This window comes from Thiohalocapsa marina (assembly GCF_008632335.1).
GTDB classification, from domain to species: domain Bacteria; phylum Pseudomonadota; class Gammaproteobacteria; order Chromatiales; family Chromatiaceae; genus Thiohalocapsa; species Thiohalocapsa marina.
Window position 1 is genome coordinate 1 of the sequence record NZ_VWXX01000015.1, and the last position, 57,671, is coordinate 57,671.

At 64.4% G+C, this 57,671-nt stretch carries 53 protein-coding genes (1 of these 53 running past the window's edge); 40 read left to right on the forward strand and 13 right to left on the reverse strand.

Annotated features, from left to right (window positions below):
• Positions 1–225 precede the first annotated feature (225 nt).
• The 4 genes from F2Q65_RS10775 to map form a co-directional block, all read right to left on the reverse strand.
• The gene (locus F2Q65_RS10775) at positions 226–1,215 is read right to left on the reverse strand and encodes an adenosine kinase (RefSeq protein WP_150093220.1); all 990 of its coding nucleotides are present in this window, start codon (positions 1,213–1,215) and stop codon (positions 226–228) included.
• Positions 1,216–1,297: 82 nt separating this feature from the next.
• Positions 1,298–1,939, reverse strand: a complete 642-nt coding sequence (locus F2Q65_RS10780; protein ID WP_150093222.1) for a hypothetical protein — start codon at positions 1,937–1,939, stop codon at positions 1,298–1,300.
• 162 nt (positions 1,940–2,101) lie between these two features.
• On the reverse strand, positions 2,102–4,816 hold the full coding sequence (gene glnD / locus F2Q65_RS10785) for a [protein-PII] uridylyltransferase (protein ID WP_150093354.1): 2,715 nt from the start codon (positions 4,814–4,816) through the stop codon (positions 2,102–2,104).
• Positions 4,817–4,875: 59 nt separating this feature from the next.
• Positions 4,876–5,658, reverse strand: coding sequence for a type I methionyl aminopeptidase (gene map / locus F2Q65_RS10790; protein ID WP_150093224.1), 783 nt, complete (start codon positions 5,656–5,658; stop codon positions 4,876–4,878).
• A gap of 410 nt (positions 5,659–6,068) precedes the next feature.
• Here map and rpsB point away from each other — a divergent pair, with 410 nt between their 5' ends.
• The 15 genes from rpsB to rnhB all read left to right on the forward strand — a co-directional run bounded on the left by rpsB (position 6,069) and on the right by rnhB (position 20,811).
• Positions 6,069–6,836: a 30S ribosomal protein S2 gene (gene rpsB / locus F2Q65_RS10795; RefSeq protein WP_150093226.1), complete on the forward strand. Its 768-nt coding sequence runs from the start codon at positions 6,069–6,071 to the stop codon at positions 6,834–6,836.
• A gap of 164 nt (positions 6,837–7,000) precedes the next feature.
• Positions 7,001–7,891: a translation elongation factor Ts gene (tsf, locus tag F2Q65_RS10800; RefSeq protein WP_150093228.1), complete on the forward strand. Its 891-nt coding sequence runs from the start codon at positions 7,001–7,003 to the stop codon at positions 7,889–7,891.
• Between the two features lie 66 nt (positions 7,892–7,957).
• Complete coding sequence (gene pyrH, locus F2Q65_RS10805) at positions 7,958–8,683, forward strand: UMP kinase (protein ID WP_150093230.1); 726 nt, start codon at positions 7,958–7,960, stop codon at positions 8,681–8,683.
• A gap of 84 nt (positions 8,684–8,767) precedes the next feature.
• Positions 8,768–9,325 carry a ribosome recycling factor gene (gene frr, locus F2Q65_RS10810; protein ID WP_150093232.1) on the forward strand — a complete coding sequence of 186 codons (558 nt, stop codon included), beginning with the start codon at positions 8,768–8,770 and terminating at the stop codon, positions 9,323–9,325.
• A 31-nt stretch (positions 9,326–9,356) separates the two neighbouring features.
• Positions 9,357–10,136 (forward strand): undecaprenyl pyrophosphate synthase, encoded by a 780-nt coding sequence (locus F2Q65_RS10815; protein WP_281291021.1) that lies wholly within the window; start codon positions 9,357–9,359, stop codon positions 10,134–10,136.
• 39 nt (positions 10,137–10,175) lie between these two features.
• A complete protein-coding gene (locus F2Q65_RS10820) occupies positions 10,176–11,054 on the forward strand; it encodes a phosphatidate cytidylyltransferase (protein ID WP_150093234.1) in 879 nt (292 codons plus the stop codon).
• Positions 11,055–12,254 (forward strand): 1-deoxy-D-xylulose-5-phosphate reductoisomerase, encoded by a 1,200-nt coding sequence (gene ispC, locus F2Q65_RS10825; protein ID WP_150093236.1) that lies wholly within the window; start codon positions 11,055–11,057, stop codon positions 12,252–12,254.
• Positions 12,255–12,260: 6 nt separating this feature from the next.
• A complete protein-coding gene (rseP, locus tag F2Q65_RS10830) occupies positions 12,261–13,625 on the forward strand; it encodes an RIP metalloprotease RseP (RefSeq protein WP_150093238.1) in 1,365 nt (454 codons plus the stop codon).
• 148 nt (positions 13,626–13,773) lie between these two features.
• Complete coding sequence (gene bamA, locus F2Q65_RS10835) at positions 13,774–16,041, forward strand: outer membrane protein assembly factor BamA (RefSeq protein WP_150093358.1); 2,268 nt, start codon at positions 13,774–13,776, stop codon at positions 16,039–16,041.
• A gap of 7 nt (positions 16,042–16,048) precedes the next feature.
• Positions 16,049–16,591, forward strand: a complete 543-nt coding sequence (locus F2Q65_RS10840; RefSeq protein ID WP_150093240.1) for an OmpH/Skp family outer membrane protein — start codon at positions 16,049–16,051, stop codon at positions 16,589–16,591.
• 36 nt (positions 16,592–16,627) lie between these two features.
• Positions 16,628–17,680, forward strand: a complete 1,053-nt coding sequence (gene lpxD / locus F2Q65_RS10845) for a UDP-3-O-(3-hydroxymyristoyl)glucosamine N-acyltransferase (RefSeq protein WP_150093243.1) — start codon at positions 16,628–16,630, stop codon at positions 17,678–17,680.
• Between the two features lie 145 nt (positions 17,681–17,825).
• Entirely contained in the window at positions 17,826–18,260 is a 435-nt protein-coding gene (gene fabZ / locus F2Q65_RS10850) for a 3-hydroxyacyl-ACP dehydratase FabZ (RefSeq protein WP_150093245.1), read from the forward strand.
• A 21-nt stretch (positions 18,261–18,281) separates the two neighbouring features.
• Positions 18,282–19,052, forward strand: a complete 771-nt coding sequence (gene lpxA, locus F2Q65_RS10855; protein WP_150093360.1) for an acyl-ACP--UDP-N-acetylglucosamine O-acyltransferase — start codon at positions 18,282–18,284, stop codon at positions 19,050–19,052.
• A complete protein-coding gene (gene lpxB / locus F2Q65_RS10860) occupies positions 19,049–20,212 on the forward strand; it encodes a lipid-A-disaccharide synthase (protein ID WP_150093247.1) in 1,164 nt (387 codons plus the stop codon). Before lpxA ends, lpxB begins: the two co-directional genes overlap by 4 nt.
• Complete coding sequence (gene rnhB, locus F2Q65_RS10865; RefSeq protein WP_150093249.1) at positions 20,209–20,811, forward strand: ribonuclease HII; 603 nt, start codon at positions 20,209–20,211, stop codon at positions 20,809–20,811. Before lpxB ends, rnhB begins: the two co-directional genes overlap by 4 nt.
• Here the strand turns inward: rnhB and F2Q65_RS10870 are convergent.
• Positions 20,779–22,248 (reverse strand): YihY/virulence factor BrkB family protein, encoded by a 1,470-nt coding sequence (locus F2Q65_RS10870; RefSeq protein ID WP_150093251.1) that lies wholly within the window; start codon positions 22,246–22,248, stop codon positions 20,779–20,781. The genes rnhB and F2Q65_RS10870 overlap by 33 nt on opposite strands.
• Positions 22,249–22,363: 115 nt before the next feature.
• Between F2Q65_RS10870 and F2Q65_RS10875 the strand changes: the two genes are divergently transcribed.
• The 6 genes from F2Q65_RS10875 (at position 22,364) to F2Q65_RS10900 (ending at position 28,020) form a co-directional block, all read left to right on the forward strand.
• A complete protein-coding gene (locus F2Q65_RS10875) occupies positions 22,364–22,957 on the forward strand; it encodes a TlpA family protein disulfide reductase (protein WP_150093253.1) in 594 nt (197 codons plus the stop codon).
• A 59-nt stretch (positions 22,958–23,016) separates the two neighbouring features.
• Positions 23,017–23,946, forward strand: coding sequence for a DUF808 domain-containing protein (locus F2Q65_RS10880; protein ID WP_150093255.1), 930 nt, complete (start codon positions 23,017–23,019; stop codon positions 23,944–23,946).
• Between the two features lie 127 nt (positions 23,947–24,073).
• Positions 24,074–24,724, forward strand: coding sequence for a guanylate kinase (gene gmk, locus F2Q65_RS10885; RefSeq protein ID WP_150093257.1), 651 nt, complete (start codon positions 24,074–24,076; stop codon positions 24,722–24,724).
• Positions 24,725–25,042: 318 nt separating this feature from the next.
• Positions 25,043–25,372, forward strand: coding sequence for a DNA-directed RNA polymerase subunit omega (gene rpoZ, locus F2Q65_RS10890; RefSeq protein ID WP_150093259.1), 330 nt, complete (start codon positions 25,043–25,045; stop codon positions 25,370–25,372).
• A 21-nt stretch (positions 25,373–25,393) separates the two neighbouring features.
• Complete coding sequence (locus F2Q65_RS10895) at positions 25,394–27,628, forward strand: RelA/SpoT family protein (protein WP_150093261.1); 2,235 nt, start codon at positions 25,394–25,396, stop codon at positions 27,626–27,628.
• A gap of 5 nt (positions 27,629–27,633) precedes the next feature.
• Positions 27,634–28,020 (forward strand): DUF2256 and DUF3253 domain-containing protein, encoded by a 387-nt coding sequence (locus F2Q65_RS10900; RefSeq protein ID WP_150093263.1) that lies wholly within the window; start codon positions 27,634–27,636, stop codon positions 28,018–28,020.
• On the opposite strand, the gene F2Q65_RS10905 is transcribed toward F2Q65_RS10900, so the two are convergent.
• On the reverse strand, positions 28,017–28,889 hold the full coding sequence (locus tag F2Q65_RS10905) for a SphA family protein (RefSeq protein WP_150093265.1): 873 nt from the start codon (positions 28,887–28,889) through the stop codon (positions 28,017–28,019). The two genes, F2Q65_RS10900 and F2Q65_RS10905, sit on opposite strands and share 4 nt — an antisense overlap.
• A 378-nt stretch (positions 28,890–29,267) precedes the next feature.
• On the opposite strand from F2Q65_RS10905, the gene F2Q65_RS10910 reads away from it, so the two are divergent.
• From F2Q65_RS10910 to F2Q65_RS10920, 3 genes are all read left to right on the forward strand, one after another.
• Positions 29,268–29,921 carry a GOLPH3/VPS74 family protein gene (locus tag F2Q65_RS10910; RefSeq protein WP_150093267.1) on the forward strand — a complete coding sequence of 218 codons (654 nt, stop codon included), beginning with the start codon at positions 29,268–29,270 and terminating at the stop codon, positions 29,919–29,921.
• 129 nt (positions 29,922–30,050) lie between these two features.
• Positions 30,051–30,560 carry a ferritin gene (locus F2Q65_RS10915; RefSeq protein WP_150093269.1) on the forward strand — a complete coding sequence of 170 codons (510 nt, stop codon included), beginning with the start codon at positions 30,051–30,053 and terminating at the stop codon, positions 30,558–30,560.
• Between the two features lie 197 nt (positions 30,561–30,757).
• Entirely contained in the window at positions 30,758–32,047 is a 1,290-nt protein-coding gene (locus tag F2Q65_RS10920) for a glycosyltransferase (RefSeq protein WP_342782235.1), read from the forward strand.
• Between the two features lie 22 nt (positions 32,048–32,069).
• On the opposite strand, the gene F2Q65_RS10925 is transcribed toward F2Q65_RS10920, so the two are convergent.
• On the reverse strand, positions 32,070–33,218 hold the full coding sequence (locus F2Q65_RS10925) for a glycosyltransferase family protein (protein ID WP_170265644.1): 1,149 nt from the start codon (positions 33,216–33,218) through the stop codon (positions 32,070–32,072).
• Positions 33,219–33,391: 173 nt separating this feature from the next.
• On the opposite strand from F2Q65_RS10925, the gene F2Q65_RS10930 reads away from it, so the two are divergent.
• The 7 genes from F2Q65_RS10930 (at position 33,392) to F2Q65_RS10960 (ending at position 39,887) form a co-directional block, all read left to right on the forward strand.
• Entirely contained in the window at positions 33,392–34,441 is a 1,050-nt protein-coding gene (locus F2Q65_RS10930) for a Gfo/Idh/MocA family protein (protein ID WP_150093273.1), read from the forward strand.
• A 119-nt stretch (positions 34,442–34,560) separates the two neighbouring features.
• Positions 34,561–35,142, forward strand: a complete 582-nt coding sequence (locus tag F2Q65_RS10935; protein WP_150093275.1) for an acyltransferase — start codon at positions 34,561–34,563, stop codon at positions 35,140–35,142.
• On the forward strand, positions 35,139–36,242 hold the full coding sequence (wecB, locus tag F2Q65_RS10940) for a non-hydrolyzing UDP-N-acetylglucosamine 2-epimerase (RefSeq protein ID WP_150093277.1): 1,104 nt from the start codon (positions 35,139–35,141) through the stop codon (positions 36,240–36,242). Before F2Q65_RS10935 ends, wecB begins: the two co-directional genes overlap by 4 nt.
• Positions 36,243–36,530: 288 nt before the next feature.
• A complete protein-coding gene (locus F2Q65_RS10945) occupies positions 36,531–36,989 on the forward strand; it encodes a helix-turn-helix domain-containing protein (RefSeq protein ID WP_150093279.1) in 459 nt (152 codons plus the stop codon).
• Entirely contained in the window at positions 36,986–37,738 is a 753-nt protein-coding gene (locus F2Q65_RS10950) for a nucleotidyl transferase AbiEii/AbiGii toxin family protein (protein ID WP_150093281.1), read from the forward strand. The genes F2Q65_RS10945 and F2Q65_RS10950 overlap by 4 nt, the downstream gene beginning before the upstream one ends.
• A gap of 19 nt (positions 37,739–37,757) precedes the next feature.
• Positions 37,758–39,197: a lipopolysaccharide biosynthesis protein gene (locus tag F2Q65_RS10955; protein ID WP_150093283.1), complete on the forward strand. Its 1,440-nt coding sequence runs from the start codon at positions 37,758–37,760 to the stop codon at positions 39,195–39,197.
• A 12-nt stretch (positions 39,198–39,209) separates the two neighbouring features.
• Positions 39,210–39,887 (forward strand): class I SAM-dependent methyltransferase, encoded by a 678-nt coding sequence (locus F2Q65_RS10960; protein WP_150093285.1) that lies wholly within the window; start codon positions 39,210–39,212, stop codon positions 39,885–39,887.
• Between the two features lie 15 nt (positions 39,888–39,902).
• Here F2Q65_RS10960 and F2Q65_RS10965 read toward each other — a convergent pair whose 3' ends face one another.
• Entirely contained in the window at positions 39,903–40,166 is a 264-nt protein-coding gene (locus F2Q65_RS10965; RefSeq protein WP_150093287.1) for a hypothetical protein, read from the reverse strand.
• A 46-nt stretch (positions 40,167–40,212) separates the two neighbouring features.
• On the opposite strand from F2Q65_RS10965, the gene F2Q65_RS10970 reads away from it, so the two are divergent.
• From F2Q65_RS10970 to F2Q65_RS10990, 5 genes are read left to right on the forward strand one after another with little or no spacing between them, the layout of a single operon-like run.
• Positions 40,213–41,178 (forward strand): sulfotransferase, encoded by a 966-nt coding sequence (locus F2Q65_RS10970; RefSeq protein ID WP_150093289.1) that lies wholly within the window; start codon positions 40,213–40,215, stop codon positions 41,176–41,178.
• A gap of 1 nt (position 41,179) precedes the next feature.
• Positions 41,180–42,223: an AMP-binding protein gene (locus F2Q65_RS10975; protein WP_150093291.1), complete on the forward strand. Its 1,044-nt coding sequence runs from the start codon at positions 41,180–41,182 to the stop codon at positions 42,221–42,223.
• Positions 42,220–43,179, forward strand: coding sequence for a GNAT family N-acetyltransferase (locus F2Q65_RS10980; RefSeq protein WP_150093293.1), 960 nt, complete (start codon positions 42,220–42,222; stop codon positions 43,177–43,179). Before F2Q65_RS10975 ends, F2Q65_RS10980 begins: the two co-directional genes overlap by 4 nt.
• A gap of 2 nt (positions 43,180–43,181) precedes the next feature.
• Positions 43,182–43,517, forward strand: a complete 336-nt coding sequence (locus F2Q65_RS10985) for a hypothetical protein (RefSeq protein ID WP_150093295.1) — start codon at positions 43,182–43,184, stop codon at positions 43,515–43,517.
• A gap of 17 nt (positions 43,518–43,534) precedes the next feature.
• Entirely contained in the window at positions 43,535–44,899 is a 1,365-nt protein-coding gene (locus F2Q65_RS10990; protein ID WP_246156142.1) for a polysaccharide deacetylase family protein, read from the forward strand.
• Here the strand turns inward: F2Q65_RS10990 and F2Q65_RS10995 are convergent.
• From F2Q65_RS10995 to F2Q65_RS11005, 3 genes are all read right to left on the reverse strand, one after another.
• Complete coding sequence (locus tag F2Q65_RS10995) at positions 44,878–45,792, reverse strand: glycosyltransferase family 2 protein (RefSeq protein WP_150093297.1); 915 nt, start codon at positions 45,790–45,792, stop codon at positions 44,878–44,880. The genes F2Q65_RS10990 and F2Q65_RS10995 overlap by 22 nt on opposite strands.
• Before the next feature lie 169 nt (positions 45,793–45,961).
• The gene (locus F2Q65_RS11000) at positions 45,962–47,881 is read right to left on the reverse strand and encodes a tetratricopeptide repeat protein (protein WP_150093299.1); all 1,920 of its coding nucleotides are present in this window, start codon (positions 47,879–47,881) and stop codon (positions 45,962–45,964) included.
• A 188-nt stretch (positions 47,882–48,069) separates the two neighbouring features.
• A complete protein-coding gene (locus tag F2Q65_RS11005) occupies positions 48,070–48,489 on the reverse strand; it encodes a pilin (RefSeq protein ID WP_150093366.1) in 420 nt (139 codons plus the stop codon).
• Between the two features lie 440 nt (positions 48,490–48,929).
• Here F2Q65_RS11005 and F2Q65_RS11010 point away from each other — a divergent pair, with 440 nt between their 5' ends.
• Genes F2Q65_RS11010 through F2Q65_RS11020 form a run of 3 tightly spaced genes read left to right on the forward strand, consistent with a single transcriptional unit; the run spans position 48,930 to position 55,535 of the window.
• The gene (locus tag F2Q65_RS11010; protein ID WP_150093301.1) at positions 48,930–51,863 is read left to right on the forward strand and encodes a TgpA N-terminal domain-containing protein; all 2,934 of its coding nucleotides are present in this window, start codon (positions 48,930–48,932) and stop codon (positions 51,861–51,863) included.
• A gap of 59 nt (positions 51,864–51,922) precedes the next feature.
• Positions 51,923–53,788: a CRTAC1 family protein gene (locus tag F2Q65_RS11015; RefSeq protein WP_246156143.1), complete on the forward strand. Its 1,866-nt coding sequence runs from the start codon at positions 51,923–51,925 to the stop codon at positions 53,786–53,788.
• Positions 53,789–53,816: 28 nt separating this feature from the next.
• Positions 53,817–55,535: a tetratricopeptide repeat protein gene (locus F2Q65_RS11020; RefSeq protein ID WP_150093305.1), complete on the forward strand. Its 1,719-nt coding sequence runs from the start codon at positions 53,817–53,819 to the stop codon at positions 55,533–55,535.
• A gap of 147 nt (positions 55,536–55,682) precedes the next feature.
• Here the strand turns inward: F2Q65_RS11020 and F2Q65_RS11025 are convergent, their stop codons facing one another.
• Positions 55,683–56,000, reverse strand: a complete 318-nt coding sequence (locus F2Q65_RS11025; protein ID WP_150093307.1) for a hypothetical protein — start codon at positions 55,998–56,000, stop codon at positions 55,683–55,685.
• A gap of 82 nt (positions 56,001–56,082) precedes the next feature.
• Positions 56,083–57,123, reverse strand: coding sequence for a tRNA dihydrouridine(20/20a) synthase DusA (dusA, locus tag F2Q65_RS11030; protein WP_150093309.1), 1,041 nt, complete (start codon positions 57,121–57,123; stop codon positions 56,083–56,085).
• Positions 57,124–57,351: 228 nt separating this feature from the next.
• Between dusA and soeA the strand changes: the two genes are divergently transcribed.
• Positions 57,352–57,671 carry the beginning of a sulfite dehydrogenase subunit SoeA gene (soeA, locus tag F2Q65_RS11035; RefSeq protein ID WP_150093311.1) on the forward strand. It continues 2,581 nt past the right edge of the window, so the window shows 320 of its 2,901 coding nt (coding positions 1–320); it begins with the start codon at positions 57,352–57,354; the stop codon falls past the right edge of the window.

The window sequence follows — 57,671 nt, forward strand, 5'->3', positions numbered from 1 at the left end:
GCGGATAAGCGAAGCGCATCCGCCGTTGTGGCCTGTGGCGGATGCGCTTCGCTTATCCGCCCTACCGTGCATCCGTGTAGGTTATTTCTGAATCGTGCCTTATTGGACTGTTACGTTAGCCGTCCCCGTAATCTTCGCCATTGGGGGCGCGGCACGGGATGGTCGTGCCGGGCCCCGTGTCGCGGGGCTTGGGGTGAGCTCTGATTACAAACTCAGGCTACGAACTCAGACGACTGTGGCGAGGATTTCACGGGTTCGCTGGGCCGGCAGGCGGGGTCCCAGGTTGGTGACCAGTTCTGCCGAGGCGGCGGATGCCAGGGTACCGGCCTTCTTGTGGCTCCATCCCTGAGTGAGTCCGTACAGGAAGGCGCCGGCGAACATGTCGCCGGCGCCGACAGTGTCCACTGCCTCGACCTTGACGGGCTCGATCTCGAGGAGTTGCTGTCCGTCCCAGACCAGGGCGCCATCCGGCCCGCGGGTGACGGCGAATTCCCTGGCGATGGTCTTCAGGTAGGCGATGGCATCGTCCAGGCTGTCGGTGTCGGCCATGCCCATGGCCTCGTGCTCGTTGGCGAAGACCAGATCCACACCGTCGCCCAGCATCTCCTGCAGTCCGGGCTTGAAGAAGCGGACCATGTTCGGGTCCGACAGTGACAGCGCCGTTTTCACGCCATGGCGCTCGGCGGCCCGGCGTGCTTCGATGGCGGCGACACGGGCGGTGTCGGAGGTGACCAGGTAGCCCTCGGTGTAGAACCACTTGGCGGCGCGGATGGCGTCGACGTCCAGCTCGTGCACCGACAGGTTGCCGCTGATGCCCAGATAGGTGCACATGGTGCGATCGGAGTCTGGCGTCACCAGGACCACGCAGCGGCCGGTGTCGCCCTGTTCCAGAAACTCGTCGCTGACGCTGGCGACGCCCCCGGCCTTCAGGTCATGCATGTAGAAGCGCCCCAGGTCGTCATCGGCCACCTTGCAGGCGTAATAGCCGCTGCCGCCGAACTGGGCGAGGGCGATCACGGAATTGGCCGCCGAGCCGCCGGAGCCCCGCTGGTGGTGGCGCTCCTGCAGGTGTTTCATGATGCGCAGCTGGTGGGCCTCGTCGACCAGGGTCATGACCCCCTTGTCGATGTTGAGATGGGCCAGATCCGATTCGCTGACCTCGTATTCCATGTCGACCAGGGCGTTGCCGAGTGCGTAGACGTCGTACTTGCTCATAGTGCTCCCGTGGTGTTGTTCAGGTACGCCCATTGTCGCAAATGTCGTGCCCCTCTGCGCCGCGGTCTGGTGCGGGGCCGCTTCACCAGCCGCGAAAATACCAGCCATTGTTCCAGTCCGGGGGGATCCGGCTGCCGGTGCCGGAAGCAGGGCCGGCAGCTGGGTCGGGAGCAGAGCCGCCAGCCTGACCGCTCGCCGGACTGGGTAAGGTATTGAGTGCAGGATCGGGCACGGGCAAGCCTGTCACCGGGTCTGTCGCACCCTGGAGACCTGCAGGCGGGGCCGTTGGGCCGATCGGCGCGTTCAGCGGGGGGCTGACCGGCGGACTACCGGGCCGATTCATGGGTGAGTTCATCCAGGGGCCTTCGTTCAGGAACAGCCAGCGGTCGGCCTCGAACTGTTCGCGTCGCTCCTGACGACGACGCTGGAATGCCTCTTCGCGCGCCTCCTGCTGGGCGCGTCGCTGGGCCTGCAGTGCCAGGCGCTGGGCCCGGACCTCCTCCAGCCAGCGCGGACGGCTCGCGGCTATGTCGGTCGTGGACGGTTCAGCCGCTTCGGATCCGCCTGCTGCCGGCCTGCTCGGGACAGCGGCGGGCGTGGCATTCTCGGCGGCGTCGGCCAGGGACAGGCCCAGCAGTGGCAGGGCCAGCAGGCAACCCCGAACGCAGGCCGAGCGGCGGGTGGCAGAGGGGGGCAAGACGGAGAACAGGGATCGTGGGCACATGGGGCGCCTCGACTGCAGAAATCAGCGAAACCCTTTTGGTAAAACAGTCAAGCGCTAGAGTCAAACATTTGTACGCAAGGGGCTGACATGGATCTATCGCCGTTCCGCACATGATCTCGGGTCTCGCGGGCTGGGTGTCGGCCGTCGCGGCACGCCCAGGGTTCAGGTCCGTTCCTTCTGCTCCAGCTGCTTGTGCTCCAGGCGCTGGTGGATCTGTTGTCGCAGGCAGGTCAGGGCCTCGGCGCAGGTGATCGGTTGCGCGTCCTGGGTGGAGATGAAGAAGATGTCGTCCACCTCGGCACCGACGGTGGCGATCTTGGCGCTCTGCAGGCGGATGTCGCACTGCTCGAACACGGAGCCGATCTCCGCCAGCAGGCCCGGTCGGTCGAGGGTGGTCAGGCGCATCATGGTGCGGCGGTTGTGGGATTCCTCGGTGAAACTGACGCGGGTTTCGGTGGGGAAATGGTGGTGCTGGCGCGGTAGCCGCCGGGTCACCCGCGGGGCGTCCTCGTCGGGCTCGCGCAGCGCTTCCAGCAACAGGTCGCGGATCTCGTCGCTCTCGACGCCATACTCGATGGGCTTCTGGTCCGGCCCCAAGACCTGGAAGGCATTCACGGCGATGCCGTCGTCTGTGGTGGTGATGCGGGCATCCATGATATTCAGCGCGTGCTGGTCAAGCAGTGCCGTGATGCGCACGAACAGGTTCTTCTCGTCGCGGGAGTAGATGAAGACCTCGCTGCAGCCGCGGGTCGCCACCGGGCGGATCACCACCAGTGGCAGGTCTTCCGGTCCGGCCGTCAGCATCTGCCGCGTCTGCCAGGCGATCTCCTCCGGCGAACTGGGGGCGAAGAATTCGATGCCGAAACGGCTCCAGAGCGCGCGGCAGTCTTCGGCGTCGATGCCGTCGAAGGCCAGCAGTCGCATGGCCTCGCGCTGTTTCTGCTCCACCAGTTCGTCCTGCGCCTGGGGGTTTTCCAGCCCCCGCGCCAGGGCGCGGCGCGTGGCCTGGTAGAGATCGCGGAGCAGGGCGTTCTTCCAGGAGTTCCAGCGCTTCGGGTTGGTGGCGCGGGTGTCGGATACCGTCAGCAGATACAGGTAGTCCAGACGGTTGGTGTCGCCAACCTGTTCGGCAAAGGCCTGGATCACTGCGGGATCGGAGATGTCCTTGCGCTGGGCGGTCATCGACATCAGCAGGTGGTGCTGCACCAGCCAGGCCACCAGGCGGCTGTCGAACTCGCTCAGATAGTGCATCTGGCAGAAGTCCCAGGCGTCGCGGGCACCCAGGACGGAATGGTCGCCGCCGCGTCCCTTGGCGATGTCGTGGAACAGCCCTGCCAGGTACAGCAGTTCGAGCTTGGGGATGCGGTTGGCGATGGAACTGCACAGCGGGAACTCGCCGATGTGATCCGGCACGGTGAAGCGACGCAGGTTGCGTAACACCCGAAGCGTGTGCTCATCGACGGTGTAGACATGGAACAGGTCGTACTGCATGCGCCCGACGATGTTGGCGAAGGCGGGGATGTAGGCCGCCAGCACGCCATAGCGATTCATCCGCCGCAGGGCGTGGGTGACCCCCCGGGGACAGCGCAGGATCTCCATGAACAGGCTGCGTGCCCGCACGTCTTCGCGGAAATCGTCGTCGATCAGGTGGCGATGCTCGCGGATCAGGCGGATGGTGCTGGCGCGGATGCCCCTGAGCGACGGGTTTTGCTGCAGCACATGGAAGACCTCGAGCAGGGCGATGGGCCAGCGAGCGAAGACCTGCGGATGCGTCACCTCCAGGTAGCCGCTGCGGCTCTGGAAGCGCTTGCTGATGGGCTGCGGCGGGCCGAGCTGATCGTGTAGCAGGATGGCCTCCTGGAACAGCTGCAGCAGCATTTCGTTGAGCCGGTTCAGCTCCACCACCGTGCGGTAGTACTGCTGCATGAACTGCTCCACCGCCAGGTTGTCGTCCTCGTCGCTGAAGCCGAGTGCATCCGCCAGGGTGCGCTGGTAGTCGAACAGCAGGCGGTCCTCGCGCCGACCGGCAATGCGGTGCAGTGCGAAGCGGATGCGCCACAGCAGCGCCTGGCCGTCCACCAGGGTCATGTACTCGGTCTCGGTCAGGAAGCCGTGCGCGACCAGCTCGTGCAGGGAATCGGCACCGAAGTGGCGCTTGGTCACCCAGGCAATGCTCTGGATGTCCCGCAGGCCGCCCGGATTTTCCTTGATGTTGGGCTCCAGGTTGTACGCGGTCTCGCCGAACTTCTGCCAGCGGGCGCGCTGCTCGGCGCATTTGGCCTCGAAGAAGGCGTCGCTGGGCCAGATCCGGTCCGGCCCGGTCGCCTTGCGCATGGCCTCGAACAGTGCATGCCGACCGGCCAGGAACCGGGCCTCGATCAGGTTGGTGATGATGGTGACGTCGTTGCGGGCCTCCTGCTGACACTCGTCGACGGTGCGCACCGCATGGCCGATCTCCAGACCGATGTCCCACAGGAAGGTGACCAGGGCGGACAAGGTGTTGCCGAGGCCCTCGCCGTCGGCCGGATCATCCGCCACCAGGATGAGCAGGTCGATGTCCGAGGCCGGGTGCAGTTCGGCGCGGCCGTAGCCGCCCACCGCCACCAGGGCCGCCGGTGCGCTCGGCGGCAGGAACCGCTGCCAGGCGCTGGTGATGATCAGGTCTGTCAGGGCGCTCAGTTCCGCAACCAGTCCGGCGATGGAGGCCCCCTGGGCAGAGCGCGTCAGCAGCTGCTGCTTGCCTGCCTTGAGCGCGCGCTTGAACAGCGGGACCGCGTCGGCGTCAGCGGCCTCGAGCAGTTGCTGCGGGGCGATGCCGAGGGCGTCTGCGTCTGCCGTCGGTTCGGCCACCGGCAGCGGGGCCGGCAAGGGCCGCATTCCCGGTGCGATGCCGGCCTTGGGCGCGCGCGCTTCTGCCTCGGCTGCGGGCGACGTACTCATGCCGCAGCGCTGTCGATGCGCTCCTCATTGCGCAGGGTGAGGATCTCGCTGCCCCGTTCGGTCACCAGGATGGTGTGTTCCCACTGCGCGGACAGGCTGCGATCCTTGGTCACCACGGTCCAGCCGTCCGGCAGCACCTTCACATGCCGCTTGCCGGCGTTGACCATGGGCTCGATGGTGAAACACATCCCCGGCTCCAGCACCACGCCTTCGCCGGGCTTGCCGTAGTGCAGTACCTGCGGCTCCTCATGGAACTCGCGCCCGATGCCGTGGCCGCAGTATTCGCGCACCACCGAGAATTTGTGCCCCTCGACGAAGCGCTGGATGGCATGGCCGATGTCGCCCAGGGTGGCCCCCGGCCGCACCTGGTCGATGCCGATCTGCAGCGCCTGCCGGGTGACCTCCACCAGCCGGCGCGCCAGCACCGACGGCTCGCCGACCAGGAACATCTTGCTGGTGTCGCCGTGGAAGCCGTCCTTGATCACGGTGACGTCCACATTGACGATGTCGCCCCGCTTCAGACGCTTGTTGCCGGGGATGCCGTGGCAGACCTGGTTGTTGACGGAGGTGCAGATGGAGCGCGGGAACCCCCGGTAGTCCAGCGGGGCCGGGATGGCGCCCTGTTCCTCGACGATGTAGCGATGGCAGAGGGCGTCGAGCTCGTCGGTGGTGACGCCCGGGCGGACATGGGGCCCGATCATCTCCAGGACTTCCGCTGCCAGGCGCCCGGCGCGACGCATTTTCTCGATCTCTTCTGCTGTCTTGATGTGGATGGCCATGATGTCTCGTGTCTGTCGCCTGGGCTGGGTTGTGCGTCGGCTCGGTGGATGGCGGCTCCGACCGCCGGCCGCCGAATGGCTCGCCATTGATCGAATCTGGCCTGTCATGGTATGCTGTTCGGCTGTGGACGGCCATGTGCGGCCCGGGTTCGGTAGATGATCTGCCAAAATACCCGTCTGCGCGATGCCGGCTCCGACCCTGGCCATTCCCAATCTGCCGACGCCAATGCGGCGTTACAATAGCAGATGCCGGACTGGTGGTGGGCCTGGCGCCGCTCGGCCGACTGCATTCCAAGCCACACACGTGCCGGCACATGCAGCCGGGTGCCCGGACGCCGTCCCAGGGATGGCTTCGGGGTTGCTGCATGGGGTGCGTGGAGGTCCAACCCATCAATCTAAGGTACGAATCGATGTCTGATGTCTCCATGCGGCAGATGCTGCAGGCCGGTGTTCACTTCGGCCACCAAACCCGTTACTGGAATCCGAAGATGGCCGCCTACATCTTCGGCCAGCGCAACAAGATCCATATCGTCAATCTGGAAAAGTCGCTGCCGCTCTACCAGGAGGCCATGAGCTACCTGGGCAAGCTGGCGTCCAACGGCGGGCGGGTGCTGTTCGTCGGTACCAAGCGAGCCGCCCATGACGTCATCCGCGAGCAGGCCGAGCGCTGCGGCATGCCCTATGTCAACCATCGCTGGCTCGGCGGCATGCTGACCAACTTCAAGACGGTGCGCCAGTCCATCCAGCGCCTGAAAGACCTCGAGGCCATGTTCGAGGACGGCAGCATCGAGCGCTTTGGCAAGAAGGAGGCCCTGACGCTGTCGCGCGAGCGCGAGAAGCTCGACCGCAGCCTCGGCGGCATCAAGAACATGGACGGGCTGCCGGACGCGATGTTCGTCATCGATGTCGGCCACGAGAAGATCGCCATCTCCGAGGCCAACAAGCTCGGCATCCCTGTGGTCGGCGTGGTGGACACCAACAACGACCCGAGCAAGATCGACTATGTGATCCCCGGCAACGACGACGCCATCCGTGCCGTGCGCCTGTACATCGAAGGCGCCGCGTCGGCCATCCTGGACGGCCGCCAGACCGCCGCCGCGATGGCGGGCGGTCGCATGCCGATGGATGAGGTCGAGCCGGCCTCCGAGCCAGTCTCCGAGCCGGCCGCCGCCCAGTAGGCAGGCCGCTGCGGGCCCAGGCACCCGCCGGCACCTGTGCGGACCCCGTGCGAAGCGGGCTCCCCACGGGTGCCGGCGGGTGCGTTTCCCGGCGCGGATTCGTGTCTCTGCACCCGTTTTCCATTCATTCGTTTTTTTTAATCAACAGTTTTCTGGAGTTTCCCATGGCGATATCAGCCTCCCTGGTCAAGGAGCTGCGCGAGCGCACCGGCGCCGGCATGATGGAGTGCAAGAAGGCCCTGGTCGAGACCGGCGGCGACATCGAGGCGGCCATCGAGGCCATGCGCAAGTCCGGCCAGGCCAAGGCCGCCAAGAAGGCCGGCCGTATCGCCGCCGACGGCATCGTCGAGCTGCGCATCAGCGATGACGGCAAGCGCGGCGTCATCGTCGAGATCAACAGCGAGACCGACTTCGTTGCCAAGGACGACAACTTCGCGTCCTTTGCCGCGGCGGTGGCGGACTGCGCGCTGGCCTGCGACGCGACGGATGCCGACGCCCTGGCCGAGCAGCCCATGGCCGGTGACGCAGGTACTGTGAATGCCGCCCGCGAGGCGCTGATCGCCAAGGTGGGCGAGAACGTGCAGGTGCGCCGGCTGGTGCGCTTCGACCAGGCCCAGGGCGCGCTGCACAGCTACCGCCACGGCGTGCGCATCGGCGTGATGCTGGACATGGTCGGTGGCGACGCAGACCTGGGGCGCGACATCGCCATGCATATCGCCGCCACCAACCCGCTGTGCGTCAGTGCCGACGAGGTGCCGGCGGAGGCCCTGGCCAAGGAGCGCGAGATCTTCCGTGCCCAGGCCCTGGAGAGCGGCAAGCCCGAGAACATCGTCGACAAGATCATCGAAGGGCGCATGCGTAAGTACATGGAAGAGGTGACCCTGCTGGGCCAGGCCTTCGTCAAGGATCCCGACCAGCAGGTGGGCGATCTCTTGAAAAAGGCCGGCGCAAGCGTGGTACGCTTTGCCCGGATCGAGGTTGGCGAAGGCATCGAGAAGAAGAGCGAGAACTTCGCCGAAGAGGTCCAGGCCCAGGCGGGCATGCGCAACGACTGAGACCGCCGGCCCCAGTCTATAAAGATAGCTTCGTTCTCTTGCACCGACGGTAACCCTGATCCACCCGTGACCCAAGGCACCTACAAGCGAATCCTGCTCAAGCTCAGCGGCGAGGCACTGCTCGGCCAGGCCGAGTCTGGTATCGACGCCGGTCTGCTGGCCCGCCTGGCGGCCGAGGTCGCCGATTGCGTGACCGGCGGCGCGCAGGTGGGCCTGGTCATCGGCGGTGGCAACCTGTTTCGCGGTGCCGGCCTGGCGGCGGGGGGCATGGATCGCGTCACCGGCGACCAGATGGGCATGCTGGCGACGGTGATGAACGCCCTGGCCATGCAGGATGCGCTGGAGCGCGCCGGTGTGCCGGCCCGGGTCATGTCGGCGCTGCGCATCGACCAGGTCTGCGAGGGCTTCTCCCGGCGCCGGGCGGTGGAGCATCTGCGGCGCGGCCGGGTGGTGCTGTTCGCCGCCGGTACCGGCAACCCGTTCTTCACCACCGACTCCGCGGCCAGCCTGCGGGCGGCGGAGATCGGGGCCGATCTTCTGGTCAAGGCGACCAAGGTCGACGGCATCTACTCCGACGACCCGATGCGCAACCCCCAGGCCCGCTTCTACAAACGCGTGACCTACGAGCGGGTGCTGCAGGAGCGGCTCGGGGTCATGGACACCACCGCCATCGTGCTGTGCCGTGATCACGGCATCCCGCTGCGGGTCATGAACATCTACACGCCGGGTGCGCTGGTGCGCGCCGTTGCCGGCGATGACATCGGCTCCCTGGTGGAGCCCGGGCCGAGCTGATGGGAGCGGCCTGATGGGACCGGCGTTATGGGCACCAGCCTGATGCGAGCAGCTTGATGGGAACAGCTTGAAGGGAACAGAGAGATGATTGACGACATCAAACAGAGCGCTGCCGAGCGCATGGGCAAGAGTGCGGACGCCTTGCGGCATGAGCTTGCTAAAATCCGCACCGGACGCGCCCATCCGTCGCTGCTGGATCACTTGAAGGTCTCCTACTACGGCAGTGACGTGCCCATCAACCAGGTGGCCAACGTCGCGGTGGAGGATGCCCGCACCCTGACCGTGACCCCCTGGGAGCGCACCATGGTGCAGGCGGTGGAGAAGGCCATCATCCAGTCCGACCTCGGCGTGAATCCCAATACCGCCGGTACCGTCATCCGGGTGCCGATGCCGCCGTTGACCGAGGAGCGGCGGCGCGACCTGCAGCGCATCGCCCGGCACGAGGCGGAGCAGGCCCGGGTAGCAGTGCGCAACATTCGACGCGATGCCAACAACGATCTCAAGGACCTGGTGAAGGAGAAGATGATCTCCGAGGACGACGAGCGTCGCGGCCAGGAGATCGTGCAGAAACTGACCGATCAGTTCATCAAGGAAGTCGAGCAGATCCTGGAAGAAAAAGAAGCCGACCTGATGGCGATCTGATCCGTTTTCAGTCAAGACGGATCCTGCTCCTGTGACCAGCGACACCCCGGGCAACGACCCCAGCGACGCGCGCAAGCGGGTGCCCGAGCACGTCGCCATCATCATGGACGGCAACGGCCGCTGGGCACGCCGGCGCGGCCTGCCGCGCACGGCGGGTCACCGCGCCGGCGCCAAGGCGGTGCGCGCGGTGGTTGAGGAGAGTCTGGCCACCGGTGTGCGCGTGCTGACGCTGTTTGCCTTCAGCAGCGAGAACTGGCGCCGCCCCCGACAGGAAGTGGACGTGCTGCTGCAACTGTTCATGAGCACGCTGCAGACCGAGGTCCGGCGGCTGGTGGAGAACGACGTGCGCCTGCGCATTCTCGGCGACCGTTCCGCCTTCTCCGAGCGCCTGCAGCGGCAATTTGCCGAGGCCGAGCGCGCCACGGCAGACAACCGCCGGCTGACGCTGCAGGTGGCAGCCAACTACGGCGGCCGCTGGGACATCACCCAGGCCACGCGCGCCATCGCCGAGGACGTGGCCGCCGGCCGGCTGCGTCTCGATGACATCGACGAGGCCGCCATCTCCTCCCGGCTGTGCGTCCCAGACGTACCCGACCCCGACCTCTTCATCCGCACCGGCGGTGAGAAACGCATCAGCAACTTCCTGCTCTGGCAGTCGGCCTATGCCGAGCTCTACTTTTCCGATCTGATGTGGCCGGAGTTCGACGCCACCGCCTTTGCCACGGCGCTGCAGGACTTCGCCCGCCGACAGCGGCGCTTCGGGCTGACCGGCGAACAGATCGCGGACCAGGCCGGGCTGGCCGCGGGCTGAGGCGCCGACCCCGATGCACGCACCCGGAAGCCCTGCCTCATGACCCTTGCCGTCTCCCTGAAGCAGCGTCTGATCACCGCCGGCCTGCTGGCACCGGTGATCATGCTCTGCGTTGTATTTCTGCCCACACCCGTGTTTGCGCTGGCCCTGGCCGGGGTCATTGGCGTCGGCGCCTGGGAATGGGGCCGGCTGGTGGGCGTGCCGGAGTCCGCCGGACGGGCGGCGCACGTACTGCTGGTGGTGGCGGCGATGGCGCTGTTGTGGTTCGTGGTGCCGCCGGCCTGGGATATCGCTCTGCTGGCGCTCGGGGTGTTGTGGTGGCTCGGCGCCACCGCTACCCTGGCGCTGACCCGGCAGATCGAGCCGGCCCGTGGCCTGCAGCCGGCGCTGATCCCGACGGCGCTGGTGGTGCTGGTGCTGCCATGGCTGGCGATGGTCCGGCTGCATGGCCTGGACCTGCCGCCTGACGGCCTTGCACAAGCCCAGGGGGGTGGGCGAGCAGGGCAGGGGCCCTGGCTGGTGCTGGCCCTGATGATGCTGGTATGGCTGGCCGACTCGGCGGCCTATTTCGCTGGTCGCCGCTGGGGGCGGCGCAAGCTGGCGCCGATGCTGAGCCCCGGCAAGACCCGGGCCGGCGTCTATGCCGGCCTGCTCGCCGCGGCGCTGTGGGGCGCCTTGGTGGGGGGGCTCATGGGCCTGCGGCCCACGGCCCTGGCGGCGTGGGTGCTGTTGTGCGCCGCGGTGGCGGCCCTGTCGGTGGTGGGCGACCTCTACGAAAGCCTGCTGAAACGGCGGCGGGGGCTCAAGGACACGGGTTCGCTGCTGCCGGGACACGGCGGCATGCTCGATCGCATCGACAGCTTTACCTCGGCGGCGCCGCTGTTCGTACTCGGCGTCCTCTGGCTGGAGAACGTTTGAATGAACGACAGCACCAATGGGATCTCAATCCTCGGCTCCACCGGGTCCATCGGCATCAGCACCCTGGATGTGGTGGAGAGGCACCCGCAACGCTTCCGCGTGGTGGCGCTCAGCGCGCATCGCAATGTCGAGCGCATGGCAGAGCAGTGTCGGCGCTTCTCGCCGGCCTATGCGGTCATGGTCGACGCGGCGGCTGCCGACGCCCTGCGCCAGGCCTTGGCCGATATGCCCCGGCCGCCGGAGGTGCTGAGCGGGCCCGAGGCGCTGGAGACGGTGGCGTCGCTACCTGAGGTGGACTACGTGATGGCGGCCATTGTCGGCGCCGCCGGCATGATGTCCAGCCTGGCGGCGGCCCGGGCCGGCAAGCGCCTGCTGCTGGCGAACAAGGAGGCCCTGGTGGTGGCCGGCGCCATCCTGATGCGCGCCGCTGCGGACAACGGCGCTACGCTGCTGCCCATCGACAGCGAGCACAATGCCATCTTCCAGTGCCTGCCGGCGACCTACGCCCAGGGGCTGGCGGCATCCGGCGTGGAGCGTATCCTGCTCACCGCCTCCGGTGGTCCGTTCCGCGACGCCGCGCCGGAGTCGCTGGCCGCGGTGACGCCGGAGCAGGCCTGTGCGCATCCCAACTGGAGCATGGGCCGCAAGATCTCGGTGGACTCCGCCACCATGATGAACAAGGGCCTTGAACTGATCGAGGCCTGTTGGCTGTTCAATACCGCGCCGGAGCGGATCCAGGTGGTGGTGCACCGCCAGAGCGTGATCCATTCCATGGTGCAGTACAACGACGGCTCGGTGCTGGCGCAGCTTGGCAACCCCGACATGCGCACCCCCATTGCTCATGCCCTGGGATGGCCCGAGCGCATCAGTTCCGGCGTCGAGCAGTTGGACCTGTTCCGGGTGGCGCAGCTGGACTTCGAGCCCCCGGCCCCGGAGCGCTTCCCCTGTCTGCGCCTGGCCTATCGTGCCGCGGCCGACGGCGGCACCGCCCCGGTGGTGCTGAACGCCGCCAACGAGGTGGCGGTGGCCGCCTTCCTGGACCGGCGTATCGGCTTCACCGACATCGCGCGGGTGGTGGAACGGACCATGGACCGGCTGCCGCCGGAGGCGGTTGACCTGTCCGGGCTGGGGCATGTGCTGGAGGTCGACGGCCGGGCGCGGGCGGTTGCGGAACAAAGCGTTGCCGACGGGGTCTGTTAGCGCACGATGCTTGATCTCGGATACGCCATTGCCGCCTTCATCGTCGCCATCCTGCTGCTGGTGACAGTGCACGAGTTCGGCCACTTCTGGGTGGCTCGCAAGCTCGGCGTGAAGGTGTTGCGTTTTTCAATCGGCTTCGGCCGGCCGCTGTTCTCCTGGTACGGCCGCTCCGGCGACACCGAGTATGCCATCGCCGCGCTGCCGCTGGGCGGCTACGTCAAGATGCTGGACGAGCGCGAAGAGGAGGTGGACCCCGGGGAGCGCCATCTGGCGTTCAACACCCAGCCCCTGTGGAAGCGCAGCGCCATCGTGGTCGGCGGGCCCCTGGCCAATTTCCTGTTCGCCATCCTGGTGTACTGGGGCATCCTGCTGATGGGTGAGAGCGGCCTGCGGCCGGAGGTCGGCAGCGTCGCCCCCGGCTCCATCGCCGAGGCAGCAGCGTTTCAGCCGGGCGACCTGGTGCAGGGCGTCGACGGCCGTGAGACGGCGAGCTGGAGCCGCTTCTGGTACGCACTGCTGTCGGCCTCCCAGGATGGCGAGGACGTCGACGTGGCGGTGCGCACCGCGGACGGTCGCGAGGTGGTGCGCATCCTGCCCGGCGTCGAGCTGAAGGCGCTGGATCCGGGGCGCGGCTTCCTGGCGGCCATCGGGCTGGACAGCGTGTCGCCGCCGATCCCGCCGCTGATCGCCGAGGTGGTCGACGGCGAACCTGCGCAACGCGCGGGATTGTTGCCGGGAGATCGGGTCCTGGCCATCGACGGTCGCCCGATTGAGGACTGGAGCGAGCTGGTCGAGGCGGTGCGTTCGCACCCGGACGCGCCCATGTCACTGCGGGTCAGCCGCGACGGCAGCGAGCTGGAACTGGCGCTGACGCCGGCCGTGGTGGATGTCGAGGGCACGCGCATCGGTCGGATCGGTGCCGGTCCGTTCATTCCCGAGGGGCTGTACGACAGCTATCGGGTGCGCCTGCAGTACGGCCCGGTGGAGGCCCTGGGCGAGGCCGTCCAGCGGGTGGGCGACCTGTCGATGCTGACCCTGCGCATCGTCGGCCGCATGCTGGTGGGAACGGCCTCGGTGGAGAACCTCAGCAGCCCCATCGGCATCGCCGACGCGGCGGGCCGCACCGCCAGCGTCGGCGTTGCGCCCTACATCGAGTTCCTCGCCTTGCTCAGCGTCAGCCTGGGCCTGCTCAACCTGCTGCCGATCCCGGTGCTGGATGGCGGTCACCTGCTGTACTTCGCCATCGAGGCGGTCCGGCGCCGACCGTTGTCGGAGGAGCTGCAGGCCCAGGGGCAGCGCATCGGCATCGCGCTGATCATTTCCCTGATGACCCTGGCCTTCTATGTCGATATCGCCCGACTGCTGGGCTAGCTGCTTCGTATCCCTTATAATCGCTGCCTTCTGAACGCCATCTGCAACCGCTCGGACCGATCGGCTGCGCTTCGGGGGGCACGTGTCGAGGGACCAAAACTTGCGTAACCTGAGTGTCTTGCGGTGGCCCCTGGCTGTCCTGTTGCTGATGGTCGCGTTGTCTGCCCGGGGGCAGGACTTCACGGTCGCGGACATCCGTGTCGAGGGGCTGCAGCGCATTGCCGCCGGCACCGTGTTCAATTACCTGCCGGTGCAGGTGGGGGACCGTGTCGGCGAGGGCATCACCGCGGACATCATCCGTAGCCTGTACTCCACCGGCTTTTTCAACGATGTCACCGTCGAGCGCGAGGGCAACGTGCTGGTGGTGGTGGTCCGCGAGCGTCCCGCCGTGGCCCGGATCGACATCGTCGGCAACAAGTCGCTGAAGGAGGACATCCTCAAGCAGGGGCTGGCCGACGTCGGCCTTGCCGAGGGCCGCGTGTTCAACCCGTCCATCCTTGATCGCATCGAGCAGGAACTGCAGCGCCAGTACTTCGCCTCGGGAAAGTACGGTGTCGGCATCGAGTCGACGGTGTCGCCGCTGGAACGCAACCGCGTGGCGGTGCGCATCGAGATCAACGAGGGGCTCACCGCCCGCCTGAAGCAGATCAACATCATCGGCAACGAGGCCTTCAGCGAGAAGGAGCTGCTCAAACAGTTCAAGCTGGGCCGCACCAACTGGCTGTCGTTCTACACCAAGAACGACCAGTACTCCAAGCAGAAGCTGTCCGGTGATCTCGAGGCCCTGCGCTCGTACTACCTGGATCGCGGCTTCATCAACTTCCAGATCACCTCGACCCAGGTCACCATCAGCCCGGATCGCAAGGACATGTATGTCACTGTCGCCATCGACGAGGGCGACGTGTTCCGCGTCAGCGACATCCAGCTCGCCGGCGAGGCGACCGTGCCGAGCGAGCAGCTGTTCCCGCTGATCCACATGCGCCGCGGCGAGCCCTTCTCGCGCAAGGTCGCCACCGAGAGCGCCGAGCGGATCTCCCAGCTGCTGGGCAACGAGGGCTATGCCTTCGCCAACGTCAACGCCGTGCCGGAGCTGGACGAGGAGGCGAAGACGGTGGCCGTGACCTTCTTCATCGATCCCGGCAAGCGGGTGTACGTGCGCCGCATCACCATGCAGGGCAACACCCGCACCCGCGACGAGGTGCTGCGCCGCGAGATGCGCCAGCTGGAGACGGCCTGGTTCTCGACCGAGCTGGTCAAGCGCTCGCGCGAGCGGCTGCAGCGCCTGGGCTATTTCGAGGAGGTCAACATCGAGACCCCGGCGGTGCCCGGTTCGGCGGACCAGGTGGACGTAGAGGTGACGGTGAAGGAGAAGCCGTCCGGCAACCTGATGGCCGGTGTCGGCTTCTCGCAGTCCGACGGCATCATCTTCAACACCAGCATCAGCCAGAACAACTTCCTGGGCACCGGCAAGCGCGTCGCCTTCGCGTTCAACTCAAGTCGCACCAACCAGTTCTACCAGCTGGCCTACACCAATCCCTACTACACCATCGACGGCATCAGCCGCGGCTTCGACATCAGCTACCGCACCACGGACTTCGACGAGCTCATCGGTGCCGACTACTCCACCGACGTGGCCCGTGCCGCGGTGAACTTCAGCCTGCCGCTGTCCGACACCTCGCGCGCCGGCCTTGGCATGTATGTGCAGAACACCCGCTTCTTTGCCGGCGTCTACTCGGAACTGGCCCAGGACTTCGTCGCCGACAACGGCGACACCTTCAATGACCTCTTCCTGACCCTGAGCTATGTGGTGGATTCACGGGATTCCGCCATCTTCCCCAGTGCCGGTACCCTACAGAGTGTCTTCGGCGAGGTGGCCATCCCCGGCAGCGATCTGCAGTACTACAAGCTGAGCTACCGCGGCCGCCATTATGTACCCCTGACGCGACGCTTCACCGTCGCGCTGAAAGGCGACATGGGCTACGGCAGCGGCTACGGCGACACCAAGGAGCTGCCGTTCTTCGAGAACTTCTACGCCGGCGGACCGAGTACCGTGCGCGGTTTCCGGGCCAACACCCTGGGCCCGCGGGAGCAGGACGAGTTCGACGACCCGGTGGGCGGCAATATCAAGCTGACCGGCGGGCTGGAACTGTATGCGCCGCCGCCGTTGGGCGGCAAGTTCGAGAATACCCTCAGGCTCGGTGCCTTCCTCGATTTCGGCAATGTCTGGTGGACCGAGGACAGCGACCTGGTTGCGCCCACCGGGTTCGACCTCGGCGACCTGCGCTACTCCACTGGCCTGTCGGTGGCCTGGCTCTCGCCGGTGGGTGCGCTGTCGGTGAGCGTCGCCTATCCGTTGAACGCGGAGGACGATGACGAGGAGCAGGTATTCCAGTTCAGCTTCGGCCAAAACTTCTGACATGTCCATGCCATCCCCGATCGCCATCACCCGTCGCCCGCGCGTCCGCGCGCTGCTGGCCGCCGCGTTGCTGCTGCTGCCCGTGGCGGGCATCCAGGCCAGTGAGTTCCGGATCGCCGTGATCGACCCCAACCGCATCGTCGAGGAATCGCCCCAGTACGAGGAGGCACGGGCGATGCTGAGCAACGAGGTCATGGAGCGCGAGGCGGAACTGCTGGAGCAGCAGGAGGACCTCGACCGGCTCAACGAGCAGCTCGAGCGCGACGGGGCGCTGATGAGCGAGGACGAGCTCAAGCGGCTGCAGAGCGACATCCGCGCGCGCAAGCGCCGGCTGCGCTATGCCCAGGCGGAGCTGCAGGAGGACTTCGCCCTGCGCCAGACGGAATTGCGCACCAAGTTGGTGAAGCAGGTGGAAGAGGTCGTTCGGCAGGTGGCCAAGGAGCAGGAGATCGACCTGATCCTGAGCGAGGGTCTGGTCTATTTCAGCCAGCGTGTGGACATTTCCGGCGACGTGGTCGAACGGCTGAAGCAGGAATTCGAGGCGCGCTGAGTGCCGCTGGCGGCGCCCGGGCGAAGTGAGGCGAAGGTGATTCTGGCAAGCGAGATCGCGGAGCGGATCGGTGCGGAACTGCGGGGCGAAGATCGCCCGCTGGAACGGGTGGCGCCGCTGGATGATGCCGACGCCGGCTGTCTGAGTTTCCTGGCCGCTGCCAAGTACCGCGCCAGCCTGTCGGACACCCGGGCCGGGGCGGTGATACTGGCGCCTGCGCAGGCCGAGGGGGCGCCCGGTACGGTCCTGGTCGTCGATAACCCCTATCTGGGTTTCGCCCGCGCCGCGGCGCTGCTGCATCCACCGCGTCGGGCGCCGGCGGGTGTGCACGCCAGTGCCGTGGTCGACGCCGATGCCCGCATTGATCCCACGGCTTCAATCGGCGCCCTGTGCGTGATCGAGGGCGGCGTGGAGATCGGTGCGGAGGTCGAGATCGGGCCCGGCTGCATCGTGCGCGCCGGCACCCGCATCGGCGCCGGCAGCCGCTTGGTGGCTCGCGTCACGGTGTGCGAGGACACGGTGATCGGCGAGCGCGCGTTGCTGCATCCGGGTGCCGTCATCGGCCGCGACGGCTTCGGTTTCGCCAAAGACGGGCGGCGCTGGGTGCGCATCCCCCAGGTAGGCCGGGTGCGCCTGGGCAACGATGTGGAGGTGGGTGCCAATTCCGCAGTGGATCGCGGCGCCATCGGCGAGACGGTGATCGAGGACGGGGTCAAGATCGACAACCTGATCCAGATCGGCCACAACGTCTCCGTCGGCGAGAACACCGCCATGGCGGCCTGCTCCGGCATCTCGGGTTCGACGCGGATCGGGCGCAACTGCACCATTGGCGGCGCCGTGGGCATGGCCGGACACCTCGAGATCGGCGACGATGTGCATTTCACCGGCATGGCCATGGTCACCCGCTCGTTTCCGGAGGCGGGGCTCTACAGCAGTGGCGTGCCGGCGATGGCCAACGCCGACTGGCGGCGCAATGCGGCGCGCTTCCGGCACCTGGACGAACTCGCCCGGCGGGTCAAGCGCCTGGAAGCGGCCCTGGAACCCGCGGCGGCGGACGGCGACGCGCCGGAGCCGTCCGGCGATGCCTGAATTCGAACCATGAATCCGCGCGGCGGGTGCATGCAACGGGCCGTTGACCGGCCCCTGGCAACGGCACCGGCAGCCCGATTCGGCTGACAACGTTGATACACCGATCCCGAATCCGAACGGGTCGCTGGAGGTGGCTTTGATCACGATGGACATCCACAAGGTGCTGAGTCTGCTGCCGCACCGCTACCCGTTTCTGCTCATCGACAAGGTGTTGGAGTTTGAACAGAATCACCGGCTGCTGGGCCTGAAGAATGTCACCTTCAACGAACCCTATTTCGCTGGCCACTTTCCGATCCGGCCGGTAATGCCGGGGGTGCTGATCATCGAGGCCATGGCTCAGGCCACCGGGCTGTTGGCGATGGAATCCCGGCCGGACGAGGTGGGGGAGAAGGCGCTGTACTACTTCGTCGGTATCGACAAGGCGCGCTTCAAGCAGCCCGTGGAGCCCGGCGATCAGTTATTCCTGGAGGTCAGCGTGATGAACGTCAAGCGCGGCATCTGGAAGTTTGCCGGCGAGGCCCGGGTCGACCACAAGACCGTCGCGACTGCGGAGATCATGTGTACGGCCAGGGACTTCTGACCCTTGACCCATCCAGCCGCGTTGATCCATCCAACCGCGATCATCGAAGCCGGTGCCGAACTGGCGCCCGACGTCGAGGTGGGACCCTATGCCCTGGTGGGCGCGGATGTCTCCCTGGGCCGCGGTTGCCGGATCGGTCCGCATGCGGTCATTCGCGGTCCGGCGCGGATCGGTGAGGGCAACCGGATCTTCCAGTTTGCCTCCGTGGGCGAAGAGCCCCAGGACATGAAGTTCGCCGGTGAGCCGACCCTGCTGGTCATGGGTGAGCGAAACGTGGTCCGCGAATACACCACCATCCACCGGGGCACGGTGCAGGATCGGGGCGAAACCCGCATCGGCAGCGACAACCTGTTCATGGCCTACACCCATGTCGCCCATGATTGCGTCATCGGCGACCATGTGATCATGGCCAACGCCGCATCCCTTGGCGGCCATGTGCAGATTGCGGACTGGGCCATCCTCGGCGGCTTCACCATCGTGCACCAGTTCTGCCGGATCGGTGCCCACTGTTTCAGCGCCATGGGCTCGGTGGTCACCAAGGACGTGCCGCCGTTCGTCACCATCGGCGGCCACCCCGCGGTGCCTCGCGGCATCAACAGCGAGGGGCTGCGACGGCGGGGCTTCAGCAGCGATCTGGTGGCGGCCATCCGGCGCAGCTATCGGCTGCTGTACCTGTCGAATCTGCGGCTGTCGGAGGCGGTGGGCCAGATCCGTGCGCTGGCCGAGGCGCATCCCCAGCTGGCCTGTCTGGCGGACTTCGTCGCTGACAGCGATCGCAGTATCGTGCGTTGACCAGGGTCATCGGCATCGTCGCCAACGAGCCGTCCGGCGATCTGCTGGGCGCGGCGCTGGTACGGGCCCTCAGGCAGCGCTTGCCGGACGCCCGCTTTGTCGGCGTCGCCGGCGAGCGCATGCAGGCAGAGGGCTGTGAGACCCTGTTTCCGCTGGAGCGGCTGTCGGTGATGGGGCTGGTGGAGGTGCTCAAGGTGGCGCCGGAGCTGCTGCGCCTGCGCCGGGAACTGGTGCGCTGGTTCCGTGCCAACCCGCCGGATGTCTTCATCGGCGTCGATGCCCCGGACTTCAACCTCGGTCTGGAGACCCGGCTGCGCCGGGCCGGCATCCGCACGGTGCACCTGGTGAGCCCGACGGTATGGGCCTGGCGCCCTGGGCGGGTGAAGCGTATCCGCCGTGCCGTGGATCTGATGCTGAGCATCTTTCCCTTCGAAGAGGCCTTCCTGCGCCGGCAGGGCGTGCCGGTGTGCTACGTCGGTCACCCGCTGGCGGACGAGATCCCGTTCGAGGTCGATGCCGCCGCCGCACGCGCCGCGCTGGGCCTGCCCGTCACCGATGAGCCCGCCACGGGTGGGGTCGTCGCCCTGCTGCCGGGCAGTCGCATGAGCGAGGTCGAGCGCCTGGCCCGGCCGATGCTTGAGACGGCGCTGGCCTGCGCCCGGCAGCGCCCCGGCCTGCGCTTCGTGGTGCCCCTGGTCAATGAGCGGCTGCATCGGGTGTTCGATCAGGTGCGGCGCGACCTGGCCCCGGACCTGGACTGCCTGCTGCTGCGGGGGCGCAGCCGCGAGGCCATCGCTGCGGCCGACTGCGTGCTGACGGCGTCCGGCACGGCAACGCTGGAGACCCTGTTGCTGAAGCGCCCGATGCTGGTGGCGTACCGGCTGAATGCCTTGACCTACTGGTTGGTCAGGCAACTGAAGCTGATCAAGGTGCCTTATGCGGCCATGGCCAACCTGCTGGCGGGGCAGGAACTGGCGCCGGAGTTCATCCAGGAGCGCTGCCGGGCCGAGCTCATGGCCCCGGCGTTGTTGGGCCTGCTGGACGACCATGCCCGCCGTGAGCAGATCGTCCGCGAATATGCCCGCATCCACCGCGAACTTCGGCATCAGGCCGCAGATCGGGCCGCGGATGCGGTGATCGGGCTGTTGCAGCGGCCATGACCCAAGCCCCGGCCATTGTGGCTGTGCCGTCCGCCGGACTCACCGCCGGCGTGGACGAGGCGGGTCGCGGCCCGCTGGCGGGTCCGGTCTGCGCGGCGGCGGTGTTGCTGGACCCGGGTGCCATCCCGGTCGGGCTGGACGACTCCAAGCGCCTGTCCGCGTCGGCGCGGGAGCGGCTCTACGGCGAGATCGAGCGCCAGGCCCTGAGCTGCGCCATTGCCTGGGCCAGCGCCGAGGAGATCGACCGGCTGAACATCCTGCAGGCGTCGTTGCTGGCCATGCGCCGTGCGGTGCTGGCGCTGCGGCCATCTCCCGAGGTGGTGCTGGTGGACGGCAACCGGTGTCCGGACGGGCTGCCGTGCCCGGCCCGGGCCATCGTCGGCGGCGACGCCCTGGAGCCCGCCATCAGTGCCGCCTCGATCCTGGCCAAGGTGGCCCGCGACCGGGCCATGCTGGCGCTGGATGCGCGCTATCCGGACTACGGGTTCGCGCAGCACAAGGGATATCCCACCCGGCTGCATCTGCAGGCCCTTGAGCGGCTGGGCCCCTGTCCGGAGCACCGCCGCTCATTTGGTCCCGTGCGCCGGCTGCTGGACTGAGCGCGGCGCTGGCGGGTCGGCGGCCTCGTTGCCGCTGGATGTGTTGCCGCCAGATGTGCCGCTGCCAGATAGGCCGGAGATCTTGGAATCCCCGGAGATGCCATCGGAGGTCTCGGCGCGCTGGGGGGCCAGATCCCGCAGGGTCAGCCCGGACAGCGCTTGCGCCAGGGCGTCATCCAGGCGTTGCTCCAGGGCATCCACAGTCGGGCAGGGGCATGCCTGAGGCGTGGTGAGCCGGTCCTCGTCGGCGCGCCGGATCTGCTGCAGCAGGTCCTGCAGCCGGATCCGGTCGACGGCGCGGGCCGGCACATAGCCTGGCGGATCACCCGCGGTGGCCACCAGCAACTGGCCCTGTTGCAGCAGCCCCAGAACCTGCTGCACGTTGCTCAGCGGGATGGCCAGGTCATGGGCCAGCGCCTCGGCCCGCAGCGGCGGCTGTCCGGCGTCGTGGTTCTGCGCGATGCGGGTGGCCACGGCCAGTGCGGTGCGCTCCCGCAGCCGGTTGCTGAGGCGCGGTGTCCGGGTGCGGCTGAGCAGGTATTCCGGATTCTGATAGTAGAAGCTGATGTTGGCCCCGATCAGCAGGATCAGCCAGGCGATATAGATCCAGATCATGAACAGGATCGGGATCGCCAGGCTGGAATAGATGGCCGCATAGCGGGTGGAACCGGCCATGAACGCGGCGAAGACATAGCCGATCGTCTGCCACAGGAACCCGGCAACCAGGCCGCCGATGAGCGCGGACATGGGCCGCACCCGGGTGTAGGGCACGAACGCATAGACGAAGGTGAAGGTCAGGCTGATCAGCAGGTAGGGCAGCGCACGCCCCAGATGCTCCACCAGCAGCCCCAGCGCCTGCACCTCGAGCAGGCGCTGCACCAGTTCCAGGTTGCGCAGTGATGCCGTGGCGCCCACCGCCGAGAAGAACAGCACCGGCCCGACCAGCAGCACGCTCAGGTACTGGCTGAAGCGCTGCGACAGCGGGCGTCGCTGTTCGATGCGCCAGGCATGGTTGAACACCTGCTCGATCTTGGAGATCAGCGAGATGACCGAATACAGCAGCATCGCCAGGCCGACCGAGCCCAGCACGCCGACGCTGATGTTATCCACATAACCGATCAGGGTGGCCGAGATCTCCTTGCCCTGCTGGCCCAGGGGTTCCAGGGCCTGCTTCAGCAGGGGTTCCACCTGGTTGTGCACGCCGAAGCCCTTGAGCACCGAAAAGCTCACCGCCAGCAGCGGCACCAGCGACAACAGCGTGGTGTAGACCAGGCTCATGGCCTGCAGGGTCATCTGCCCCCGGGCGATGTCCCGGCCGATGGCGTAGAGCATGCGCCCGATGAGCAACAGCCGCCGCCGCATTGCCGGCAGCGTGTTGGGGTCCGTTTGCCAGAGCCAGCGTGTCAGGCGTGCCGTGAGCTGTTTTTCTTGATCCATGGCTGTATCTTGACGGGGCAGGGGATCCAAGCATACCTGTTGACCCAGTCGCGGGCAGCCCCGGGTTGCGACGACTGCCGGCCCGGACACCGATCCACCAAGGAGACTGAATTTGATGCCGATCCAACGCATTCATCGTCACGGCCTGCGCCAGGACCCGCGAGCGGTGGCCACCGCTGCGGTTGGCCTTACTGCCGGTTTGGCGGCCATGTTCTGGAGCCTGCTATGGACAGGCCCCGCGGCGGCTGCCGAACCGTTGCAACCCGTAGACGGTACCCCGGTCGCCGCCGGCTTCGAGCTGATCGCAACGGATGGGGAGACCTACCGCCTGCAGGACCTGCGGGGCAAGACCCTGATCGTCAATTTCTGGGCCACCTGGTGCCCACCCTGCCTGGCGGAGATGCCGTCGCTGCAGCGGGCCTGGGAACAGGTGCGGGATGAGGAGATCCTGGTGCTGGCCATCAATGTCGGCGAGGATCAGGCGGCCATCGAGCGCTTTACCGAACGCATGCCGCTGACCTTTCCGCTGCCCATGGATCCGGATTCGGGCACCGTGCAGGCCTGGCCGGTGCGCGGGCTGCCGACCACCTTCGTGGTCGACCCGGACGGACGCCTGATCTATCGCGCCGAGGGCGAGCGCGACTGGGACGCCCCCGAGCTGCTGCAGCAGGTTCGGGCGATTGCCGCAGACGCATCCGGACCGCAATGACCACCGAACGCCCGCCCATGGCCGGCGTGTTCCACTGATTCAGCAACGGATTCCTGCCCATGGCCACCAGTCTGCTAGCGCTGCTCGACGACATCGCCACCGTGCTCGACGATGTGGCGATCCTGACCAAGGTTGCTGCCCGCAAGACCGCCGGCGTGCTCGGCGACGATCTGGCGCTGAATGCCCAGCAGGTCACGGGTGTCCGCGCCGAGCGCGAACTGCCGGTGGTCTGGGGGGTGTTCAAGGGCTCGCTGGTGAACAAGCTGATCCTGGTGCCGGCGGCCTTGCTGATCAGCGCCATCGCCCCCTGGGCCATTACGCCGCTGCTGATGCTGGGCGGGCTGTACCTCTGTTACGAAGGGTTCGAAAAGCTGGCGCACAAGTACCTCGCCCGAGAGGACGCGGGCGCCCACGCGCAGGCGCTGGCGGAGGCGCTGATGGACCCGGATGCGGACCTGGCGGCGCTGGAGCGGGACAAGATCAAGGGCGCGATCCGTACCGATTTCATCCTCTCCGCCGAGATCGTCGCCATCACCCTCGGCATCGTTGCCCTCAGCCCGTTTCCGACCCGGGTGGCCGTGCTCTCCGCCATCGCGCTGCTGATGACGATCGGCGTCTACGGACTGGTCGCCGGCATCGTGAAACTGGACGATGCCGGACTGCTGCTGCATCGCGTCTCGGGTGACGGCCTCTGGTCACGGCTGAAGCGGGGGCTGGGCGGCGCCATCCTGCGGTTTTCGCCCTACCTGATGAAGACGCTCTCCGTGGTCGGTATGATCGCCATGTTCCTGGTGGGCGGCGGGATCCTGGTGCACGGCATCCCGGCCATGCAGCATGGCATCGAGCACCTGGGTGCCGTGGCGCGGGCGCTGCCCGGCAGCGGCTGGCTGTTGCCGATGCTGGCCAACGGCCTGGTCGGCGTGGTAGCCGGGGCGCTCACGGTCGCGGTGGTTTCCGGCGTGCGGCGGTTGCGCGGTGCGGCGCACTGACCGCCCAGCCCTGGCTCCAACTCCAGGCAAGTCCCAGCCACGCCTGGACCCGCGCGACGCGGCAATATCAAACAACAACGGCGATGAAGCGATGACCCTACAGAATCCATCCGAGCACAGGCCCGCCATGGCCGAATCCCCGTCGGCCGTGAGCGGCATCCTGTTCGTCGTCTCGGCGCCGTCCGGTGCGGGCAAGACGAGCCTGGTGCGGGCGCTGCTGGAGGTGGAGCAGGGGCTGAAGTTGTCGGTGTCCTATACCACGCGGGCGCCGAGGCCAGGGGAAGTGGACGGCGAGCACTACCACTTTGTCGCTGGCGCCACCTTCGAGGCCATGATCGCGGACGGTGCCTTCGTCGAGTACGCACGGGTGTTCGACAACGCCTATGGCACGGCCGAGCCCGCGCTGCGCGAGGTGCTGCAACGGGGCGATGATCTGGTGCTGGAGATCGACTGGCAGGGCGCACGCCAGGTGCGCGAGCGCTTTGCCGACGCCGTCAGCATCTTCGTTGCGCCACCGTCGCTGGCGGCGCTGGAGCAACGCCTGCAGGGGCGGGGGCAGGATAGCGACGCGGTGATCGCCGGGCGCATGGCGAAGGCGCGCGACGAGTTGTCGCACCTGGACGAATACCAGTACCTGGTGGTCAACGACGACTTCGATGTCGCCCTGGCCGAACTGCGGGCCATCGTTGCGGCGGAGCGCCTGCGCCGCCCCAGGCAGGTGGCTCGATATCAGCGGGCGCTGGCGGAGATGCTTGGTCCGCAGGGCGTCGAGGCCTAGCGTCGCGTGCTGGCGTCGCGTGGCGGATGGCAGGACTGTTTTTGCTGGAAATGTCAAACCGGACCAGACAGATAGCCGCCCATCTGGTATTTTGAAGCTATAGCGAAGACGCTGATTTTCTGGCCGCCCCGATGCGATCCGGTCCGATCCTGGCCAAAATCAGCAGCAACTCGAAAAGCGGTTTCCGAATCGCTGCATTTTCAGCGGCTTGCGCCAGCGAAAATGGCGGGGCCTCCCGCCCCGCATGGGGAACGCTGAATCAATCAGCCTTTCTCTCGTATACCACGGGAATGTGTCGACTTACGAACGGAGTATTGAATGGCTCGTATTACTGTCGAGGATTGCCTCGACCATGTGGACAATCGGTTCGATCTGGTGCTGGTGGCCGCCAAGCGCGCGCGCCAGCTGGCGCACGGCGTCGAACCCCTGCTGCCCTGGGCCAACGACAAGCCCACAGTGATGGCCCTGCGCGAGATCGCCGGCGGCCTGGTCAAGCCCGAGACGCTGGCCGAGGCGGAGCGCGCGTTCGAGGCAGAGGACGCTGCCGAGGCCCTGGAGAAGGCCCTGGCGGAGGAACTCGGCATGCGAGACCTCGACGAGGCCGGGGGGCGGTCCGGGTCGCAGGCGGGTAACGGCCCGGCGGAATGATCGCCGCGGGGCGCCACTGAGATGCCGGCCACGGCCACAGCAGGCGGCGCGATCGCCGTGCCCGTGGTCGACGCCGCCGCGCCCGCGGCGGGCCGGCCGCGCTTCCTGATCAGCGACCTCTGCGCCTATCTCGAATCCTACCTGCCGCCGGAACAGGTCAGCGAAGTCTATCGCGCCTACCTGTTCAGCGCCGAGGCCCACCACGGCCAGCAGCGGCGCACCGGCGAGCCCTACATCTATCACCCCATCGCGGTGGCCCGCATCCTGGCCGAGATGCGCATGGACCACAAGTGCATCATGGCGGCCATCCTGCACGACGTGCTGGAAGACACCGGCCTGCCCAAGGACGACCTGGCGCGGCAGTTCGACGACGAGATCGCCGAGCTGGTGGACGGCGTCAGCAAACTGACGCAGATCGACTTCAAATCGCGCGCCGAGGCCCAGGCGGCGAGCTTCCGCAAGATGATGCTGGCGATGACGCGCGACATCCGCGTCATCCTGATCAAGCTGGCCGACCGCCTGCACAACATGCGCACGCTCGGCGTCATGGCCCCGGAGAAGCGCCGGCGCATCTCCCGCGAGACGCTGGAGATCTATGCCCCCATCGCCAATCGGCTCGGCATCAACAGCATCCGCCTGGAGCTGGAGGATCAGGGCTTTCGCCACCACTGGCCCTGGCGCTATCACGTGCTCGAGGCGGCCGTGCGCCGCGAGCGGCAGCACCAGCGCGAGCTGGTGGCCAACGTGGAGACGGCGATCCGCCGCCGCCTGCAGCAGGAGGACATCCAGGGCGAGGTGTTCGGCCGCGAGAAGCACCTCTACAGTATCTATCTCAAGATGCAGGGGAAGGCCAAGGCGTTCAACGAGGTGGTGGACGTGTTCGCGTTCCGCGTGGTGGTGGATCGGGTGGATACCTGTTATCGGGTGCTGGGGCAGGTACACAGTTTGTACAAGCCGGTGCCGGGGCGATTCAAGGACTACATCGCCATTCCCAAGTCCAACGGTTACCAGTCTCTGCATACGGTGTTGTTCGGCCCTCAGGGCACGCCCATCGAGATCCAGATCCGCACCCAGGAGATGAACCGCATCGCCGAGGCGGGGATCGCCGCACACTGGCTGTACAAGGGCGGCGACGGCGCCGGCGCCAAGCCGCTGGCGGACGACTGGCTGCAGAACCTGCTGGAGATGCAGCGCGATTCGGGCGATTCGCAGGAGTTTCTCGAACACGTCAAGGTGGACCTGTTTCCGGACGAGGTCTATGTGTTCACGCCCAAGGGCCGGATCATGGTCCTGCCCCGGGGGGCCACGGTGGTGGATTTTGCCTATGCCATCCACTCCGACGTGGGCAACACCTGCGTGGCAGCGCGCATCGACCGCCGCCTGGCGCCGTTGCGCACCGGGCTCTACAGCGGCCAGACGGTGGAGATCATCAATGCGCCGGGGGCCAAGCCGAATGCGGCCTGGCTGAACTTTGTCGTCACCGGCAAGGCGCGCGCCAACATCCGTGGCTACCTGAAGAATCTGCAGCATCAGGAGGCGGAGGCCCTCGGCCGCCGCATGCTCACGGCCGAACTCGCCGGCCTGGGGCTTGATCTGGAACAGATCGGCGGGACCGCCATTGCCGGCTATGCCCATCAGGTGGGGTTGGACAACGTCGGCCAGTTGCTGGCCGAGATCGGTCTGGGGAACCGGCTGCCGTTGCTGGTGGCCCGCGCCCTGGCGGGCACCGAGGCCCGCGAGTCCATGGTGGCGCCGGATGCCGACACCGGCGCTGACAGGGGCGCTGACAGGGACGTCGGCAGGGGCGGCCCGCGGCGGCTCGCCATCCGCGGCACCGAGGGCATGGTGGTGCACTTCGCCCGCTGCTGCCGACCCATCCCCGGCGACGACATCACCGGGCTGTTCAGCCCTGGCAAGGGCATCGTGGTGCATCGCTGCGGTTGTCGCAACCTTGGGGACTTCCAGGACAAGCGCGACAAGTGGCTCGAGGTGGAATGGGCGCAGGAGACCAAGGCGGAGTTCGCCACCGAGATCCGTGTGGAGGTGGGCAACCGCCGCGGCGCGCTGGCCACCATTGCCGCCGCCATTGCCGAGCAGGGCTCGAACATCGAGAACGTGCAGTCACGCGAGAAGGACGGCATGACCTCCACGCTGGATTTCACCATCAATGTCACGAGCCGCGATCATCTGGCGCTGATCATGCGCCGGTTGCGGCGCATACCGCTGGTGGTGCGCATCGTGCGCCTGTCGCGCTGACGGCCATGCAGGTGGAGCGGGTGTGTGTCGTCTGCGGACGCCGGATCAGCTGGCGGCGCAAATGGGCACGCGACTGGGACAACATCAAGTATTGCTCCGACGCCTGCCGTCGCCGCGGGCTGAACCCGCAGGACCGCGACATCGAGCACGCCATCGTCGCGTTGCTGGAGCGCCGGGCCGGCGGCGCCTCCATCTGCCCCAGCGAGGTGGCTCGCGCCCTGTTCGGCGAGGATGACTGGCGCGGGCAGATGGAAGCGGTGCGCATGGCCGCCCGGCGCCTGCAGCGCGACGGCCGCATCGACATCCTGCAGCGGGGCCGGACCGTCGATCCGAGCACCGCCAAGGGGCCGATCCGGCTGCGTCTGCGCAGCCTGGGTGCGTTCCAGGGCTAAAACGCCAGCACAAACTTGAACCAGAGCTTGTCGCCGCCGAAGCGGTTCTCGACCTCGGTCTCGTGGTGCCATTTGCCGATGAAGCTCATGTTCTTGTAGTCGTACTTGACCTGGGGCCCGAAGGCAAAGACCTGCCCCTCGCTGTCGCGCAGGCGCGTGCCGTTGAGCTCGTCCTCTTCCACCTGCTTTACGTAGTAACCACCAAGGCCGAAGGCCCAGCTGCCGACGTGCCTGGCCAGGGTGTAGTCCATGTGGAACTCGTTGCCCGAGCGGTAATTGGTGGCATCGTTCTCGGTGCGGAGGCTGTACATCAGCTTGGTCGAGGCCTCCCAGCCCTGCTTGTTCAGGTAGGTGAAGGCGAGCACGGGCTCGAAGGTCCAGTAGTTGGCGCCGATGCTGCGGGCCGGGTTGTTCTTGTCGTAGGTGCCGGTGGGCGCAAAGATGTCCAGGGCCGCGATCATATGGAATTCCGGCCAATGCCAGCCCAGCAGCACCGGGGTGATGGACATGTCGCCGATGCCGGTCACCAGCTCGTCGCCGCCGGGCGTGCTGATCTCCTGGCGCACGATGGGCAGCAGGGCGGCAAAGCCGTAGCTGGCACCCAGGAACTGCTGCTGGGTGACATGCACGATGCGGGGTGCGTCGAACCAGGCCTCGACGCTGACGCCCTTGACCTTGTCCCCATTGCTGTCGTACCGGTCGCCCGAGTAGTAGCCCGCATAGTTCAGAAAATAGGTGCCCGGGGGCGGCAGTGCCCCGGCCATGAATCCCTCGGCGCCGTTGGGATACTGGTCGGCGCCTTCTTTGGCCGTGGCTGTGGTGGCGACAGCGAGGGTGGCCGCGAGCACGACGGATTTGAACTGACTCATACTGGCTCCTTGTGGGCACGGGTGTTAGTAGGCACGGAATAACCGGCCAGCCGGTCCGACCGCTGCGGCAAGACGGTAGCCGAACTGCCCGACGAGGTCGATGATCGGGGTCAGCGGTGCCGGTTTCCCGGAGGCCTGCGCGGGGCGCCCCATTAAAGCCCGATGGCCAGGCCAGATGGTCTCGCCGGATGGCCAGGTCGGATGGCCAAGTCGGATAGCCGGGTCGCGCCTCGACCGGAGCGTCTCCGCCCTTGTCGCCCCCGCGCGATCGGGCCACAATGTGCGTGAACGACCGTGCATCGGATCAACAGCCACGCCAGGGCCGCCGGGGCGGACGGCGCCAGCCATGGCCGGGACAGACGCGAGGAGCGGGCCGTCATGCTGAGTTATGCCGAAGAGATCTTGCTGCTGGCCCTGGACGACGAGACCGGCGCCATCAAGCCGCTGCCGGCCCAGGCGATGCACTATGCGCTGGCCGGCGCCCTGCTGATCGAGCTGGCCATGGCCGGGCGCATCGACACCGACCTGCAGACCCTGCGCGTGACGGATCGGGCGCCCACCGGCGACGCGCTGCTGGATGACGTGCTGCAGCGGCTGACAGCCCCGCAACCGGTGCCGCGCAAGACCAGTGACTGGCTGGGTCAGTTGGTGACCGACATGCCGGATCTGCAGGAGCGCGTGCTGGCGCGTCTGGTGGACAAGGGCGTGCTGCGCATCGAGGACCGGCGCATCCTGTGGGTCTTTGCCGTGCGCCGCTATCCCCTGCTGGAAGACCGCGAGGTGCGCGAGGTCCGCGCACGGCTGCGCGCCGTGATCGACAGCGACGATATCCCGAGCCCGGAGGAGGCGGTGCTGATCGCCCTGGTCAACGCCTGTGACCTGTTCGACGAGGTCTTCACGCCGGCGGAACTGCGGCGACTCGGCCCGCGCATCGACACGCTGTCCAGGCTGGACCTGATCGGACGCGAGGTCGCCAGTGCCGTCGACGAGATCTCCCGCTCGGTGGCAGCCGCCATGCTGCCGCATCTGTAGGCACGCGCGGCCGGCGGCGGTCGACCCCAGCCCGGCCTTCGCGGTTGAAATCCTTCAGGCGGGGGCTATCATCTCCGCAAACGTTCAGTCCCGAACCCACGCAGTCGTAATTCCAGCGAGGATGCCGAGATGATTTCCAAGACCATGGCCAAGAAGCTCAGTGACCAGATCAACCGCGAGTTCTACTCGGCCTATCTCTACCTCAGCTTTTCCACCGAGGCGGAAGGCATGAACCTGCGCGGCGCAGCCGCCTGGTTCCTGGCCAAGCACGGCGAGGAAATGACCCACGCCATGAAGATGCGCCGTTACCTGCTGGACCAGGAAGCCCAGGTCGAGCTCGGCGGTATCGACGCCCCGCCGGAGAAGTCCGGCACCATTCTTGCCATGTTCGAGCAGACCCTGGAACACGAGCGCTCGGTCACCGCGCACATCAACGACCTGGTCGACCACGCCCTGGGCGAAAAGGACCACGCCACCGACATCTTCCTGCACTGGTTCGTCACCGAGCAGATCGAGGAAGAGGCCACAGTGAACGACATCCTCGGCCGCCTGCGACTGTTCGGCGACCAGGGCCAGGGCCTGCTGATGATCGACAACGAACTGGCCACGGCCGCCCAGGCCATTCAGCAGGCGGCCTAGCCCAGGGGCCATAGGGGTCAGCGGAGGCCTGGGCCAGGGCGATGCGGGTCTCGCGGCCGACATCACCCCATCCTTACGACGACACCGCTCTGCTGATCGCGATTCGACGCCCATGGGCAAGAAAGACAAAAAGCGCAAGTGCTGCAAGAAACACAAGGAAGGCCGGCGCTGCAAGGACTGCCCGGGGCGCAAGCCACGTGGCGACTGAAGCGTCGAATGAGGCGCTTGCCAACACCCCGCCCCGTCCCCGCGTGCTGATGCTGACCTCCACGCTGCCGCGTTGGGAGGGCGACGCGGAGCCGCGTTTCGTGCTTGATCTGGCTCGGGAACTCAACACGGAGTTCGCGATCGAGCTCCTCGCACCCCATGCGCGCGGGGCGGCGACTAGGGAGTGCCTGGAGGGTGTGCCTGTCAGGCGCTTCCGCTACTGGTGGCCGCGCTGGGAGGCGGCCGCCTATCAGGGCGGAATGGTTTCCCGGATTCGTGAAAACCCCTTCCGAGTCCTGCAACTGCCTTTCTTTTTCGGTGCCCTGCTTCTGATGATTGTCCGGCGCCTGCGGTGCTCACCGCGCGTGGACCTGATTCATGCCCACTGGCTGATCCCGCAGGGGCTGGCCGCGCTCGTTGCCCGCGTGCTCGCAAACCGGTGTGTCCCGATCCTCTGTACAAGCCATGGCGGCGATCTCTTTGGGCTGCGTGGTCCGATGCTGACGCGATTGAAGCAAGGGATTTTGCGCCGGTGTGACGCCATCACCGTCGTCAGTCGACCCATGGCGCAGCAGGCGCGGCAGATCGTCCCAGGGCTGCAACCCCGAGTCATCCCAATGGGCACGGATCTTCGGGAGCGTTTCATTCCGCCCCCGGATGATGCCGTCCGCGATCCCACGCACCTGCTTTTTGTGGGCCGATTGGTGCCCAAGAAGGGGCTGGAATACCTGCTCGATGCGCTTGCTCAACTGCGCCGTGAAAATGTTCCGTTCTCGGCGGAAATTGTTGGTTATGGACCGTTGGAAAAACAACTGGTGGAAAAATCCCGGTTGCTCGGGCTAACCGAGTGCGTTCGATTCGCCGGGCCGGCGTCTCACGCTCATCTGCCCGGGTACTATCAACGCGCTGGCATTGCTGTTTTTCCGTTCGTTGAGGCGGACGACGGAGATCAGGAAGGGTTGGGCCTTGTGATGGTGGAGGCTATGGGCTGCGGGTGTGCGGTAATCGCCTCGGATCTCCCTGCTGTGCGCGACGTGATCCGGCATGAGGAGACGGGAGTGCTCGTCGCGCCGGGTAATATGCAAGCTCTGGCGGATGCGCTTAGATGGGCCTTACATGCTCCGCATTGTATGAGCCGCATCAGTGAGCGTGGCCGTGGGCACGTACTCCGCACACTTGATTGGGCGATCACGGGTGATAAATTCCGCGATATTTACCAAAGTCTACTTGACGATGACGCAGGCAAATCGCAGGCCAATAACCTCTTCGGGAAACGCTGAATAATTCAGCATTACTTCAGGCCTATGTGTCATGCTTCAGATGGTTGTAACTGGATAATGTCTTCGCGATCTCCTGGACACGGGCCTTCCATGAATGCTGACCTCTGACGCGTCGTACCGCTGAACGTTTTTCCCCCAGTAATGACGGATTCGATCGCAACCTCTGGATCAGTCCACTGACCGCGTCCGTGGTTTCAGCAACCCACCCTAAATCATACTGCTCTACCAATCGGGCGGTTTCGGTGCCCGCAAGCGTAAGTATCGGTAGGCCATGTCCGACGGCTTCGAACAACTTCACCGGCACGGCAAAATCCAGATATTCATCTGGCCCCCGCGCGATAACGAATAGATCCGCGGCTGCATAAAGTGCCGAAAGCTCATCGCCGGTGCGATGGACGACATCAATTCTTCGACTATCTAATCCAGAATAGTTTTTACGTGTTTTAATCCATTCGTTTTGGCGACAACAGAGCGTTAAATGGACGCACGGTTGCTTTCGGACGGTAGCAAATAAAGGGGTTAGGTCGTAGTGTGGAGGCTGAGTGCCGCCGATGTATAAAAGATGAATGGACTCCCGTTGGTGAGATCCTTCGTCACTGGGGGGCGTGGTAACAGTTGGGATTCCGGGAGGTAAAGCACTCAAACGCTCTTCCGGCCATGGTGTGGGCAAATGGTCCGCCATCCGTGTTGAAGGAAGAAACAGGTGATCTACGACATGCTGGTACCACCACCAGTCATACCAGTAGAGGGGAACGGTCACTGCGCGAGCGGACCTGGTTAGCATGCGCTTGTAGCCGGGAAAGCGCCAAAAAACATCGCGATAAAAAAGGCCAACAGGAATTCCCGCCCTGCGCATGGCGCCGAGAAACCGGAAATCCATCGTTGGGAAGAGAGGGAGACGGTGGCGCTCCGTGAGCAACGTAGGGATTGAGCGCGACTCTGAGTAGATAAATGATATCTTTCGTCCCGCTGCCAAGGCGGACCGTACGATACCTATCTGCCGTCTCCGATCGGTGCCATATCCAACCACGGAGATGACGTCTAGCGTGCTTTGCTGGAAGGCGTTCAGCAGCTGCCATGGCCGTACCTGACTGCCGGATCTTCCGTTAGAGGTCAGAGGGCCTGGGTGATGGAAGATGATCAGCGGGCGCTGCTCAGGATGATCTGCCATGGGTGCTGTACAGGATGCGCGTTCCGAGGATGCGTGGAGCGATATCTTGCCCCTTGCCGCCTGGAGTGGTGAATGCTTCAATGAGGTGACGAACATAGAGGCCTGACAGATGATTCGTTTTGTTGGTCTCGCCCTGCAATCAGGTTACACGACCGCGGCGCACATTCATTAGCATGTCCGAGCTCATCACTAATCGCCGAATCCGTATCGCCGTCGTCGGCTGCGGCCGCGTCGCCCAGAATCACTTTCGTGCGATCGAGAGACACTCCAGCAGTCTCGAGCTGTGTGCCGTCTGTGATGCCGATTCGGTTACGCTGGCTGCCCATGCAGCGCGCCACCAGGTTGCCGGGTTTGGATCTCTGGCCGAACTGCTGACCCGGGTGCAACCAGACCTGGTTGCGCTATGCACCCCGAGCGGGCGACATCCGGAAGAGGCCATTCTCGCGGCGCAGCATGGCGTTCATGTCATGACGGAAAAACCCATGGCCACCCGCTGGCAAGATGGAGTGCGGATGGTGAAGGCCTGCGACGAGGCCGGAGTGCATCTCTTCGTCGTGAAGCAGAACCGCCGCAATGCCACCTTGCAATTGCTTAAGCGTGCCGTGGAGGAAAAGCGTTTCGGTCGCATCCACCTAGTGCATCTCAACGTCTTCTGGAGCCGCCCGCAGGCCTACTATGATCAGGCGAAATGGCGCGGTACCTGGGAGTTCGACGGCGGCGCCTTCATGAATCAGGCCAGTCACTACGTCGACCTGCTCGACTGGCTGATCGGTCCGGTCGAGCATGTCCAGGCCATGGTCAGCACAACCCGCGACATCGAGGTGGAAGACACCGGGGTACTCAACGTGCGCTGGCGAAACGGGGCGCTGGGTTCCATGGCTGTGACCATGCTTACCTATCCGAAGAACCTTGAGGGCTCCATCACGATTCTGGGCGAGAAAGGCAGTGTGCGCGTCGGCGGCGTTGCCGTCAATGACATCCAGCTCTGGGACTTCGCCGAGCCGCGCGACTACGATGCGCAGATCAAGAGTGCTAACTACGATACGACGTCGGTCTACGGTTTCGGACATCCGCTCTACTATAAGAATGTCATCGACGTGCTACGCGGGGAGGCCGAGCCCGAGACTGATGGCCGCGAAGGCCTCAAGTCCCTGGAGCTGCTCATCGCCGCCTACCTCTCCGCCCGCGACGGCCGCACCGTCTCACTCCCGCTGGAATTTTAGCCACGGACCTGAGCGGAAGGTGACGGGTGACTGAGCATAAGATCCTTGATGAGAATCTGACATACAGGGTTCAGTCGTTTATCTTTGCTGTTTTTACCCAGGTCCACCCGTAAAAATCCTTGGCTAAGACAACCATCCACCCCACAGCCATCATCGACGACGGCGCTCAAGTCGGCGCGGGCAGCCGCATCTGGCACTGGGTTCACGTCTGCGGCGGCGCGCGCATCGGCCAGGGCGTCTCCCTCGGCCAAAACGTCTTCGTCAGCAACAAGGTCAGCATCGGCGACCGCTGCAAGATCCAGAACAACGTCTCGGTCTACGACAACGTCACGCTGGAAGAAGGGGTCTTCTGCGGCCCCAGCATGGTCTTCACCAACGTCTACAACCCCCGCTCGCTCATCGAGCGCAAGAGCGAATACCGCGACACCCTGGTGAAAAAGGGCGCCACCCTCGGCGCCAACTGCACCATCGTCTGCGGCATCACCATCGGCGAATTCGCCTTCATTGGCGCCGGCGCCGTGGTCAACAAGGACGTCAAGCCCTACGCCCTCATGGTCGGCGTCCCCGCCCGCCAGATTGGCTGGATGAGCGAGCATGGCGAGCAGATACCCCTGCCGCTGGAGGGGGAGGGCAGCTATACCTGCCCGCATTCCGGGCAAGGATACAGTCTGCAAGGCAACCGCATTATCAGGGGCCTATGAAACTCCTCACCATCCTCGGCGCCCGCCCACAGTTCATCAAGGCCGCTACCGTCAGCCGCGCCATCCAGGCGCGTGATGACATCGACGAGATCATCGTCCATACCGGTCAGCACTTCGACGCCAACATGTCCGAGGTCTTCTTCGATCAACTCGACATCCCGCGCCCGCAGCACAACCTCGGCATCGCCGGGCTGTCTCATGGCGCCATGACCGGCCGCATGCTCGAAGGCATCGAAGCGCTCATCCAGCAGGAGCGCCCCGACTGGGTGCTGGTCTACGGCGACACCAACTCCACGCTCGCCGGCGCCCTGGCCGCGAGCAAGCTGCACGTCCCGGTGGCCCACGTCGAGGCCGGCCTGCGCTCGCACAACCCGGCCATGCCCGAGGAGATCAATCGCGTCCTCACCGACCGCGTCTCAACCCTGTTGCTGTGTCCGACCGCGACCGCCGTGCGCAACCTCCAACAGGAGGGCTTTCCCTTCCCGGCCGCGACCGGCGCCGGCAAGCACCAGCCGCAGCGCATCGAGAACGTCGGCGATGTGATGTTGGACGCCGTGCGCTACTACCGCGATCTGGCCCTTGAACGCGTCCGCCTGCAAGACTACGGCCTGCAACACCAGGGCTACGCGCTGTGCACCCTGCACCGGCAAGAAAACACCGACCGCCCGGCGCGGCTCAAAGGCATCCTCAGCGCCCTGCGCCAGATCAGCCGTGACCTGCCCGTGGTGCTGCCCCTGCACCCACGCACCCACGCCAAGCTCGCCGCGCAAGACAACGAGCAGGCGCTTGAAGGCCTGACCCTGCTCGACCCCTTGCCCTACCTGGAAATGCAGCGCCTGCTGATGAGCGCCAAGGTCATCCTCACCGACTCCGGCGGCATGCAGAAAGAGGCCTACTTCCACCAGGTGCCCTGCATCACCCTGCGCGACGAGACCGAGTGGGTGGAGACGGTGGATTCTGGCTGGAACCGGCTCGTAGGCGCCGACAAGGAGCGGATCATGGCGGCATTCGCCAACGCCGGGCAGCCAAACCAGCAGCAAGCAGGGATCTATGGCGATGGTCAGGCATCGCTGAGCATCCTCCAGCAACTCGACGCGTAGCAATGACACTCTTCAGCCATAGACCTCCGCGGATAACGCTCCACGGATATCCGCGTGCATTCGTAAAAATCCGTGGCAGATTACCACTGGACGAGCAGGTCGCATTGTTATTTTGTCTACGCTTATGGTCACTGCGTGCAGCCATATGACCAAGTGATCAGCCAAGCCAAAACCGCCCTCCGCCGCCTGCTGCCCAAGAACGCCTTCGCTCGCAGCGAGTGTGTCCTGGCAGGCAACAGGGCCGGGGCGCAGTTGCAAGCGTATCCCCACTGGGGATAATCTCTGCCCATGCGCCAACAAGACATGCTCCGCACCGCCATGAAACAGAGCGGGCAGACACGCCAACGGCTGGCCGAACGCCTCGGCGTGTCGCGGCGTACGCTTGACAAGTGGCTGCTGCCTGAAACCTCGCGGGATTTTCGGCGCATGCCCGAGACAGCCCTGCGTCTGTTGGCCGCGCAGTACGGCGTGCGCAAGTCGACCGGCCTGGGCAAGCCCTACGACTGGTCTGACCCGGCCATCACCGACGATGCGCTGATCCTTGCCGTCTTGCGGCGAGCCGAGTTCTCAGACCTGGTACAACTCTGCATCGATCAGGGCCTGGACAGGGTCAAGTGTCGCGTCGAGACGGTGCTGGGGCTGGTACCCGCGGCTGAGCGCCCCATCCTCGCCCGCATCCTCGCCCGCATGCTGCGCAGCATCGACATCGCGCTGACAGATGCAGCGGGCCAGCGCGATCCCGCATGACAGCGCTCAAAACCGAGTTGTTGCCCGAGGCGACAGTCAGTGTGATCGACAAGCTGGCGGATGAAGCGGCGTTGACTGGCTTTTGTCTGGTGGGCGGCACCGCGATGGCCTTGCGGGCCGGTCACCGTCGGAGTCTCGATGTCGACCTCGTCACCTTCGAGAAAACGCTCGACAAGCACGGGCTATTCCAAGCCATGCAGGCGAGAGGCGCGACATTGGTGACGCCGGCATCGATGATCTCGGCCGCCAAGATCAACGGCCTTGATCTGCTGGCGCAGGTGCAGGACTACGTGCTTGATGGCGTCAAGGTCCAATGCTTTGCCGATCCCCAGGGAAAACGCTATGCCGCTGGCGTTCAATCGCAGCCCGGCTGGCGTTTCGGGCTGGCTGATCTGCCCACCCTGTTCGCCATGAAGAGCGCCCTCCTGCTCAAGCGTTCACGGTCTCGCGATTACTTCGACCTGATGTGGTTCTGTCAGCATCGGGGTAAGACCCTGGCAGACATCGTGGCCGTGGCCCAAGCCGCCGACGATGGTCCCGAGGTGCCGATCTTGGTTGAGCACAAGCTGCTCGGGCTCCTGCCGCTGGACGCCGATGACGAGGGGCTGGACCCCGTCGATGTCGGCATCACCCTGGCGACCATTCATGCCTATTTCGAAGAACAGGTGCAGACGCGGGAAATCGCTCAGGCGCGCGCCCTGATCGAGCGTCGCCAGGAAACCCAGAGCGATCCGTCCGACGCTTCATGAACAGCAACCGCGTCATCCGGTGATCACCCAAGCCAAAACCCACCTCCGCCGCCTGCTGCCCAAGAACGCCTTCGCCCGCGGCGTCAGCGTGCTGGTGGGCGGCACCGCCGGGGCGCAACTGCTGACCATCCTGGCCGCGCCGCTGCTCACGCGCCTGTACGGCCCGGAAGACTTCGGCCTGGTCGCGGTCTATGGCAGCCTGCTCGCGCTGATCGGCGTCATCTCCAGCCTGCGCTACGAGCTGGCCATCCCGCTGCCGGAAGACGACGGCGAGGCCGCCAACGTCGCCGCGCTGAGCCTGATCCTGGTGGGGATCATGACCCTGCTCACCGGCGTGTTGGTACTGCTGTTGCAACAACCCATCGCCGAGGTGCTCGGCGTGCCGCAACTGGCCCCTTATCTCTGGCTGCTGCCAGTCGGCGTGCTGCTCGGCGGTGCCTACAATGTCTTTAACTACTGGTCGGTGCGCACCAAGCGCTTTAGCACCATCGCTGAGACCAAGATCCGCCAGTCGCTCACCAGCATCGCCATCCAGTTCGCCGCCTTCAAGCTCGGTGGGCTGGGGCTGCTGCTGGCGCAGGTTGCCGGGCAGAGCGTGGGGACGACCCGCCTGGCACGACCGGCGCTGGCCAGCGCGGGGTTCAAGCAGGTAAGTTGGCAGGGGATTGTCACGGCAGCGGGACGGTATCGGCGATTTCCAGCCTTTACAACCTGGTCAGGACTGGTCAATACGGCAGGCCAACAATTGCCGCCGGTGATGTTCGCAGCCTTTTTCACCGTAGCTGCAGCAGGACTTTACGCACTAACTCACCGTATTCTGATGCTCCCAGCAACTTTTCTGGGCCAAGCGATCGGTACTGTTTTCTTTTCTCATGCCGCGGATGCTAAAAGAGATGGGACAATCGGCATTATGTATAGACATTTGCAGGATAAGTTGGTTCAGATAGGACTTCCACCTGCTGCGATCATCATGGTGTCCGGTCCATTTCTTTTTTCCATTGTCTTTGGTGACGAGTGGCGTGTTGCGGGAGAATTTGCACAATGGCTTGCGGTCGGCATCTTTGCTGGCTTCGTTGCGTCTCCATTGAGCCAAGTGTTTACTGTCACGGAGAAACAAGAAGTAGGCCTAATCCTACAGATTATTTTATTCCTATTACGCTTGGCAGGTATCGCTATTGGGGCTTGGACCTCCAGCATCGAAATCACTGTTGCGCTTTTCTCGCTGGCTAGCTTGTTTGGCTACACCCTATACCTGTATATGATGCCTAAGTATGTCGGAGTCGCTCTTTCCGAGCTATTCAGGTCGCTTCAGAAAGCTACCTTATTTTCCGCTTTGGTAATTTTACCACTTTTGATTTCATACATTGTCGACAGCAATATGAGTATCTATTTCGGCCTTCTTCTAACGCTGCTGGCAATGTTGGCAAGGTATTGGGTCGTAGCGAAGCCGGTGATTTGAGGTGTAAGGATAGTGGATATTAACTACAAGAAAAAAATCGTCGATGGGCATGAGGTTTGTTTCGCATCAGAGTGGGTCTATGAGCTTGAGGACGAGATCCACTTTAACTGGTACTATCACCAGGCAGAATTGGTTTATAGGCACCTTAGGCGAGATCAAATGCTCCTCGAAATCGGCCTAGGAACAGGCCTGCTTTCGGACCTCTTGAGGAGACGAAAATGGAATATCACCACGCTTGATATTGATGAGGATAAAAAACCTGACTTTTGTGAAAACGCCATCGATTTTGACTACAGAAAGCACCACGTCGAAGTTGTCTTGGCATTTGAAATATTTGAGCATATTCCATTTTCGACATTAAAAAAGTTAGTTGAAAAGCTTTCCCGATCAGAAGTCACGACAATTTGCTTTTCTTTGCCGTGGTGTGAACGAGAGCTTCTAAGTTTGGCTGTAAAGCTCCCCAGGCTTTCTAAAATGAAATGGAGTCTCCGTATTCCAAGGAAAGGGATATCGACGAAAGCTCATTTTTGGGAACTATCATTGATTGAAAGGCCATTAGGGGGAAAACAACTGATCAGCTTGAGTAGGGTTATGCAGTTATTCATGGATCACGGATATACTGTAGATCCAGGCAAGAAAGTAGGATACATACAATATTTTACGGCAAGTCGATTAAATTTGGCCCAGTGATTAAGTATCTCAAACCTATCTCGAGCCGATGGTGGCGTAAAGCGGGTGGCCGGTACAATGAGCAAGGTCCTGTTTTCCTTTGGCAGCGCGATTTTTTATTTTTGCGTTTCTCAGGGTCATACTATCGATTGTTGACATGTCGATAATGATCTTTCTGCGGTCGCTCTCAAGGACTATCGGATTGGCTACCCTGATTATTTTGCCCATTTTTCTTTTTCCAAACTTCTTGCAGGGCTTGACAACATTTGATGCCGTGGTTTTCACCGTGATCAGCTTCACGACTGCTCGCATTTTTGTTCTCGTACGTTACCAGTATTAATCGTTTATGAACAAATATCTCAATCCTTCCAACTACGCCAGACGTTCCCTCAGCTTGGCTAATCGCAATATTCTGAGCTATTTGGAGAGCATATTGGCGCCCAATATAGAAGTGCCACTACGCCACCCTCCAATCTTTTTTCTGGGCGCGCCGCGCTCGGGTAGTACGCTGGCGGTTCAAGTCGTCACGGATGCACTGGACGTGGGTTATATCAGCAATCGCCATTGCCAGTGGTTTGGAGCTCCAGCCTTGGCAGAGAGGCTGTTGCATCCGACGCGCAATCGGCCCGCTTCGAATTACCAGTCGCGACAGGGTGTGACAGACGGCTGGCACGCCCCTGCGGAGTGTGGTGAGTGGTGGTATCGGTTCTTTCGTCGCAAACCGCCCTACATGCGCCTGGATGAAGTCGATGAAGCGAAGATGCTCGCATTCCGTCGCTCTGTTGCCGCGCTCACGAATGCCTTCGATCGACCGATTGTCTTTAAGAATCTCTATGCTTCTTTACGCATCCAAGCAATCGCGCATTATTTGCCGGAAAGTCTTTTCATCGTGACACATCGCAATGAGGTGGAAAACGGTCATTCGTTGCTGGAGGCACGATATAAACGTTTCCAAAGCTATCAGCCTTGGTTGTCGGTGGAGCCACCTGCTGTGGAACAACTTAAAAGTTTGGAGCCGCACATGCAGGTGATTGAGCAAATTCGCCATACACATAAAACGATTGACGCTGATTTTGCACTCGCGGGCGTTTCGGCTTCAAGGCGTTTTGATCTTGTCTATGAGGATTTCTGTGCAGAGCCACTTGTCACCATTGCATCATTACAGGATTTCATGATGTTGAATGGATCAGAAGTGAAAAAGCGAGACGTCATTATTCCCACGTCATTTGCTCGAAGGGATGTCGTTCGTATCGACAGCAGCGTTTATGAATCACTAACGAATTACTCAGCTTCTACCCCTGCCGGGGAATAAGATGCAGTTCCAACAAATTAACTCTATTCTCGATAACACTTGCCTCGCCGAGATCGCGTACTTTGATAACGATGTCACGTTGACTCATGAGGACGTCGAGGCTTGCGCTCAGGTACTTAGCCGCTTGTCGGGCCACGTGCAGGGCGTGCAGCAGGGCATCTGCATCCTCATGTCCCGCAGCGCCCACTACATCGCGGTCATCTTTGCCGCCTGGCGCGCGGGTTTCTATGTCGTGCCGCTCAACACCGCCTGGCCCTTGCAGAAGAATCTCGACATCATTGCGCGCATTCAACCTGCGGCGGTGCTGGTCGATGATGGGGTTGCGCTCGATATAAACGTTCCGGTTCTTGCAACCTCGGCGCTGTTTGCCGAGCAGCCCGTGGCGAAAGCAGGTGCGTTACCGATAAGGCCGGCGCGGCTGCTCGCCTCGGATATCACCTATGTGATCTTCACCTCCGGCTCCACCGGCGAGCCGAAGGGGGTGGTGATCTCGGCTGGGGCCTTCCGGTCGTACATCGACTGGACCCGCCGGTTTTTCAGCGCCTACGCGCATGCGCAGCGCCTGCTGCTGACCTCGGAGCTGACCTTCGACATCACCATGGGGGACATCGCCTTTGCGCTGGCCTTTGGCACCGACATTGGCGTGGCGCGCCACAACACCAACATCCCCAGCGTGCTGGCGATGATCATGCGCCACAAGATCGATGTGCTCTACTCAGTGCCGACGACCCATCTGGCGTTGGTGGCCTTCGCGCGGCAAAAGAAGGGCGCGGACCTGTCGACCCTTCGCCTGATCCTCTCCGGCGGCGACCGCTTTCCCTGGCAGTTGGTCAAGGACTATTCCGCGCTGACCGGCGGGGCGCATTTCTACAATGTCTACGGTCCGACCGAAGTCACCATCAACTGCTTTGCCACGCGGCTTGATGACAAGGTTCACTTGGCGGAACAGGGCAAGCCCGTACCCATTGGTCGGTGTTTTGATTTGCTAAATCGAGTCGTGATGATCCCGGCCGCCAATGATGCTGCTTGGAGCGTTGTAGCGTGACGGGTAAGGACCGCTACCGGGCGTTATGCGAGTCGGAACCGACGATTCCTCTATTCAGCCAGGCGTGGTGGCTCGATGCGCTCGCCGGAGAAAATCAATGGGATGTTGCGGTGGTCGAAAGCGGAGGGCAGATCGTCGCATCCATGCCCTATGTGGTCCGGCGGCGACTTGGACAGGTGTCACTCGGCCAGCCTCCTTTGACACAAACTCTGGGACCATGGATTCGGGAAACCGGCGCAAAGCAGTCCTCGCGTTTGGCTCGACAGAAGGATCTCATGCAGCAATTGATTAAGGTATTACCTCAATATAATCATTTTAACCAAAATTGGCATCACAGTCAGAGTAATTGGCTGCCTTTTTACTGGGCGGGCTTTACTCAGACAACACGCTATACCTACCGCCTGCCAGAACTCTTTAATCAAGATGAACTCTGGGCTGGATTTCGAGAGAATATAAGGCGTGACATCCGCAAGGCGGAAAGACGTTTCAGTTTGCAGGTGCGGACAGATTTAGATCTGGATTGTTTTCTTCGCTTGAATGTGCAAACTTTCGAGCGCCAAGGAAAAGATCTGCCTTATTCCAACTCACTGGTATTGAAGCTTGATGAAGCTTGTCAGAGGCGAAATGCACGGCAAATTTTTATTGCCGAAGACAAACACGGTCGCGCTCATGCTGGGGTCTATATCGTGTGGGATAAAAATAGCGCTTACTACCTGATGGGGGGGGGAGATCCTGAACTGCGCAAGAGTGGTGCGACGAGTCTGTGCATGTGGGAGGCAATTAAGTTTGCCTCCACCGTTACTAAGAGTTTCGATTTCGAGGGTTCGATGATGGAGCCTGTCGAGCGTTTTTTTCGTGCCTTTGGCGCTCAGCAAGTTCCGTACTTCGCGGTGAGCCACACCCCATCAAAGATGATTAGAGCGGCGCAATGTCTAAGAGGTCTTTTGCGCGCTTAAGGTTGGCCACCTCACTGCACTGCGTCGAGGGCGCACTGTGGCACGAACATGCCTACTATCGAAAGCTCTTCCGCGAGCAGGTCTGCTATCAGTACAAGACCACCACCGGCGAGACCGGCAGCCATTGCTACTGGAAGCGAATCGGGCAGATCTACACCCCGAAGCTGGCCAAGCACTTCACGCCGGACGAGTTGGTCGAAGACTGCATCGAAGGCCTTGAGGTCTACGCCATCCGCGCCCGCACCCTGATCGACAAGGCGATCGCGCTGGGGCGACAGGGAAAGACCATGTACGTCTGGCCGGTGCCTTGGCCTTGGTCTTTCCGTATGATTTTTTGACATAAGCGTCTTTAAATTTGAGCAAGACATACCCCATCACCGCCGCAGCGCTACACTGGCTCGAGCTGATCCTTGCCGAGCGCTTCGGCCATGCCTGGCATCTGGCGCGGGTGGGTGACAGCCTGCACCTGAGCCTGGAGGGGGCGGAAGGCGCAATTGCCTTCGACACCCTGCAAGCCGGCTTCACCGAGGCGCACTCGAATCAGCCCTTCACATCCTGGGATGCCGAGCGCGAGGGCTGGCATGCCGTGCTGGATGGAGCATTACCCGCGCCGGGCGTTGTCGAGCTGCCATCGCCGCTGATCGAACCCCACGCGGACGGCCATGTCGTTCATTACGACATCCTCGGCCTCGCCTACTGGATGCTGGCGCGCGTGGAGGAGGTTGGCCGCACGAATCTCGACAACCATCTGCGCTTTCCGGCGATTGCCTCCCACGCCTTCAAACACGGCTACCTGGATCGCCCCGTGGTGGATGAATGGCTGCATCTGCTGGGGCAGGTGATGCAGCGTCAGTGGCCGGGGCTGGTGTTGAAGTGGCACAGTCCGAGGACTCTGGTGAGTTGCGACGTCGACAGCCCCTTCGCCTATTTGGAGCGGGGAAACGGATACCGCATGGCCCGTGGTCTTGCCGGCGACCTGCTCAAGCGCCGCTCGCCACGTCTGGCCTGGCGCAACGTCCGTGGCCAATGGCGCGCGCGACGCGGTGTTCACAGCCTCGACCCGCACCGCCTTGGCCTGGATTTGATCATGGACGTCAACGAGCGCGCCGGCCGCGCCGTTGCCTTCTACTTCATCCCGGAGAACACCGACCCGCGACTCGATAACCGCGCCAGCCTCGACGACCCGCGCATGCGCGTGCTGCTGCGCGAGATCCACACCCGCGGCCATGAGATCGGCATCCACCCTGGCTACAATACCTATCGCCATCCCGAAACGATGAAGCAATCGGTAGCGACGCTGCGACGCGTGCTCGACGAAGAAAGGATTCAGCAGCCGATCCTGGGCGGGCGGCAACACTACCTCCGCTGGGAGACGCCTACAACCGCTGCGCTGTGGCATGACAATAACCTGGACTATGACACCACGCTCACCTACGCGGACCGCCCAGGCTTTCGCTGTGGCACCTGCCACGAGTATCCGCTGTTTGATCCGCGCCAGGGTCGAGCGCTACAACTGCGCGAGCGCCCGCTGGTCCTGATGGAATGTTCGGTGATTGCCAGGCGATACCTGGGGCTGGGTTACAGCCAAGAGGCACTTGAGATGATGCAGGGGCTGCGGGAGACCTGCCAACATGTCGGTGGTGATTTCACCCTGCTTTGGCACAACTCGCACCTCGGTAGCGACCGTGACCGGCAATTCTACCGCGCCTTGTTATCCTGATGGCGGTTGTTGCTGTCGTCGCTATCGCGATAGTTGAGCGCGGTAATTTGTTCGGAGATGAGACCCATTAGAAACACCAGCACGGCCGCTGTAAACAACAACGTGCTCATATTGGTGAACTTGTGCATCGTCAGGAAGGTGTAAAGATAATAGAAAAGCCCCGTTAGGAATAACAGGGCGCTTGCTGGAAAGAAGACTTTGAGGGGCGAGTAGAGGGTTGCCACCTTGAAGAGGATAATCAGGAAACGGACCCCGTCTTTCACTGGACTTAGATGGCTCGGTCGCCCTTGCCGTCGGGCTGCTTGAATAGGCACATATCCGACCGGATAGCCGGAGCGAAAGAAGGCCATGGTGATGGTTGTTGGGTACGAAAATCCGTTGGGAAGCAAATACAGAAAGCGACGAAAGCGATTGGTTCGGACCGCCCGGAAGCCGGAGGTGAGATCCGGAATGGAATGGCCTGTGATCAGAGAGGCAAACCTATTGTAGAAGGCGTTTGCAAGGGCGCGACCAATGCTTGCCTGTGACTCTCTGCCTCTGGCGCCGACGACCATGTCGTAGCCTTCATCCAGTTTTTCCAATAAACGGGGAATATCGTCCGGATCATGTTGTCCGTCCGCATCCATTAGAACAAGTATGTCGCAACTGCAGGCCCTTGCTCCCGCCTTGACGGCTGCGCCATTACCGAGGCTGTAGGGGTGTTTGACGATAGTGGCCCCGTTCTCTGACGCGACATCAGCGGTTTTATCTGTTGAGCCATCATCAACGACCAGCAACTCGGCCGCGGGAAAATATTCGCGCAGCTTCTTAAGGACGCCGTTGATAGCTATGGCCTCATTTTTTGCCGGGATAACGATGGCGAGGGAGGGATGCTCGGTATTTGCCTTAGTCATCTCGGTTCTGCGGATCGATCAGAGTTTGGGTCTGGTGAACCAATGGGGCAAGCTTTGTTACGAAAAAACGATCCATTTAGACGCTAAATCTTGCCATCCTGGGATAAATTTACGCGCTGCGGCCGATTAATCTGTTACCGGCTTTATATCGCCGCTGGTGATACGCCCGTTAACTACCCGTCGTCGAACCCTCGATTAGGCGAGATTTTTCGATGATATAGTCGAATGCATCAAGCCGCTGATGCCATAGCTTCTGCTTGAGGAAGCTCTCGGGGGCCGCAGTGCGGGCGGCGCTGAGAAATTCTTTTGCCCGTTGATAGTCTCCAAGGTTTGACATCAAGGAAGCGGCGGTAAACGCGGTGTCGAGCACAGGATAGGTCCAGAAAGCCTCCGCGAATAGATCTGCCGCCTGTTCCATTTGTGCTTGCTCTGCATAAGAAAAGGCCTTGGCGATTAGAAGGTGGCTGCGGGCATGTGGCGATTGCTGGTAGCTGGGGTTGGCCAGCAACGCATCCGCAAGTTCGATGAGCATCTGGTATGTGAGCTGAGGGCAGTACAGCGTAAGCTTGCTTTGCGCGATTGTGCTCAATTCGCTGACGGTTGGGCGTGACAAGGGTAAGTGGCGAAGCCGTGATTCGAGCTTGATCAGGCGTTCATGAAACAGGTGTTCCCGGCCCGTGCAGATGAGCACGCTCTGCACCTGAATCATGGCGTCGTCCGGGTTGCTGCGAGCTGCGTCGTCCAGGATCTTCACTGCCGCGGCTGGGTTCCCTTGTTGCAGGTGTTGCGTGGCGGCGAACTGGGCCGCGCGGATGGATTCCGGATGGGCGGCCAGCCAGAGTTCGGAGGTGACCGCGACATCTTTCCATTGGTAGGCGGTCTGGACAAGAACGGCAAGAAAAAGAAGCGCGTACGCGCTCACTGCCAGAAAGCCTGTGCGAAGATATCGGGCTGGCATGGTGCCGATGGCGAAAATCAACGCGAAATAGAGACCAAAGGAGGGCACATAATTTCGGTGTGCAAAATACAGTTCCAGGCCGATGATGGTGGATTCCAGTAGATGGCCAACAAGGAAAAAGCAGATGCCAAACAGGAGATAGGGCGCCTTCGATCTCAACCGTAGCGCGGCCGCGATGATCAGGGCCCAGGCAATGACAGCGATTGTTGTAATGGGCGGCATTAGCCAGCCGGTCGATGCCTGTATATGATCCGTGAATGGGGAGACGTTGATGGCCCGGGGCAGTAGCAGATTCTGGACGTAATCCAGCAGGATCCAGGGTTGCGTCAGTAGCCGCTGCTCGGGCGTGAATTGCCGGTGCAGGCCGTACCCATGAACCAGCGCCTGGCTGGCATGGTAGAGCAGGTAGCCGAAGATAAGCGCGGTCGGGAGCACGGCCAGGATGAACAGGATGGACCGATCCACCCGGTGGGTGGCGCGTTGTTCCTTCGGGATCCAGAGATACAGGATGACGAGGGACAGCGCGGGCAGGAGCGCGCCGTTCTCCTTGGACAGGGACGCGAACAGGGTGCCGAGCCCAAGACTTGCGACCAGCATGATCCGTGATCGGACAGGGTGCTGGTTGCGAATGCAGTGCGCCCAGACAAAACCGGCCAGACCAAGAAAGACGAACAGCCCCGCCAGGCCAGTCATGCGCTGGATGATCATCAGGTGGGTTGTCGCCAGGAATGGGCTGAAACCCCAGATCAGCGCGATCGCAGCGGCGAGCCAGGTTGCATGGGATTGGTTCGCGATTGGTCGGATCCGCATCAGGCCCAGTACCAGCGCAAACACGGCCGTGGTTGCAAGCAGATGGATAGCGAAGTTGACCCGCAGGAGTCGTTCCGGATGATCGGGCCAGGCGGACGCCTGGGCGGCGAAGCTGGCCAGGGATAGCGGACGACCGAGTGGGCCGGAGTTGCCGGACAGGATGAATGCGGCTGCGGAGCGCCAGTCGCTGAGGAATTCGAGCTTTTGAAGGTTAGGTTCGTCGTCGAAGAGGAAAAAGCCGGGCAGCGCGATGGCATAGGCAAGCCAGAGTGCGACCAATCCCAGAACAAAGGCTGCGAACGGTTTCCAGGTGGTCGTCACAGGCAGTGATCCGGATGATGCATGGAAGGCGGAGGGGCCACAATGCGGGCGCCTGTCTACCCTTGTGGGGAGAAGGCTCGGGAATGAAGATGCCGTAAGGGGGCGACTGCTCACGCTCGCTGGCCATGGTCTGCGAACGTGGCAGTCGCATGTGGCCCCAACGTAGGGGCCAACGCTTGTGATGCTACTTAGCGGCAAGCAGCCGGCAAATATTTCGCATCCGCGTCGGACGAGCACTCCCAGGTGATCGAGCCACCCGTGCTGGTCGGCGTCAGGGTCAAGGTGGCGCCTTGGATGGGCGTGGAAACGCTATTGTTCATCGTGGCAACGATGCCGCTTGCGCCGACGGTGACGGATGCAACGTAGCTGCCGGAGATCGTATTCGAAAGGCCTGCATCAGCGTTATCGGTCGGGAAACTCCCGGTCTGCATCCAGTATTCGGCCACGGCGGTCTTGGCGCCGCCGGTGAGCATCATGGCCTCGGACATCTGCGAGCGTGCAACATAGTCCTGATAGGCGGGGATGGCGATGGCCGCGAGGATGCCGATGATCGCAACGACGATCATCAGTTCGATCAGTGTGAAGCCGGCCTGGTTGTGACGTTTCATGGTCGTTCTCCTGTCGTCTTGGGTGTGGTTCAGCGCCTCGGAACATTCGAGGGCTGCGCTAGGATTGCGCGGAAACAGAATCCTGGTAACCATGTCCCAGCAATACTTGCGCCAGTTCTTGCTCTGGATGTTCAGGGATAATAAGTTCATATGTTTGGCGCGCATTCGGCGCTGCTATATTCTCAGGCGCGCGGTGAACGGCTGACGCAATCGGGCAGATTCTGCCGTTTTTTGTCACCCGGGCGAGGTGACCTCACCAGGTGCGAGCGCATCGCTTTCTGGACACGTATTGTCTCCGATATCGCTGGCTCAGGCTCTGCCTGTGCCAGCCCGTTGCCAGGTGGCGCAGCGCCGCTGGCAAGGGCATGCCGGCCGCGGCGGCTTGGGCTATCATTTTTCGAGACGGTCGCGGTGGCCGCCGGCGATGCATCGTTCGGGTCATGTCAACACAACAACCCTATCACCCATCCCCCTCGGCTGCACCGGGTGCATTGACGCCGTCGCTGCGTCGTCTGCTGCAGGTGATCCTGCTGGTGGGCGGTCTGCTGGCCGTCAACTCCGTCTATCTGGCCGGCGTGACGCTGGCGGAACGGCTGACCGGCCGGGTGTTGCAGAACGCGTTCTATCTGGACATGTTCCTGGCGCATCTGGGGCTGGGGCTGCTGCTGATGCTGCCGGTGCTGGTGTTCGGGATGCTGCACTTCCGGCGTGCCTGGTTGCGACCCAACCGCTACGCCATCCGCGCGGGCCTGGGGCTGTATCTGGCATTGCTGGCCTTGTTCGGCTCCGGCATCCTGCTGACCCGTTTCGGCTTTTTCGAGATCAATGATCCCCATGTGCGGCGCGTCGCCTACTGGGTGCATGTGCTGGCACCGTTGGCCGCTGTCTGGCTGTTTGTCCTGCACCGGCTGGCGGGTCCGCGCCTGCGCTGGTGGCAAGGGGCTGCCTGGGCGGGCATGGCGTCGCTCGTCTGCATCCTGGCGCTGGCGCTGCATCTGTGGGGCGGGCAGCGAGACGGGGAGCCGCTGGTGCGGGCGTTCGAGCCGGCGCTGGCGCTGACGCCGGCGCCAGGCGGTCGGCCGGGCGCGGCGGCGATCCCGGCGGAACATCTACTGCAGGATCACGTCTGCGCCGAATGCCACGCGGATATTGCCGAGCGGCACGCGGGGAGCATGCACCGGCTCAGTTCGTTCAACAATCCGGCCTATCGCTTCAGCATCGAGGACACACGCGCCGAGCTGCTGGCCCGCGACGGCAACGTGCACGCGACACGGCTATGCGCGGTCTGTCACGACCAGGTGCCGCTGTTTTCCGGTCGGTTCGATGATCCGGACTATGATCCTGACGCGGATCCGGCGGCGATGGCGGGGATCACCTGTCTTGGCTGTCATGCCATCAGCGCCGTCAACAGCCCGCGGGGCAATGGCGACTATACCCTGACGGACCCGCCGCGCTATCCCTTTGCGTTCAGCGACAATGCCTTCCTCAAGGCGGTGAATCGCCAGTTGATCAAGGCCAAGCCGGCCTTCCACAAGCAGACCCTGCTCCGGCCCCTGCACCAGACCCCGGAATTCTGTGCCGCCTGCCACAAGGTGCACCTGCCCCCGGCGCTGAATCACTATCGCTGGCTGCGTGGACAGAATCACTACGACAGCTTTCTGCTCAGCGGCGTGTCCGGGCATCGGGTGGACAGCTTCTACTTCCCGCCGCAGGCCGAGACCGGTTGCAATGGCTGCCACATGCCGGCGCGGGCGTCGGCGGACCCGGCCGCCCGGGCCGCGACGGCGGATGGGCGGTCCGCGGTGCACGATCACCTGTTCGCCGCCGCCAATACCGCAGTGGCTGTATTGGTCGGCCGACCCGAGGCCGAGAACGCCGAGCGTGTCGCCTTCATGGGGCGCGCGGCCCGGGTGGACATCTTCGGCCTGAAAGAGGGCGGCCACATCGAGGGCCGGCTGCATGCCCCGTTGCGGCCGCAGCTGCCGGCGTTGGCGCCGGGGAGTCGCTGGCTGCTGGAGGTGGTGGTGCGTACCACGGGCATGGGTCATGCGCTGACCCAGGGCACGGCGGATTCCAACGAACTGTGGCTGGAACTGACCGTGCGCGCTGGCGGCGAGGTCATCGCCCGCTCCGGCGCTCTGGGGCCGGAGGGCGAGGTGGACGAGTGGGCCTGGTTCGGCAACGCCTACCTGCTGGATGCCGAGGGCAACCGCATCGAGCGGCGCAACGCCCAGGACATCGTCGCCGCGCTCTACGATCACCAGATCCCGCCGGGGGCTGCGGCAGTGGTGCATTATGCGCTGGACTTGCCTGAAGGGCTGACCGGGCCGGTGGAGATCGAAGCGGCCCTGCGCTACCGGAAGTTCGACAGTCGTTTTTACCGGCATGTCTGGCAGCATGCCCCGGATCAGGCCCCGGATCAGGCACGGCATTCCGCCTTGCAGCAGGGCGGGGCGAAACAGAACGCCGGTGCGTTTCCCGGCAATGACCTGCCGGTGACCACCTTGGCGCAGGACCGCGTGGTGCTGCCGCTGGCGGAGGCAACGGTGCCGAGCCACTTGCCTGCCGGTTTGCCGGCCCCCAGGGCAATCTCCCGAACGGAGCCGCCCGAAGATCCGGCGCCGGACCAACAATTCACTGATCTGCCCGACTGGGAGCGCTGGAACGACTACGGCATCGGCCTGCTGCGGGAGGGCAAGCGCGGCCAGTCGCGACAGGCCGAGGCGGCGTTTCGCGAGGTGGAGGCGCTGGGTCGCTGGGACGGCGCGCTGAACCTGGCCCGGGTGCTCCATCGCGAGGGTCGGCTGGATGAGGCCGCCGCGGCCTTGGAGCGCGCGGCGGAGCAGGGCGCGCCGCCCTGGGTAGTGGCTTGGTACACGGGGTTGATCGCGCGGGACCTGGGGGATCTGGACGGGGCCATCGCGGCGCTGGAGGCGCTGGCTGAGACCCGCTTCAACCAGGCCCGTGCCCGGGGCTTCGACTTCGGCCGCGACTACCGCATGCTGACGGAGCTGGGCCGCACCCTGTACGAGCGGGCCCGGCAGGAGCGCGGCGATGCGCGCCGCGCCGCCCGTGCGGCCTGGTTGCAGCGCGCCCGCGAGCGGCTCGAGCAGGCGTTGCGCCTCGACCCGGAGAATGCCGCCGCGCACCACACCCTGAGCCTGGTGCTGGGCGAAGTCGCAGACACCGACGGCGCCGACCGACACCGGGGCCTGCACGAGTACTACCGGGGCGATGACAATGCCGTCGAGCGGACGGTGACGCTGCACCGCAGCCGCAATCCGGCGGCGGACAACGCGGCAGAGGCAGTGGCCATCTATGCGCTGCGCCCGCCGGCTGATTTTCAAGCCACGCAGGCGGTGGCCGAACACTGATGTTTCGGTGAACAGGCAGGCAGCAACGAACAACAGACAGCGCCCCCGGAGGAATGCCCATGCAGGACTATGCCGGTCGTCGGTCGAAGGTCAGCCGTGGTGAGGCACGCATCCGTCGCGCCTTTGTCGGCTCGGTGGTGGCGATTGCCGCGGTGGCTGTGCTGGCCGGCGCACTGTACTGGTTGACGGCCCGGCAAGCGACGCCAACGCCGCTGGAGGAGGCGCGGATCCGGACGCCCCAGGCCCCCGCGCCGGTGCAGCCCGGCGTCAGCGAGGCCATGCCGCCGGTGGTGCCCTTCACCGACATCACGGCGCAGGCGGGCATTGCGTTCGTGCATGTCAATGGCGCCTATGGCGAGCGGCTCATGCCCGAGACCATCGGCAGTGGCGCGGCCTTTTTCGACTATGACCGCGACGGCGATCAGGACCTGTTTCTGGTCAACTCGCGGGAGTGGGATGCGCATCGCACCCGCGGCCAGCCGCCGACCCAGCGCTTGTATCGCAATGACGGCAACGGCCGCTTCGACGACGTGACCGCTGAGGCCGGCCTGGACCTCGTCAGCTATGGCATGGGCGTTGCCGTGGGCGACTATGACGGCGATGGCTGGCGCGACCTGTATCTCACCTCGTTGAACGCCAACCATCTGTTGCGCAATGTCGGTGGTCGCTTCACGGACGTGACCGCGCAGGCGGGGGTGGCCGGCGCGGACGATGCCTGGTCCTCCAGCGCCGCCTTCTTCGATTACGACCGCGACGGCGATCTGGACCTGTTCGTGGTCAACTACGTGAAGTGGTCCCGCGACATCGATCTGGAGATCGACTTTCGCCTGACCGGTCTCGGGCGTGCCTATGGCGCGCCGCTGAACTTCGTCGGTACCAACAATGTGCTGTATCGCAACGATGGCGACGGGCGCTTCGTCGATGTCTCGGCCCAGGCTGGCATCCTGGTGTTCGATCCGGTGACCGGCAATCCCGTGGGCAAGGGGCTGGGTGTCGTGCCCTTCGATCTGGACGGCGACGGCTGGCAGGACCTGATCGTGGTAAACGACACCGTGCGCAATTTCCTGTTCAGGAACCGTGGCGACGGACGCTTCGAGGAGAGCGCCATCTTCGACGGCGTGGCCTATGATCGCAACGGCAAGGCCACCTCGGCCATGGGCGTCGACGTTTCCCGCTTCCGCGACGACGCCGACATCGGAATCGCCGTGGGCAACTTTGCCAACGAGATGGCCTCGCTGTTCGTCACCACCAATGGCGGCGCGCCGTTCGTTGACGAGGCGGTGCTGGAGGGCCTGGGGCCGGCGTCGCGCATCCCGCTGACCTTCGGGCTGCTGTTCCTCGATTATGATCTGGACGGCCGCGAGGATCTGCTGCTGGCCAACGGCCACCTGGAGCACGAGATCCACAAGGTGCAGCAGAGCCAGCAGTATGCCCAGCCGCCGTCGCTGTTCTGGAACTGTGGCGACGCCTGCCGCGGGCGTTTCGTACCGATTCCGGCGACGGCAGAGGCCATGGGCGACATGGCGCAGGCCCTGGTCGGGCGCGGCATTGCCTATGCGGATATCGACAATGATGGCGATCTGGATGTGCTGATCACGCAGAACGGTCGCCGACCGGCCTTGCTGCGCAACGACCAGGACACGGATAACCACTGGCTGCGGGTGGAACTGATCGGCCGGCCGCCCAATACCGATGCCATCGGCGCGCGGCTCGAACTCACCGCCGGCGGGGTGACCCGCACGCGCGAACTGCGCACCGCGCGCGGCTATCTGTCGCAAGTGGAGCCGGCGGTCACCTTCGGCCTTGGGCCGCTGGAGCAGGTGGAGCAGCTGCGCATCCTGTGGCCGGACGGCAGCGAGCAGATCATCGAGCCCAGGGTGGTCAATACGGTGCTGCGGTTGCGTCAGCCGTCGACAGGGTTGTAGTCCGTCATCGCGCGAAGGAGGTCGCATCATGCGATTTCGCAGGCTGAAGAGTCCCGTTCCTGCCGGTCGGCGTCTGTTGCCGGTGCCGGCCCTGATACTGTTGCCGTTACTGGCCTGCGTTCCCGGGGTGTTGCTGGCGGACGCCCTGTCGGCGCTATCGCCGCGCTGGCAGGGGCAACTGGTGCCGGTGCCCGAGACGGATGTCAGCGGCGCCGAGCCGTTGATGCAGCAGGGGCTGTCCGCTGCCCGCGCTGAGGTCGCGGCGCTGCTGGCCGAACCGGAGGCGGATTCCGATGCCCTGGCTGCAGCCTATGGCCGGCTGGGAGCACTGCTGCTGTTGCTGGAGGTAGAGGCCCCGGCGGACGCCTGCCTGCGTAACGCCATGGCATTGCAGCCGGACGCGTTCCGTTGGCCCTATTACGCCGGTTATCTGGCCATGCTGGCCGGCAATCTGGAGCAGGCGCTGGCATATCTGCACACCGCGCAGGCCATCGATGCCGAGTACGCGCCGTTGTACCTGCGGCTGGGCAAGGTGCGGCTGGACCGCAGCGAACTCGAGCAGGCCCGGGCCGCGTTTGAGCGAGTCAGGGATGTACCGGCACTGCTGGCGCCGGCACACTACTACCTGGGCCAGATCGCGCTGCTGGAGCGCCGTCACGCCGATGCCGTCGATCTGCTGCAGACAGCACTCGCGGCCCACCCCGATGCCACCGAGGTGCACTATCCGCTGGCCCAGGCCTATCGGGCCCTGGGGCAGGCGGACCTGGCCCGTGACCATCTGGCGCAGTTCGAGCTGCGCGCCCCGGATATCGCCGATCCGCTGCTGGCAGAGCTGCAGGCGGCCAACCGGCGGGCGCTGCCGGCCTTCAAGCGCGCGGTGCATGCGGTGCGCGGCGGGGACTATGCCGGCGCGGCGGAGGAGTTCGAGGCGGGCCTGGCGGTGGACCCGGACAATGCCGCGGCGCGCATCAGCCATGCCCGGGTGTTGTATCTGACCGGTCGCCCGGAGGCGGCGGCCGCCGAACTGGACGCCGCGCTGCAGAGGGATCCGGAGCAGGCCCTGGGGCACTTCCTGCAGGGTGTGCTGGCGCAGCAGCGGGGCGCCACGCATGACGCAGCGGCGGCTTACGAACGGGCGCTGGCCCTGGCACCCGACCATGCGGGTGCCCTGTTCCAGCGTGCGAACCTGGACTTTAGCGCCGGGCGCTACGCCCAGGCCGCCGCGGCCTATGGCCGGCTCATCGAGCTGGATGCTGCCGTGGCGCCGGCCCGGGTGCTGGCGCTGGTGGCTGCGCGCCGGGCCGGTGCGGCGGAAGCGACGGTGCTCGCGAAGCTGCAGTCACTGGCCACGGCGCATCCGGAAGATCCTCAGGCCGGCTACGCCCTGGCACGGGGGCTGGCCGCGGCGGAACAGACAGACCTGCGCGACATCGACCGCGCCCTGCGTCTGGCGGCAGAGCTCGCACTCACCCGGCCGGGCCCGGCGCACCAGCAGTTGCTGGCCTTCGTTCAGGCCGCCGCCGGGCGCTGGGACAGCGCAGTCGAGACCCAGCAGCGTCTGTTGGCCATGGCCGGCTGGGCCCGGCGTCCGGCAGCGGAGATCGAGGCCATGCAGCAGGCCCTCACGGCCTACCGTGAACACCGCCTGCCGGGACCCGCGTGGCCGGTGGATGATCCGCTGTTGTCGCCGCCGCCGTTCGATGCAGCGCGGCTGTTTCGCGAATATCCGGCTACGAAGCCCTACTGAGGGCGTTCGGAGCGTCGGAAGGCGAATCGGAGCCTCGGGAAGCGAAAGGGCCGGGAGAACAGGTTCTTCCGGCCCTTGACTGGGGAGCCCGCCGCGACGTCCCGCGCTTGGTGGGGCGAGAGCGCGGCGGTTGTCGAGCCCCGGCTGCTAGCGCTGTGCCCCGGTGTCGGGGGTCGCCGGCGGCGCTACCGGTGCCGCATAGGGCACACCATAGCCCCAGGGGGCGCCGTAGCCATAGCCGTAGGCCGGGTAGCCGCCATAGCCGTAACCGGGGTAGCCGCCATAACCATAACCCGGGTAGCCGCCCCAGCCGTAGCCCGGGTAGCCGCCGTACCAGGGCCCGCCGTGCCACGGACCGCCGTACCAAGGACCGTCGCCCCAGGAGCCCCAGAATGCCTGTGCCGGCGTAGCGGCGATGGCGGCAAGGGCGGCGACGCCCGTGGCGGAAAGCAGAATCTTCTTCATGTTACCTCCACTGTCTCTGTGATTATCGTTCGGAACGGGAGCCAGACTCCCGCACGGAATTATACTGCACATGGGCACGTTTTCAGCCCACCCGCCGCATGGCCTCAAGCAGCACCTCAACACCGGCGCCGGGACGATGGGCCTGCTGACTCAGGTGGCGTCGCCAGGCCTTGGCCCCCGGCCGGGCGTGGAACAGGCCGAGCAGATGGCGTGTCATGGCGTTGAGCGGGACGCCCTCGGCCAGGCGCTGCTCGATATAGGGCACCAGGGCCTCGAGCACGGCGTGCGGGGTCGGCGGCGACGTGCCGGCACCGAAGATGGCCTGATCGGCCGCTGCCAGCAGCCAGGGATTCTGGTAGGCCTCGCGCCCGATCATCACGCCGTCCATCACCGCGAGCTGCTCCGTGGTCTGTTCCAGCGTGGTGATGCCGCCGTTGATGACCATGGGCAGCGCCAGGAAGTCTGCCTTCAGCCGATGCACCACGTCGTAGCGCAGCGGTGGCACGTCGCGGTTCTCCCGCGGGCTCAGGCCCTTGAGCCAGGCCTTGCGGGCGTGCATGATCAGGGCGTCGCAGCCGGCGTCCTGCAGGATGCGGGTAAAGGCCGCCAGTTCTTCGTAGCTGTCGCGCTCATCGATGCCGATGCGGGTCTTGACCGTGACCGGTATCGCGACGGCGGCCTTCATTGCCGCCACGCAGTCGGCAACCAGTTCCGGTTCGGCCATCAGGCAGGCGCCGAAGCGGCCGGACTGGACCCGGTCGGAGGGGCAGCCGACATTGATGTTGAGTTCGTCGTAGCCCCAGTCAGCGCCCATGCGGGCACATTCGGCCATCTGCGCCGGATCGGAGCCGCCGAGCTGCAGTGCAAGGGGGTGTTCCGCCGGGTCGTGGCGCAGAAAGCGTGCCCGTTCGCCGTGGATCAGCGCACCGGTGGTGACCATCTCGGTGTAGAGCAGGGTGTGGCGGGTGATCAGGCGGGCGAAGTAACGGTAATGCCTGTCTGTCCAGTCCAGCATCGGGGCCACCGAAAGGCGGCGGTCCAGCCGGGGCGTTGCCGAAACCGGGGCTGGGGCTGGGACCGGGTCAGGGGCCGGGGCAGAAAAAGGGGTGGATTCTGGTGACATCGGATTTGACTGGCGTTGCGGGATGGGGCAACGGTACCAGAACCCGCTGTCGACAGGGGGCTGGAGGCTTGGCTGGGGTGTGCGGGGGCGTCGATCGGGGTGGGCTGACGGGCGATCGATGACGCTTACCGGATGATCTGTGTCGTTTTAACGGGCAAAACCCGTCGCAATTCGTGTTGCAGAATATTAGAATTTCGCAATCTTCACAGACCCAGAGGGATTCCGTCGATGAAAGACCCCGTCGTCCACACCGATCGCGAGATTGGTCAAACCGAGGTCAAGGAGACCACCTGCTACATGTGCGCGTGCCGCTGCGGCATCCGCGTGCATCTGCGGGACGGCCAGGTTCGCTACATCGAGGGTAACCCAAATCACCCTTTGAATCATGGTGTTATCTGTGCAAAGGGTAGCTCCGGCATCATGAAGCAGGTGTCCCCGGCGCGCCTGACCAAGCCGTTGCGGCGCAAGGCCAAGGCCCGGCGTGGCGAGTCGCAGTTCGAGGAGATCTCCTGGGACGAGGCCATGACCCTGCTCGCCGACCGGCTGAA

Bases quoted from the DNA above. Each gene is read 5' to 3' on its own strand.
- rnhB (WP_150093249.1), top strand. From the start codon at position 20,209: ATGACCCAAGCCCCGGCCATTGTGGCTGTGCCGTCCGCCGGACTCACC.
- F2Q65_RS11010 (WP_150093301.1), top strand. From the start codon at position 48,930: ATGTCAACACAACAACCCTATCACCCATCCCCCTCGGCTGCACCGGGT.
- F2Q65_RS11025 (WP_150093307.1), bottom strand. From the start codon at position 56,000: ATGAAGAAGATTCTGCTTTCCGCCACGGGCGTCGCCGCCCTTGCCGCC.
- frr (WP_150093232.1), top strand. From the start codon at position 8,768: ATGATTGACGACATCAAACAGAGCGCTGCCGAGCGCATGGGCAAGAGT.
- rpsB (WP_150093226.1), top strand. From the start codon at position 6,069: ATGTCTGATGTCTCCATGCGGCAGATGCTGCAGGCCGGTGTTCACTTC.
- F2Q65_RS10945 (WP_150093279.1), top strand. From the start codon at position 36,531: ATGCGCCAACAAGACATGCTCCGCACCGCCATGAAACAGAGCGGGCAG.
- F2Q65_RS10900 (WP_150093263.1), top strand. From the start codon at position 27,634: ATGCAGGTGGAGCGGGTGTGTGTCGTCTGCGGACGCCGGATCAGCTGG.
- rpoZ (WP_150093259.1), top strand. From the start codon at position 25,043: ATGGCTCGTATTACTGTCGAGGATTGCCTCGACCATGTGGACAATCGG.
- F2Q65_RS10930 (WP_150093273.1), top strand. From the start codon at position 33,392: ATGTCCGAGCTCATCACTAATCGCCGAATCCGTATCGCCGTCGTCGGC.
- ispC (WP_150093236.1), top strand. From the start codon at position 11,055: ATGAACGACAGCACCAATGGGATCTCAATCCTCGGCTCCACCGGGTCC.
- glnD (WP_150093354.1), bottom strand. From the start codon at position 4,816: ATGCGGCCCTTGCCGGCCCCGCTGCCGGTGGCCGAACCGACGGCAGAC.
- F2Q65_RS11020 (WP_150093305.1), top strand. From the start codon at position 53,817: ATGCGATTTCGCAGGCTGAAGAGTCCCGTTCCTGCCGGTCGGCGTCTG.
- F2Q65_RS10820 (WP_150093234.1), top strand. From the start codon at position 10,176: ATGACCCTTGCCGTCTCCCTGAAGCAGCGTCTGATCACCGCCGGCCTG.
- F2Q65_RS10875 (WP_150093253.1), top strand. From the start codon at position 22,364: ATGCCGATCCAACGCATTCATCGTCACGGCCTGCGCCAGGACCCGCGA.
- F2Q65_RS10840 (WP_150093240.1), top strand. From the start codon at position 16,049: ATGCCATCCCCGATCGCCATCACCCGTCGCCCGCGCGTCCGCGCGCTG.
- F2Q65_RS10880 (WP_150093255.1), top strand. From the start codon at position 23,017: ATGGCCACCAGTCTGCTAGCGCTGCTCGACGACATCGCCACCGTGCTC.
- rseP (WP_150093238.1), top strand. From the start codon at position 12,261: ATGCTTGATCTCGGATACGCCATTGCCGCCTTCATCGTCGCCATCCTG.
- fabZ (WP_150093245.1), top strand. From the start codon at position 17,826: ATGGACATCCACAAGGTGCTGAGTCTGCTGCCGCACCGCTACCCGTTT.
- F2Q65_RS11015 (WP_246156143.1), top strand. From the start codon at position 51,923: ATGCAGGACTATGCCGGTCGTCGGTCGAAGGTCAGCCGTGGTGAGGCA.
- F2Q65_RS10950 (WP_150093281.1), top strand. From the start codon at position 36,986: ATGACAGCGCTCAAAACCGAGTTGTTGCCCGAGGCGACAGTCAGTGTG.
- F2Q65_RS10970 (WP_150093289.1), top strand. From the start codon at position 40,213: ATGAACAAATATCTCAATCCTTCCAACTACGCCAGACGTTCCCTCAGC.
- map (WP_150093224.1), bottom strand. From the start codon at position 5,658: ATGGCCATCCACATCAAGACAGCAGAAGAGATCGAGAAAATGCGTCGC.
- F2Q65_RS10895 (WP_150093261.1), top strand. From the start codon at position 25,394: ATGCCGGCCACGGCCACAGCAGGCGGCGCGATCGCCGTGCCCGTGGTC.
- F2Q65_RS10925 (WP_170265644.1), bottom strand. From the start codon at position 33,218: ATGGCAGATCATCCTGAGCAGCGCCCGCTGATCATCTTCCATCACCCA.
- F2Q65_RS10995 (WP_150093297.1), bottom strand. From the start codon at position 45,792: ATGACTAAGGCAAATACCGAGCATCCCTCCCTCGCCATCGTTATCCCG.
- dusA (WP_150093309.1), bottom strand. From the start codon at position 57,123: ATGTCACCAGAATCCACCCCTTTTTCTGCCCCGGCCCCTGACCCGGTC.
- F2Q65_RS10775 (WP_150093220.1), bottom strand. From the start codon at position 1,215: ATGAGCAAGTACGACGTCTACGCACTCGGCAACGCCCTGGTCGACATG.
- F2Q65_RS10910 (WP_150093267.1), top strand. From the start codon at position 29,268: ATGCTGAGTTATGCCGAAGAGATCTTGCTGCTGGCCCTGGACGACGAG.
- wecB (WP_150093277.1), top strand. From the start codon at position 35,139: ATGAAACTCCTCACCATCCTCGGCGCCCGCCCACAGTTCATCAAGGCC.
- F2Q65_RS10975 (WP_150093291.1), top strand. From the start codon at position 41,180: ATGCAGTTCCAACAAATTAACTCTATTCTCGATAACACTTGCCTCGCC.
- gmk (WP_150093257.1), top strand. From the start codon at position 24,074: ATGGCCGAATCCCCGTCGGCCGTGAGCGGCATCCTGTTCGTCGTCTCG.
- F2Q65_RS10915 (WP_150093269.1), top strand. From the start codon at position 30,051: ATGATTTCCAAGACCATGGCCAAGAAGCTCAGTGACCAGATCAACCGC.
- F2Q65_RS10780 (WP_150093222.1), bottom strand. From the start codon at position 1,939: ATGTGCCCACGATCCCTGTTCTCCGTCTTGCCCCCCTCTGCCACCCGC.
- tsf (WP_150093228.1), top strand. From the start codon at position 7,001: ATGGCGATATCAGCCTCCCTGGTCAAGGAGCTGCGCGAGCGCACCGGC.
- F2Q65_RS11005 (WP_150093366.1), bottom strand. From the start codon at position 48,489: ATGAAACGTCACAACCAGGCCGGCTTCACACTGATCGAACTGATGATC.
- F2Q65_RS10870 (WP_150093251.1), bottom strand. From the start codon at position 22,248: ATGGATCAAGAAAAACAGCTCACGGCACGCCTGACACGCTGGCTCTGG.
- bamA (WP_150093358.1), top strand. From the start codon at position 13,774: ATGGTCGCGTTGTCTGCCCGGGGGCAGGACTTCACGGTCGCGGACATC.
- F2Q65_RS10905 (WP_150093265.1), bottom strand. From the start codon at position 28,889: ATGAGTCAGTTCAAATCCGTCGTGCTCGCGGCCACCCTCGCTGTCGCC.